This is a genomic window from Neisseria sp. P0008.S002, from assembly GCF_051962805.1.
Taxonomy (GTDB): domain Bacteria; phylum Pseudomonadota; class Gammaproteobacteria; order Burkholderiales; family Neisseriaceae; genus Neisseria; species Neisseria perflava.
In genome coordinates this window covers 55,602-107,664 of the sequence record NZ_JBQCUY010000003.1, presented here as the reverse complement: position 1 = coordinate 107,664, position 52,063 = coordinate 55,602, and the positions used below count along the sequence as shown (strand labels likewise).

The window sequence follows — 52,063 nt, the reverse complement described above, 5'->3', positions numbered from 1 at the left end:
CGGGTACAGATAGTCCAACAATTCGGACGGGGCGGTTTTCCCGCCTAAAAATACTTTTACTTCGCGGCTGACATACAGTTCAGACGGCATGACTTACTCCGATATTTTTACCAATAAGCGGACTTTATCCCGCTGTTCTTTCGGCAATGATAACACATACTGCAACAATTTATGCCGGTTTGCCGCATTCAGATGGCGTAAATCAAGCGGGACAATATCGGCTTTGTTGAAATGCTCTTGAATATTGTCAACCTTCCCTTTCCATGCGTCGGCGGTGTGCGCAAAATAACGGTTCATCAATTCCGCACGTTCGGGATTTTCGGTAAACATAAAATCCAGTTTTACCCATTTCTCACGGGGCAGGTCGTCTGAAACAATCAGATAATCGGCTTGTCCTTTGCCTTTTTCTACCGCCAAATCGAACACTTCCAGCCTGTCGCCCGTTTCAGCCTGCCACGCTGCCGCAGCTCTCGCTTCGTGGTCTTTGGTATTGTTGGCAGACTGCTCTTTTGTCAGCCTACGCACTTCTTTTTCCGACACCTTGTCTGACAAAGCCAACACCGCCACTTTATCAGACGGCACGCTATACCGCTTGTCCAGCCACGCCTCACGCTCGGCAATCATGGCGGCCAGAGCCTCTTCGCCGTTTTTCTCGCCAAACAGCGCGTCCATCGCGCCCAATCGGTCGCCGTGGTTGTGCGCGAAGCTCGGCGTGATGTCGTCGGGTATCAATACCGTTTTGCCTGTGCGCGGATTGGTAAACTCAACCATATCCACATCAGGCTCGCCGCTGATACCCTCGCGCTCCGCCTGCCGACGGGTCAGTGAGGACACCGAACATTTACAACCGTAGCCGTTGGGTGGGAAGATAACCTTCCAAATATCGTGGTCAACCGGCAGGACTAAGCCGTAGTAGCGTTTATGGCTGTCGCGCGGATGCCCGGCGGCGGAATGGTTGTAGCGCAAATACGGCAGGGCTTTTTTATTTGCCTGAATCCGCTGCCACTGCCCCGCTGCAAAGGCGGTTTGCATATTGGTATTAAAGATGGTTTTCAGACGACGTGTGCTGCCGAGCTGTACCAATTTCGGCTCGCCGTCCAGCGGGTCGGTCATCACTTGCTCGCCCCACCAGCCTTTCTCCATCAAATACGGTTTTAAACGCTTTTTAAAATCGGCGAATGACGTACCGTTTTTCTGCGCGGATTCGACGGCGTCTTTGACCTCCGCAAGCATATCCGCGTCCATCATCTTGGCGACGGTAAAGGCAAGGCTGTGCTGATACAGCCAAACGTCGTAATGCGAAAACCCGGGCAGGATTTTCTTAGCCTTGAAATGCTCGAAAGCGGCTTTATCGACCAGCCCCGTGAAGTTGTATTCAATCCCGTCCATCGCCCGCTCCGTCAGCCCAAGCCGAAAGGCCGTCTGAAACCAAACGCTGGATCAAGAGATTGTCGCCCTTGCTCAAATCAAGTTCGGACAGCTTTGCCTCAAATTCCGCGTAGTCTTTGCAGCTTTCCAATAAACCCAACACTGCTTCCATTTTCGGGCGGGTGATTGCCTGCTCCGCCGTATCGGGCGCATTATGGGCAAGAGCGTCAGACAAGCGCAGGCTGAATTTGGCGGGCGCAGGGTTTTCAGACGACGCTTTCGGGTCGCGCAGCTCGAAATGTTCCGGCTCAAAGCCCAAGATGTCGCGGTAGTAGGTTTCGGTCAACACGAGCTGCCCCGTATCCATATACATCTTGTCGCGTTCGGCGCGGGTTTTATCGACCTTGATTTCGTCTTCAAACTCAAACCATACGCCTTTGGGCGCATTAATCGGCTTGCCGTAGGCATTGTTAACCATCACGAGCGCGTCGATAAAGTGCTGTGCAGCGCGGGAGAACAGAGCGAGATACGCGCCGATACGCTCGTCGCGATTGTTTTCTTCGGTCTCTTGGCTCGCGCGGCTGGCGGTCTCAAGGTCGCTGGTTTTAACTTTGCCTAACAGCGTTTTTTGGATACGCGCATTGGCAAGGTTTTCCAGTCGGCGGAATGCCTGACCGTCCGCGCTGTTTTGCAGCATCATCACATCGTCTTCGCGTTCGATACTCAATGCGCCGCCGCTCACAAAACGGTAAAAACGGCTCATGAAACTGTCGTGGTCGTCGTTGCTGTTGGCTTGGATTTTGGCAATCAGATAAGGCTGGGCGTAGCGCGTGATGAATTGTGCCGCATAAATAAAGCCTTTTTTACGCAACGCAACCGGCGCATAAAGCCGCGCCGCCGCCATTTCGCCCGCAGGATTGGTTGAAGTGGCGCGGTGGGTAATAAAGAGATACAGCACGTCCGTATTGCAGGCTTCCTCGCCGCCGGTGCCGCGATACACCAGCGAGCCGTCGCGGTAGGGAACGTATTTCGCCAATTCGCCGCTTTTGTTGCTGATATGCTTAATCGTCAAAAAGCCGTCGGGTTCGGGCTGATAAACGTACCGACCGACACCATAGCCGCCCAAACGCGCCGTCAACACGATTTCGGCAAGTGCGGGCAGATGGCGTTTCAGCGTTTTCCACAAGCGGTCTTTGTCATCGTCATTCAAGTCCTCGCCATAAATGCGCCACGCCTTGTTCTGCATGGCGGAATGCAAATCCTCCAAACAGGCAGCCACCTCGTCATCGCTTACCACCGCGTCCAATGCCTGCTGTCTGTCCACGCCGAGACGCGAAAGCAGCGCGTCCGTGCCCTCCATATTGGAAAACAGGCTTTCCAGCGCATCTTCGGTCGCGCTCGTCAATGTCTTGATGGCGGTTTTTCGCGTTGCGCTTTTAATCAATCCGAACATATTTTCTTACTCCAAAGGTCGTCTGAAACCGTTTTCAGACGACCTTAAAATCAATACTCTTCGCCACGGGCCGCCAAAAAACCTTCAATTCCAGCGACAATAAAATGTAGATTTAATAGCCGCCCAGCCTTATAGCAGGAGACAACCTCTTGCAGATGTGCAATCGCTTTATCCAAACCACGCTCGAGGTACTCAACATCCTCTGTCAGCTCTTTTTCACGAGCGGTTATACGTTTTCCATCACACATTGTTAAATCTCCAACATCGGCACAGGCAAATCAATCGCCCGCGCTCTGTTTGATACATTGCCCGTCGTTGCCGCCATCCACAGCATATGCAACGCATCGGGGCCATCGTCGTGGTCGGCTTTCGGGAAGTGACGCAACTGGCTAATCAGCGTCTTTTGGTCGGGGTTGAGCAAAATCAGCCCGTTTGCCATATGTGGCTGTAAGGTCTCAATCCGCAACATCTTGTCCGATGACGGCTTGATACCGCGCACCGGAATATGCACACCCAAACGCGCCCCGCGCTTAATCAACTCGTCCTTGAGAAACTCTTGGAATTGCACCGTCTCCACCACCCACAATACCGGCTTGACCCGCGCCTCTTTTTGGATGCGGATCACGTCCTCGATAATCAAATCGGGCAGGCGTTTTTTGACTTGGGCAACGGTTACAAACAGACGGCCTGTTGATTTCTGATAACCGCCGACCAAAATCGCCGACGGGTCACGCCCCGCGCCCGCTTTACCCAATGACGGGTCGAGCGCGCCGTAGTACACCAAATCGTCCGGCAATTCCGACCAGTATTTGATGTTTTCGGCAAACGGCGCATCTTCGCCGCTGACCGGGTCGTTTTGGTACTCACTGTCAAATGTCGCATGGCCGTCGCGGGCGCGGATTTTCATCAGCGCGAGTACGCCGCGAGCCGCCCAGCTTGTTTGTGCGCCGCGCTCCATCTCGTCTTTGTTGGCGAGATAAAACGCCTCGGCCACCGTCTCGCCGTCGTTGCGGAAAAGTTCCTCCCAGCGGTCCCACAAATCCATGCGGTCGGGCCAGCGTTTCATCGCCTTAAACTTAATACCGTGCCAAAACGGGTTATTTAAAGTGCGATTCAGTACGCTGTCGTAATGCAAAATCGTGCCGATATAGATCACATCGTATTTCTGGCCGACCCCGCCCAGAGGCAATACCGTTTTAGTCAGCCACGCATTGAGCTTGTCGCGCTGTTCGGGATTGCGGACTTGCTCGTCATTCTCAATATCGTCCAAAACAGTTAAGTCAGGACGGTAAGGGCCGTGACGCAAACCGCGCAGCTTTTTACCGCTACCGGCCACTTGCACCTTAACGTCATTGGCCGTAACAATCGTACCGGCCTGCCATACACGGCCTTGTCCGCACACTTCTGGGAAGTCGGTTTTCAGGCGCGGATTAAATTCCAATTCCGCCTTGATGGCTTCGAGCATCGGGTATGCCTGGTCTATGCTGTCCATCACAATAACGGCATAATGTTTTTGGCCGGTCACAATACACCACAGCGTAAACAGCTGGGTAACCTGCGTCGATTTACCCTCGCCGCGCGGCGCACCCACCGCCTCATTTTCCCCTTTGGGGGAGCGGATAATCTCCGGCAGACGGCTGAATAAAAACGCATGCAGTTCGGATTTCTCAGGCGAGCGGATATAATGGGGGAAGTAGGTATTTACGAAATATTCGTAACCGCCTACCGGGTCAAATACCTTGGTACGGCGTGCAGCAATAGCCTTGGGCGACGCATCAAAGCCGTCCACTTCCGCTTCGATGACTTGGCGCAGACTGGCAGCAAGGACGGACAGGGATTTGAGGAAATCTTTGTTCTTCATTCAGACAGCCTGTAAAAATTCGCACGATTCAGAACATCCACCTTGATGGGTATAACTTACTGTTGGTTCAACAATTTCTTTTAATTTTTCAAGGTCGGAAACGGTACGATGCCGACGAAAGAAAAAAACGGGCGAGCCATCTCTACCGTTCGGATATAGCCGCTCCATCATTTTTGGAAATTCAAAGTATTCGGAGGCATCATTTAACGCATTAAGTAACTTGGCATCCGACTTTTTAAAACACCAGACACAGTTGCCTAAATATTCGGGGATGTTTAAATCAAAAGGCTGTTTTTTCCAGAAATCTAAAACATCTTGCTTTTCAGACGGCCATATATCTACCAATGGATAAATAATTTTTCTTTGGACAGCATCTGCCTTAATGCGTCTCGATTCGTCAACTCTGATACCAATAGCTGTATCAACGGCTGCCGTACCGAATTTCTCACGCGCCCACGAATTTATAACTGCCAGTTTTAGTTCTCTTGTGCAATGCGGGTTGGATACGTTAGGTATCGTATATTTTGCAATCATCGCCTGATAAGGCTCGCCATTTCTTGATGCTATTTCAAAATTGACCACCTTATGCCGAGTACCCTTGCCATGTTCAGAATTAATCACCGCTTCCAACCATACTACCGGCCAGCCAAACACTGTCTCACATTGATGTATAAACTCAAGCGTTTGTTCGTGTTCGCAGCCCGTATTGGCAAAGACAATAAATGGGGTGTAATTAGTAAACAACCCAAGATTATTCATAATCAGATGTGTCATGTACGCGCTGGTGCGACCACCGGAAAAACTAATCAACAAAGGTTCTTTATCCAAACTTCTTCTCCACTTCCGCCCCAAACGGCTCCAATACCTCCACAAAGGCAGGCAAATGTTTGGGGTGTTTTTCTTGCACAAACGCCATCAAGAACTCAATCAATTCCAAAGCCGTCGCCAGTTTTGACGTTTCCGGCATCACACGGGCATTGGCTGATACGGTTTTGGTAAACGCATCGGCCAGGCTGGCCAACAGCTTCGCACGGTCCGATGGCGGCAAATCTTCGGTACTCGAATCCTGCAGCATCGTCATCGTGCTGTTGTACTGCACCATAAAACCGGCCAACATCGCACGGCTCAAGTCCTCAATACCGCCGCCGGCCAAAGTGTAGGCGGCGCGCATCTTATCCCAGTCGTCGCCTTTTTCCTTATCCGCACGTTTCCACGCACGCGCAGTGGCCTGCGGGATTTCGCACATCAAGGCCGCCGTTTCCAAAGTTTGCTCGCCGCTCACATAGAGCCGGCGTAACTTTTCACGGATTTCTTGCGGGTGAGCCATAATTACAGTCCCATTTTCGCTTTAAGCAATTCCCAGCCGACCGTAATCACGCCGCCGCCGATCGCGCCGAATGTAATGGCCGTGCGTTTCGTGTCTTGGCGGATTTGTGCAATTTCCGCCTGCATTTCCTTCTGATTTTTCAGAGTTTGATCAGTCTTGTTTTCAATACGCGCCAAGGCTTCCAAAATCGGGTCGCTCATGATTTGTCCGCTTTCCTGTCCAGTTTTTCGTTTACTTTTTCCAACTTGTTTTCAATTCGTTCCAAGGCCGCCGCAATATTAGTGCTGTCTGCCTTGGCGTCCTGCTTGGTGTGATAGGAGAGCTTGACATTGTGTAGCTCCTCTTTAAGGTCGTCGATGCGCTTGTCCGCCTCTTTCAGGCGACCCGAAATGCCGTTGACCCAAAACCAAAACGCCGCCGTTGCAATCGGCCACAAGGTTTTAAAACCAAATTCAAAGTCCATTTAAAACCCCTTTAAACCGGCACATCGCCGAATACGATACGCACCGCATAGCCTTCGGGATTTCGGCTCGCCGCCTCGACCTTTTGGCCGTCAAAAAAGACTGAGTAATATTTACGCAAAATACCAATCACATCAGCAGGGGCGGTCGCCGAAAACTCCACACAAAAGGTCGTCTGAAAATCCTTATCCATACGCACTGCGTACTCAATGCCTGCCTTATCCAACAGGTCGGAAACATGAATGACAAACGGCTCTTGCTCGCGTGCGCGGCTTAAGCCCAATTCCAAGTCCGCATGGCGGCAGGCGACCGTGCGTTGTACCAAATCACGATAAGTCGTCATCGCGCGCCCTCCGAACCGTCAACTGCCGCTTGACTGTTGACCCAATCGCGCCAAGCCTGATTTTGGTTTTCCAACTCTGCCACATAGCCGCCAAACTCGGCGGCGTGTTCCAACAGCGTGGCCGTCTTGCCGTCTTTCGGCGGATTCGGGCGCACCGGCGCGACCATCAACGCGGCAGGCGGTGTCGGCATGACCGCCTTTTCGACAACTTTAATTTCCGTAGCCGAGGGCGCGGTTGTAGAGCTGCAGGCCGTGAGAGCCAAAGCCGTCAATACAATTACCGCTTGCATTTTTACGGTCTTGAGTAAGGACATTTTCGATTTCCTTTTTATTTTCCGTTTTCAGACGGCTGACTTCCGCCTGTTTTTTCGCCAAAGCCATGCCGACGGCGTGTGCCTTGACTTCATATTTTTTAGCTTCCGCGCGTGCCTGTTCCAGCTCGCGGGCGTAGTTTTGAGCCGACAACAGCAGGGCTTGCGCCTTGTCTTTTTCCATCTTGTCGATGACCGCCTGCTGCTTCGTAAAAGCCGACTTGTAGCCTTGATGGTGCGACACAGCCAAGCCCGTGCCGATAAGTGCGATGATGGCAATCGGTTGCCAGTTATTCGCCAGCAGTTTCACGAGATTCATTCTCGACCTCCTGACGTTTCACGCTGACAAACGAGCGTGCCACCGCATATCCGCCGACAATGCCCAAATACACCGCCCAAATTTCCGCCGACGGGTCGGGCAACATCACAAACTTAAACGTCCCCGCCGCGCAGGCAACGTTTGCCCACAGTTTCGAGTGCGACACATTGCCTGTCGCCGGGTTTTTAAAAATATCCAAAATACGCATTGCTATTCCACACTTTTGGTTTGCAGGTGCCGTTTCAGCATTTCCTGATAATTGGCCAGTTCGCCCTCCGCAAATTCGAACGCAGCCAAGTCTGCCTGTTCGCTTGCCTCGCGGCTTTTGGCCGACCATAGCTCAATCATCTTTTCGTAAAACTCAACCTGTCCCATGATTAACGACGATTCTTGCGTTTACGCGCTGCGCGTTTGGCTGCCGCCACGCCTGATTTACCCAAGCGCAGGCTCGGATGTTGTTTCAAAGAGCCTACCCGAACAGGGCTTGGCGTGATTTGGATTTCAGGTAACAGCGGTACGCCAAAACCGTTTTTCAACTTTGCCCAATAGGCAATAGATAAAGCAATCAAAGACTTTTTCATACCTTCGCCGCTCCCAATTCCATCGCAATCGCGTCCGCAATCGCGCGGCAGATGCCCCATTTAGTAGCCTTAAACAAGGCCAAATCAGTGTCGTTGGTTATGAAAAAAGGTTCAAACACAATGCCGCCTGCCTGCGCATACGCCAGACGCGTATGCTGGCCGGCATTGTCGGGCTTAAAGCCGTCTTCGCCGCGCAGTTTCCAGCCGGTTGCCTTCGCAACAGCCTTGCTCAACACCTGACACCAGCGTTTGTTTTTTGGCGTGGACAGGGCTTCGATGCCTGTCGCCGCCTTACTGACGGCTGCGTTGGTGTGAAACTCAATCGCCACTGCCGAGCCGCGAATCAGCTTTACAGCTTCGCGCAGCGGCATATTGCCTTTGCCCGTGCCGTCGGTTTTAACGGTCAAGCCGTAGTCATCGCGCAAGATAGATGCCACGATGTTGCGCATATCCTGCGCCAAGTCCGCCTCACGGTCGGAGCCGTTGCACGCGCCCGGGTCGGTGTTGCTGTGGCCGGCGGTTAAAGTTACAGTTTTGCCCATAAACATCTCCGAAAATCAAATCACAATTTATTTTTAAAACCTTATTTAACCTTTTCAGATGGCATAAGACGGTCGGCACAAATGCACTTACTGTTCCGCAGACAAAAAAAAGCCCTGCAAAAAGCAGGGCAAAGGTCCACTCACAAGAAACACACAACACAATCAAGCTACAAATAAATCCGTCTGCGCTCTTGCCGCCGCCTCGCGGTCGGCCTCTTTCAAAATGTATCGTATATTGCGCGTAGACAGCCGATGAGCCAGCACCAGCTCGCGCACAATAAACAAATCGCTCAAACCTTCCGCGCTCATCGCATCATACTGGCGGCGGATGAACCGGTTGCGCAGTTCGCGCATCGCGTCCCAGCAGCGCGGAATGGCCAAGAAAGGCTGACCGGCATAAGCTCGCTCCAATCGTCCCGCAGCCTCCTCACCAATGTCCTCGACCAGTTGTGCGTGTAAGATACGGCTCTGGCGCGTATTGCGGCGGCGATTGGAAATCGGGTAATTCGTCCCGCCCCAAACCTTGACCATGTGAAACGCCGCTTCAAGCCCGATGACCGTAATCATCGCTACCACGCTCTGCGGCAGAAGATGTTTCACATCCTCAAAGTCCTGCTCTGTCATTTCCCAACTTACACTCATTCCTATTCCTCCTTCTTCCTTCGGTTCGCCGCAATCTGCAACGCCGCCACCAGCTTGTGCATATTGCCGTCGGACAACCATTCCACGCGGTCAACCTTAAACATTTTTTTCGCCGTACCGTGCGCATAATTCCAAGTCCAGCCGTTATCCAGCAGCAGGGCTTCGATTTTGCGCATCATCGGGTCGGCGGAAGAGCGGCGGTTCGGCCGTCGGCCTGCTGTCTTTTTCGGCTGAAACCCATGCTGGCGCAAATCCTCGACCACGCGCTCCAGCTCAGGGATACTGCACTCAGTACACGACCGCTTGCCCGTCACGCGCTCCAACACCGCGCGATAGGTACCGTCATCCAAGCCCAGCTCCTTTTGAGCAATCTTAATTTTCGCAATCAACGCCCGGCGCATTATTTCTCCAATACAACATATAGTATAAATTAGCGAATATTATACCAATAAAATACAATATATAGTATTAAGTCGATGTTTTTTTTTGCGAAACTGATAGGCACAAAAAAGGCCGTCTGAATAATTCAGACAGCCAAAATTTCAAAACCTTAATTAACGGCCACAAATACGTTTTGATTTACTAATACTGCCGTCTTGGCATACAAACTTATCCCCCGCACAATGCGACACACCGCCTTTTTTACCCGAACAAGGCTGACGGCCCTTAGCTTGTACAGTTAAAGGCATCGACACCAAAGCCAAAGTTACGCAGGCAATTAATAGTTTCTTCATGATTTATCCTCATATGATATAGTCAAAATGTTGTTTGATTATACGCAATATGACTACAAACAAAAAGGCTGCCTGAAACAGGTTTTAAACCCCATTTCAGACGGCCTTTAATCATTCCCTATTTTATTCTTTCGTCTGACCACGTCCGGCAATAAAAGCCAAAACTACAGTAGCAAGAGAAGCTCCCATCAACAACGCGCCTGCTGTAGGCGAACCGCTGTAAATCAAATAAACGGAAATAGAGGCAAAAACAATAATTGACCAACAGGCAAACCATTGCCCACGTTTTTTAATATTTTGCTCTTGTTTTAGATACTCAAACCGTTCTTCCTGATCCTTTGTCTCAAATTGTAAGCGTGCAGACTGCTCTTTTTCCGCCATTTGCATAATCCGCTCTGCACCATTCGGAATAATGTTATTGTAACTTACCATGTCTTCAGGGGTAGGCAAAGGCCCCTGATGATGACGGGCAATAATCTGTTGAATTAAGCGTGGACGGTCTTCTATTTTTTCTAAGAGCTCTTGCTCTTCTTGTGCTGGAAAAACCAAACCGCCCGTATCTGTCGAGCGGTTTTTTAATTCATCTTCATTGTTCATCGTGTCGCACTTACCTTTTTGACTGCTTTTCTAAAATCGCTGCCTATACTCAACCAATCGTTTGTTAATGCTTGACGGTCATTCTTTTGTTTGTTTTTGACTGGAGCATCAGTAGATGCTGCAATCAGGCCGAAAGACGAAATGAATCCGGCCAGCAGTGCTTTTCCTGGTCTAGTAATTTTCATCATCTTTCCTTCTATCACTTGTTAATAACGAAGTTAATCTTCTTATAATTCTAATACATTCATTCAAATAAAGCGAACCCTAGTGAACGCCAGCGAACTCTAACGGACGGGATTTACTTACCACCTTACATCATGAAAAAACAACATATTGTGTTTTATATTAAAAATATTTGGAAATATTGGAATATATGGTTTATTGTAAAAATTTAACAGAAGATTTAAACAGCTTGTTAAAACTGTTGTTAAATCCCCTGTTAAAGACTTTAAAACACTTCTACGCCAACTCCTGCTCAGTAGGCTCAATCACAAAATCCTCAAGCCCCGACACAATCTTAATCCCCGGCACTTGGCCGTCTGAAAAACGCTCTTTTTGATTCAGGATGGCATCTTTGTCGATTTCCTTTTTTGTGCGGACAAACTCGGCAAAGGCGGATTTCTCCGAGAGCCACGCCAAGACGGCAGCCACGCCCGTTACCTTGACGGATGGCGGACGGATGCGCCATTTAATCAGGCCGGTGGTAAAGTCCACAGTTTTGGTTTTACCGTTTTCCGTCAGCTCGTCCTTATGTGCCTCGCAGTATGCGGCCACACGTTCGGTCAGGCTCATGATTTCGGCACACATCGGCGCAGCTTTGGCGGCATATTCTTCTTCGATGACCGCTTTTTTGTCTCCGGCTTCGGTTTCCAGGCGTTTGACTTCGCGCTGCAAATCGCCGATTTTACGGATAAACGCAGTAACTTCCGCTTTGTCTTGTGCCGCTTCGATAGCGGGTTGTTTGATTCGGGTTTTAGCCATTTGCTTTTTCCTCCAGTTTGTTGAGTAGTTGATATACTTCGCTTGCTTCAAATCCTTTAGTCTCAGCAAAACTGATAAAGGCATCCCAGTCTTGCTCTAAATATTCGTCCAATAGACGGTACTCATGCGGTTCAATCATGATGTTTTCCTTTAATCTTGATCTGATAAGTCTCGTAAAATTTGACTTAAAAAATTCTCGTGGAGTGCTGTTTGCCTTTTTCTCAGATAGCCTGCTGCAGCATGTCCGGCAAAGATTGCAGGAGTTTTTTCACTATCATCTCCCAATCCTTTGATTTCAAAATCAAATAAGCTTTTGGTACTATCTTTAATGGTAATAATGACTTTAGCCATTTTCTTTTTCCTTTCTTAGTTTACTTTTCGGTCTGCATCTCTCAACTGTCTTGCCAGTTGCAATGCTTTTAAATTAGTGACAGCAGCCTTGATAAATCCTTCCGTATCTCGGGCGGCATCACTGCATACGCTGTCTAAAAATTCCGTTGTCAACGCAGCCATCAGGTCGGGAGCTTGATACTCACCGTTTATCTTGATTTCGGGCAACTCGACGCGACACTTCCCATTTTCCGCAATGATTTTAAAAACATACTCTTTCATTTCACTTACCTTTCTTGTTTAAAACATCTTTCACTTCCGCCATTTTCTGACGGCCTTTTTCCTTATCCGGCGCGGGCTTTGCCAGCATCGCCCTTGGTATCAACCGTGGCGGCAGGTTGCGGAGCAGTTCGGCGGGGTGCGGCCATGTTTCCGCCGCCTGCAATACCTTAAACCCCGTCTGAATCCGTATCGGGTCATACTCCGGCGAGACGATTTCTTTTTTCTCCATCAGTTTCCGATACCAAATTTCCGCAACTACCGGCATATCCTGCGCTGCCGGTCGGTTGGGTAGATTGAGCGCGGCAAGCAATGTAAAACCTGAAGCGATTTCTCGTTTCGCCCAATCTTCTCCTGCCCATTCGCCCAAGGCTGCCACACCCTGCCGCAGCTTGGACGGTGCGCCGCCTTCGCCCCCTCTCCCCGTGGGAGAGGGCTGGGGAGAGGGCACCCCCGAACCCTGCCACTGGCTGATAATCTCCAGCAAATAACCATGCGACTTTAAGGGCAGTTTCAGACGGCCTTGGTCGCGGGCATTAACGGTTTCATTAAAACCGTGAATCCAAGCCTCGGTAGGAGCGGGGAAACAAACCCCGTCGCGTGCCGCCTCCTGTGCCTTAATCATCGGCAGCAACTCATTCAGCAGTTTCGCGGTACGCGCCCAAGAGAGCTGGGACTTGGCGGGGCGGAACAAACCGATATACCGTATCGCCGCCTTGCCCATTTCAGCATCCATCTCCAACACAGCCCGCAATACAGACGATGCGTCGGCATCGTTGATTAAGCTGTCCAGACTATGCACCGCCCCGCAGTTCGGGCATTTGATGTTCATTGTTTATCCTTCCAAACATCGCCACCAGCCTGTACATTTCCATTGCCTTTTACGATTTGAACATTACCTGCCAAGTGATTTTCAAGTTCAGCTTGTTTATCGATCCATGTCTTAAACTCTGACCAAGTTTCAAACTTAGTTTGCTTGTCACGCATCAACCTGCCCAACTTAATGCCCAGATAAGACAAAAACATCAAACCGCTGATAAATGTCCAAAACACTGAGGCTGACCAATGGCTGATATACACACAAAACCCTAACATCGCCCCCGTGAAAACATCCTTGATGATGCTTTCCAAAACACTTTCACTCGCGTTGTACGCAACAAAGTTTTTACTTCTGATTTCAATCATTTAACCACCCCAAGAATCGCCAAAAACGCCACAAGGACAACAATCAACCCAAAAAACATACCGCAGGCATCCAAAACAACAGCTTTAGTCCGCTGCTTAAACCAGTTTTCAATCAGGCTCATCAGTGCCAAAACCACCAGTGCCAAACCAATCAGCCCGCAGATCAAGAGATAAATCATCATTCCAATGCTCATGACGCTTCTTCCTTCAAAAACGTTATCCAATGTGTCTGTGTTTGGTTTTGCTTATGCTTCATGCTAACGTGCCCAATAAGTGGTTCTACGTTAGTCAGAGCAAGAATCTCTTTCACAGGGATTTGATTTTCACTCCACTTAAAAATCAATATGCCGTCAGGACGCAATACCCGGAAACACTCAGCAAACCCTTTACGAAAATCTTCTCTCCACTCATTGCCCAACACCCCGTATTTTTTTGCAAGCCAAGATTTTTCTCCCGCTCTTTGTAAATGAGGCGGATCGAAAACCACTACTGCGAACGTGTTGTCAGGAAAAGGGATATTTGTAAAATCCATAACCACATCGGGATTAATTTCCAGTTTGCGCAGATATTTCCGGTCTTTCAGTAGATGGATTTCTTTGCGTTTATCGCCGAAAACAGCTTCAGGGTTATTTTTATCGAACCACATCATCCGGCTGCCGCAACACGGGTCTAATACCTTCATCACGCTTCCTCCCATAAAGTTATCGCCCGAGCCAAAGTTTCCGCCTCCGCCGTTTTCCACATCCCGTCCGGCGCACGCGCGGCAATCACAAATCCCTCGCCGTCCTTCTTCATGAGCATCAGCTCGCCACGGTCTTCGATCCATTCGGTAATTTCTTTTTGATTCATTTCTTAAATCCTTTTAAATCAACATCTTATATTTTCAATAAGGCAAAAAAATATAGAGCAACATCAACGACTTACCGTTTTAATTGTCGTCATGCCATTTACCTGTCATGTGCAACACGACGATTCGGGCCAGCATTTCAAGCCAAATCCCCAGCAGCACCAACACCGCCAATCCGACAACAAACCAAATCATTTTTTCTCCTCCTTCTTGTCAACAGGCCGTCTGAAACGCGCCTGATATTCTTCGATTTCACGCTCCCGGCTTTTTTGCGCCATTCGCGCCGTCGTACGCCTGCGGTGTTGTCCCCAAGCCTGCCAATCCGTATTACGTCGTCCGAAACTCATTTCACACATCCTTTCAAAATCGCCTTATCACCATATTTCGCGCGGATTTCCTTTACCGCCCGATCCAAAGCCTCTTGTTTCGCCGTAGGGCTCAATGGCTTATCGCTCATAAACAATCCCCTTCATTTTTTCCTCCGTACTCATCGACTCGTATTGCTCGCCCAAGGCTTGAGCCTCCAAGTCCGCCATCCGCTCGCGGCGTGACATTTCCAACTTCGCCGCCGACACCACCGGCTTAGAGCAGCTGTGAAGCATCGTTCCCACCAAAACCGCCCAAAACAACAACCAAAAAGCCAAACCGATCCACTTGGTTTTCCGTTCGCAAAACAAATTAGACATTTTCCTATTTCCTTATAAATCAATTACTTAATATTTTCTTAAGGCAAAAAAATTATTGCGCACCCAATCCGCCTTAACCTGCGCCGCCCATTCCTTGGCTTCCTCTTTGCTCTCGAAGCGTTTCCGCAGTCGGCGGATTTGCAACCATGCGAAGCCTTCTTTCCGCTTGCCGCGTATATCCGCACGCCAAATCTTCCGCCGTTTATGGGTTTCATAATCGTGCCAAGTGTCCTCATAGACTCCGGCGTGTACCGCATATTCGTGTCTCATTTCAGCCAACCTTTTTACGCTTTTCGCATGGTTTAATTTCACACTTTTGACATGCCCGCCAGTGCTGCATTTTGATAGGGTTATGCGTCGGAGCGGGGGAGAGAGAGATTTCAATACATTCGGCTCGTTCCATCCGTCGACCTTCAAACGGACACATCACCTTGCGAAATACATCCGCCACTTTCGCAGCAACTTTGTCAGGCTTGCCGTTGTATTTGCCGTTCAAAATCAGACTGATGCTTGTCGCGCTGTATCGGAGTTTTGCCGCAGTCTTCATCAGTCCGTCTTTCTCGACCTCTTCCTTCAAAACCGCGTACCAATCTTCTTTCATATAATCTTTTTTATTCATAATCAGGAACCTCCCTTAATACAATTTCGTTTATATTTGGGTCGTACACCTCTCTGACAGCCAGCAGCTGCGGTGCTTTCGACCCTGTATTCTTCAAAAGGACAAACGATTTTTTCCGAGCGTTGCCCGTATTTTTCAGATAACCCGCTGCTTCAAGGTGTTGAGCATAAACCTTGGCCATACTGCGGCTGACAGGGTGTGTCATATTGACGTGGGCCGTCAGGCTGTCCAAGTCAAAGGTTTTCAAAATCCGCATCGTTCGCCACAAGGCTTCCGTTACCGGACATTTCACCGGCTGACCGTCATCAGACAAGCGGGGCGCATCCACACCCGCATCCCGCTCCAGTCGGTATCCGTACGGGCTGCAAAAGTCCGAACCCTTCTGTATCGACACAAACCCGCCTTTATTAAGAGCTTTCAGATACGTGTACACCGTATTCCCGCTCAGTTGGCAGGCTTTGGCGATTTCAGAGACCGTCTGAAGCCTGTCCTTATTGCCCCGCAGACAGTTCCAAATCTCTTGTCGGCGGTTGCGGGGCTTCGTCAATGTCGTCACGCTCATAATTTGACCCCGCGTTTAGGTGCTTCGCCCTTGTACAGATCGGCTTTCGCACAAACCTCGCGCGTTACCGTATCCAAGCCTTGCTGGTTGGCAAGCTCCAACAGATTGACCAAATTGACCGTTACGCGGCGTACCGAGCCGTGCGCCAAATCCACCAAATAAGACAGCGCATCTTTTTCAAACGTCAAATCAGGTGCGTAAACCTTCGCCAACTCTTCCGCGTCTGCCAAATCGACAGGCTGCGCAGGTACCCAAGCCAACACGCGACCGTGGAAACGCTCGAATTTCTTCAGCTTGGTCGGCAACATCTCCTCGCCCACCAACATCAGCGGGGCTTGGCTGCCCTCGTAGATGTCGCGCACCAGCTCGACCAATCCCTTATGCGTAACCAAATAGTCCGCCTCATCCAAAATCAACGGACGTTGGCTGGCGGCCAACTGTTCGCAGATCACATCCAAACAACCCGCCGCCGTCCGGGCAGGCGGCAAGCCCATCTCGAAGCAGATTTTTTCCAACAGCGTCTTTTTGCTCCATGCGCTGCGCAGCTGGACATAGTAAGCTCGTGTCTCATTCGCCACCGCCACCGTCGCCGTCGTCTTACCGAAACCCGAAGGGCCGTACAACACACCCAAACCCGGCAAACCGTCCTGACGGTTAACCAAACGCTCCATCGCAACGGAGACCAAAGACAGATTGTTGATATTTGCAATTTTCATTTTTAAAATCCTTTTAAATTAGTGAATAAACCTTGTTTAAAACCCCGAAAGGTCGTCTGAAATCAAGCCAGCATCGCCCGTTTGGACAACGCCTTATACTCATTGCTTTGCGGATACCGCTCCAGCCATCTTTGCGCCTGCGGCGGCAAATCCGTCTGACCGCAAAGACGCTGATACAGCGCAAACCGCTCCGATGCTTCGGACGGTACCGACCATCCCGCAGCAGCTTCCGTTTCAGACGGCATTTCCACCGTCTTCACTGCCACAGCCTCGACCGTTAAATCGTCCTCACGGTTTCGGCGTGCTGCCAATGCGGCAGCCTTAGCCTTGATTTGACCCATATCCAGCACCATCCCCCCGATATTGACCGAGTCCTGATGTTCGATGGTCGGTACGCGGCGTTCTTTCAGGATGTTTTGTTGTTGAAGCTCGTTGCGTTTCAGACGCTCGTCGTTGCGTTTGTCTTCCGCGCGCTCCAAGACGCTGACAGGCATATAATCCGTCGAATTTCCATGCCATTCCGCTTTGCAGATAAGGCGGCCGACATCGTCGTAAATCCAAACCCAAAGCGCGTCCTGCACGTCGTAGCCGACCCTGACCGTTTCGCCGTTGAACTCCATCAGTTCGGCGGAATAATAAGTATTGCTGAACAGCGATACCTCTCCGCGCCGTACCGTGCGCATCACCTGCGGTCGGAACAAATACCCTTCCTCCTCCGGCGACACTCTCGGCGGCTCGCCAAACTCCGCCACCTTCAAAGCCCAAAACTCATTAGGCGACATATGCCGGCGTTTGCCATCGCGGTCGGTAAACTTAGGCAGCGAACGGTGCGGTCGGTCGTTATATTCGTCCACCACCCGTTCGATATAGCCCTTAAACTCATCCCAAGTAGGAATCGGCGAATTCAAAATCTTCCCGTGCAGGCGGACTTCCTTACGCGACAACTTAAACAGCTTCTGCCGCGCCTCGTCGTCCATATTTTTTCCCACAAAAGACGGCAGGTTCGCCGCCGCCCGTGTGAAAATATTATGGCTGCGTTCCGACGCGCCCTTCGCTTGCGAGTTATAAGCCCGCGAATGCGTCATCGTCATACCCAGCCTGCCCATCAGACCCGTTGCCTCATCCGTCATCATCAAGTTTTCAAAGCCACGACCCCAGTCCACATACCAAAGCGCACCGATGGCCGCGCGGCTCGCGTGGCTTAAAGCCTCAAGCACGGTAAACCGGCTTTCCGCCAGCCCCACGCTCCAGCCCATACACCGTCTTGTGCCAACGTCCAAAACCGTCGTAATTTCAGGTCTGAACGGCAGCCCCGATAACGGATTCAACACCTCCGCATCAAACGTATGACCGTCGGCGGTGTAGATGGCGGCAGGTTTCAAGTGCAGGAAATCGCGCCGTTTGTGCGGCAGGATATTTTTCAAATCCCGCGCGCCGCGTCGTCCGCGTTCACGCTCCACATTGCCAAGCTTGCCCAACCACCGGCGCACCTGATGGATACTCGGCACATCGCCCCCTCTCCCCGTGGGAGAGGGTTGGGGAGAGGGCAAAGCCTCCAGCCTGTTCACAAACAAGCGGTAAGCTTCAGAAACAGAAGGCTTCATCGGCAGCCGGTAGCATTCCAAAAACACCGGCAGCCAAGACGGGACGTTCATATCCTCGGTTCTAGATTTCGGCGCGAGGCTGTTAGATTCCCGCGCCGCAAACCACCTCTTGATGGTCCGTACGCTCGGCAGCTTCCCACCGCCGCCGCGCCCGTCGGCAGCCAAAGAAAACAGCTTCGCAATATGCTCGAAGCCAGGCATCTTCGCCTGCGTCAAAACAGTCGTCATCGCCGCCTCCTTCGACACACCCGATTCCGCCATTACCAGCTCGACCGCAGACAAAACCCCGCGTCGTGCCGATTCGCACAGCCGTTGTTGCTCCGTCGAGCCGTCCGCAACGCCGATGGTAAGCTGTCCCCCTCGCACATCGGGAGAGGGCAGCCCCGCCTCCTCGCCGCCTTTTTCTTCATAAGAAGACAGGGGGGCGGGCAAATCTGACAAACCGCCCAAAACCTCGTTCAGCTTCTTCGCCTGAATCAGTTTCAACACCTCTGGGGGCGGTGCATATTCGCGGCGTTTGCCGTTTTTCCCACCCTGACAAGAGGCTTCAATAAAAGACCACTTCTCTCGTTCAACCTTATATAAGATTGCTCTGTTCGTCTTAGGAAATTTTTCCAAGTTCATTTCCAATAACTCGGAAATCGAATAATGCGTTTTCATGCTGCCGCCTCTTTATATAAATAAGCATAGCGGGGGCGGATGCGCCGCCCGTCTTTCGTCCACCGTTCAGGCCACAGCTCATACAAGGGCTTGCCCAACACTTTCGCAATCGCCATCTCGCCGGCAGTCGACGGCTTTCTCAAAGCCTGACGCACTGTGCTTTCGCCTATACCTGCCATCGCAGCCACATCGGCAAGCGACAGTCCCTTCATTTTGATTTCCGCCCGTATCATTTCAGGATGCATACCACTCATCGTTTTCCTTTCTTTATTATCTAGACAGGTCGTCCGCCGTTTCAGACGACCTGTTTAACCTTATTAAATTCGACGAATAAAGTTCCAAGTATCAGCATTCAAACCTATAGCACAGGCATCGTAATAACCGCCTTTCACTTCGGTTTTCTCTCCACCCAACCATTCGATGACGAATTTTTTAGTCTTCCCGCGACCATATTCCAATATCCGCCCCACTGTACTTTCTTGATTCATATCCCAATCGTTCATCTGCATAATATTTGCAATGTGCTTCATTTTGATTCCTTTCTGTATAAAGTATCTAAGCAAAACCGCTTAATCGGTCGTCCGAACCGTTTCAGACGACCTGTTAAACAGTCTCCTTCCTGACGGGCCGAATACCCGTCATTTTTTTGGCTATTTCCAAATTGTTAAAGAACACTGCAAAATCGGTTATACTGTTTTAAAGTTGCCGTTTCGCTGTTTTTAAAATTATATAACTTGGAAATTATTTCGCAACTAAAATTTCCATGCTTTTCTATGTTGTTTTGACAAGTGATTGTTTTAAATATGAAAATAATTTCTAAGATTTTTTCCATGTTTTTAATTGGAGCATGGAAATGAAAGAGCCAAAATTCAGCATCTCTGAAATTCAGAATTTGATTACCCAGTTGAATCTGATAAGCCTGCCGAATACAACACGCGCCATTCAATACAGGGCAGAAAGAGAACATTGGGAATATGAAGAAGCACCTTCACAAGGTGGGAAGAAAGGTGTTAAAAGAATCTACCCTCTTCCTCCTTATGTTATTGATGAATTGGAACAAAAAGGCTTGCTCCATTTGATAGATGGCGCGGAAACAGACACACCGCTTGAAGTCCGCAACACTCAACCCGATGTAGCGCATATCGAAAATATGGATTACGCAGACTGGGCGGCACGTCAGGATACGCGCGACATCGTACCCGTCCGCTATTACAAAGAAGTCTTCGCCAGCGCAGGCAGCGGCGCAATACCGTGGGATACCAACCCCGAAGCCATGTGGTTCCGAACCGCCTTCTTCAAACACCTGCAGCTCTCCCCCGCAGACTGCTTCTGTACCCGTATCGACGGGGACAGCATGTTTCCAACCCTAATCGACCAAGGCACCGTCCTATGGCAAACCGCCACGCGCTACACCCGGGAAGGAATCTACCTCTTCCGGCAACAAGACGAACTCCGAGTCAAACGCCTGCAACGCCTGACCGCCGATACACTCAACATCATCAGCGACAACCCAAATAAATCCATCTACCCGACAACCCAACTGACCCTGTCCGCCTCCACCCCCGCCGACTTCCAAATCCTCGGCAAATACCTCTGGAGCTGCGGCATATCAAAATAAACAACTTCCCGATAATTCCCATGACAAAAAAAGCGCGAAACCGACAAAAAACTGTCAGATTTCGCGCTTTTTTCGCAATTCTAAAATTTCCCCCACTTTTTTAAATTTCCTTAGTCTTTCAATAATTTCCGCCTTTTTTTCTCGTTATATATCTATGACAAAACTAACACCACCCCACATTAGGCAGTGGCTTAGCTTTCTTATGACGTATCTCCATCAATAAACTTTGGGGTGAAAGCGATCGGATAAGAGTATTACCGTAGATCGATTTACTTTTATCGGGATAAGAATGGATTAATTGCCAATATTCAGGTTTGTCATATCTTATTTTTTCTGCATAAACAGGTTGTATCAATAAGGTGATCAGTATGAAAAATAGGGTTTTATTCATAGACGAGATTTTGCAAATAAGCTATCTAAAAACACATATTGATGTTTTCAGGGAGCTTTAAAGCTTTTGACTGCTCTTTATTACTGTATTACTGTCCGCGTAAAAACAACGCATCCAATTCTTTTAAAGTCAGTTTGACCCATGTCGGACGGCCGTGATTGCACTGGTTGCTACGCGGTGTGTTTTCCATATCGCGCAGGAGTGCGTTCATTTCGGGCAAAGTCAGTTGGCGGCCGGCGCGGACTGAGCCGTGGCAGGACATGGTGGCGAGGATGTGGTTTTCGTGTTCCTCGATGGTTTGGCTGCTGCCGACTTGGGCGAGTTCGCCCAATACATCTTTGGCCAGTGAAACGACGTCGGCTTTGCCGAGCATGGCGGGAACTGCGCGGACGGCAAGGGTATTGCCGCCCATGTCGGACAATTCCAGGCCAAAGCCTGCCAGCGTTTCGGCGTGATCGGCAAGGGAGGCGCATTCTTCGTGGGACGCGGCGAAGGTAACGGGGATGAGCAAGCGTTGGCTTTGCAGGTTGCCGTTTTCCTGACGTTGGAGTTTCATTTTCTCGTAGTTGACGCGTTCGGCGGCAGCGTGCATATCGATGAGCAACAGGCTGTCTTCGGCTTGGGCAAGGATGTAGATGCCTAAGAGTTGGGCGATGGCGAAGCCTAGTGGCGGCAGTTCGGATTGGGAGGGAAGGCCGTCTGAAAGCGGCGTATCTGTTTGGGGAGTAGGCGTTTCAGACGGCATATTACCGAAACATGCCTGCTCGAATTGGCTCAACTCAAGGTCGATGTCGTCGGTTTTTTTGTAGAGCTCGGCGTAAGTATTCATGGCCGCGCGGCTTTCGCGCAGAGACAGGCTGCGTTGTTGCGGCGCACGCGAGGCTTGGTAGGGCATGGGCGCGGTTTTGCCTGATGGACCAAAGGCATTGCGTGTATCGGGTTTGTTGCCTGTTGGGTAGTTGGATGCGCTATCAAACAGATTTTCGCTGTTGTTTTCAGACGGCATTGGTGCAGGAGTAACGCCGGTAATGTCATGCAACACTTCGCCTGCATTGCTGACGCTTTCGGTCAGGTCGGCGCGTGTATCGGCAAGGGCTTTGTTGAGCGTGTGGAACACGAGTTGGTGCACCTGCTGGCTGTCGTGGAAGCGGATCTCTGTTTTGGTCGGGTGGACGTTGACATCCACGGCTTCGGGCGGCAGGTCGAGGAAGAGGACGAAAGCAGGCGTCAGCGCGTTGTGCAATACGTCGCGGTATGCCTGCTTGACGGCATGGAGCATGACTTTGTCGCGGACAAAACGATGGTTGACGAAGCAGTATTGTTTGTCGGTTTTGCCTTTGGCAAAGGTCGGCTTGGCAATCGCGCCATAAAGCCGCAGCGCGCCATTGCCGCTGTCAATTTCCAATGAGGCCGTCTGAAAATCATCGCCGACAATGGCGGCAATCCGTTCATGCAGGCTTTGTGCAGGAAGTTTGAATACTTGTTTGCTGTCGCGTTTGAGTGAGAAGGCAATGTGCGGATGCGCCAGAGCGAGGCGTTCGAGCATGGTGGCGCAGTGGGCGTATTCGGTGTTTTCAGATTTGAGGAACTTGCGCCGCGCGGGGGTATTGAAGAAGAGTTCGGCAGCTTCGATGGTGGTGCCGACGGGGTGGGCGGCTGCCGTAGGACTGCTGAGTTTGCCGTCTTCGGCTTTGACTTGGGTCGCGTGCGAACTGTCTTCTTGACGGCTGGTCAGGGTCAGGCGGCTGACGGAGGCGATACTGGCCAAGCCTTCGCCGCGAAAGCCCATGCTGGCAACGTGTTCCAAATCGTTTAAGGTTTTGATTTTGCTGGTGGCGTGGCGGTGGAGCGCAAGCTCGATGTCGTCCGGATGGATACCGCTGCCGTTGTCGCTGACGCGAATTAGGCGGATACCGCCGCCGGCCAGCTCGACATCAATCGTTGTCGCTCCTGCATCGATGCTGTTTTCAACGATTTCTTTCAAGGCGTTGGCAGGACGTTCGACCACTTCGCCGGCGGCGATTTGGTTGACAAGATGGTCGGGCAGGGCGGCAATTCGGGACATCGGTTTCTTTCAAAAAGCAACGGCGGAAGGGGAATTTACAGGTATTTGCGCATCAATTCGCATTCGACGCGGACGGTTTTGTTCAGTTGCAACACGGCAGTGCCGAGCGATTCATAACGGTTGAGGCGATAGAAAGGCACGGAATTGAGCGAGGCATACAGTTTGAGAAAGCTGAGACCTGCATTTCGTGCCATTTCTTCGGAGCGGCTGAGCAGGGCCGTGCCCAAGCCGAGATTGTGGAAGAGCGGATGGACGTATAAGGCGTCCAGTTGCGCTTCTTTGAAATCGACTTGGAAGAAGCCTTGAATCAGCCCTTTGTATTCGACCACCCACAAGGCTTTGTTTTTATCGGAGATGGTTTCCAAATAGCTGTTGATGTCGAGCAGACTTTCCCATGCGTGCATAATGGTTTCATCGTAACTGCGGATGCAGGCGTATTGAACGGCATGCAGATGGGCGTTGTGTATGGCTTGGCAGTCTTTTTCGGTTGCCGGACGGAGGATGGTCAGAAGGCTCATGGCGGATGGTCGGAAAAATTGATTTCAGACGGCCTTTGGCAACCAAAGGCCGTCTGAAAAAGTGGGTAAGGTTACAGGCTTTGATGTAAGGTTTGTGCAGTTTGGAACGCGTTGTCCGCATCATTGGCCAAGACGGTAAAGTGGCCCATTTTTCGGCCTTTGCGCGCGGCTTTTTTACCGTAAAGATGCAGATGTGCATTCGGGTTGCTTTGCAGCGGCAGCCATTCGGGTTCGTCGCCGTCTTTCTTCCAAACGTCACCCAAAATATTCGCCATACAGCAAGAGCTCAGCAATTTGGTGTCAGCCGGAGGCAGGTTGCACATCAGGCGAACCTGTTGCTGGAATTGGTCTGTCGCGCAGGCGTCGATGGTATGGTGGCCGGAATTGTGCGGACGCGGGGCGATTTCGTTGACGACCAATTCATGTGTGTCGCCGACAACAAACATTTCTACTGCCAATACGCCGACGTAGTTCAACCCATCGGCCAAACGCTGCGCCATTTGTCGCGCTTGTAGCTGAATGTCGGCACTCAGTCGTGCAGGGACGATGGAGTAGGCGAGGATACCGTTTTCGTGAATGTTTTCGGCAGGGTCGAAAGTTTGCACGTTGTCATTGTTCAGACGGCATACGATAACGGAAATCTCGCCGCGCAAGTCCACCATTTTTTCCAAAACGCAATCCACGCCGCCGTGTTCGGCAAACGCGGCTTTGAGTTCATCCAATGTTTTTACGCGGATTTGGCCTTTGCCGTCGTAGCCCAAAGTGGCGGTTTTCAGGATACCGGGCAGAAATTGTATGCTTTCTTCAGTGATGTCTTCGGTCTTGCAAACTGCTTGATACGGCGCGGTTTGCAGGCCTGCTTTGCGTATCCATGCCTTTTCCTGAATGCGGTTTTGCGCGATGGCAACACAGTCGCCGCTGGGGGAAACATTGGTGTGTTTGGCGAGAAAACGCATCGCGTCGGCATTGACGTTTTCAAACTCAGTCGTAACTGCCGCGCATTTTGCCAATTCTTCCAAAGCAGTTTGGTCGTCAAACGGCACGCATAAATGACGGTCGGCAAATTCTGCTGCCGGCGCATTCGGGTCGGGATCGAGTACGGTTACTTTGTAGCCCATGGTTTTGGCAGCAACAGTAAACATTCTGCCTAATTGTCCGCCGCCAAGAATGCCGAGCATAGCAGGAGGGAGGATGGGGGATGTGTTCATGGATAATCGCTTTATGAAGAAATTGGGTAGGGTGTTTGCAGGCCGTCTGAAAATGGTTTTACGGCTTCAGACGGCCTGATGTTTTAAAGTTTGCCGATAAATTGCGGCGGAACGTTTTCAGTTAACCATACGCCGTTGTCCGCCAAATAAAATTGATGTCCTGCTGCAAGCATGGCGACAGTGTCGATGGTCAATACAACCGGTTTGCCGTGGCGAGAGCCGACGTTGACGGCTGTTTCGGCATCGGCAGACAGATGGACAAAATGACGGGAGGCAGAATGCAGACCTTGTTCCAATATAGACGGAACAGAGCGCTCAGCCGTACCGTGATACAAAATCTGAGGAGGCGTTGCCACTTTGTGTTCAACCTGAACTTGTGCCGTCGAATGACCTTGTGCAGCGCGGATGCGTTTGCCGTCTTCAGAAAGGGTAAACCGTTTTTTATCATTGTTTTCGACCACTTCCAGCAATACTTCGTAGGTCAGCGGATTACCTGTAAAGCCACGCTCGGGATGATTTACCTGCGTCAGTAGGGTATCAATATCCACCCAGCCGTCTTTATCCAAAGTAATGCCGATTTGCTCGGGATGGTGGCGCAAGATAAAGCTGAGGAATTTGCTGACGGATTTTAATTGTTTTTCGTTGAGTATCATAATCTTGTTGTTTATTTATTTCAGAGTGCAGGCCGTCTGAAAATTATTTATCCAATCCTTCTTGCACCATTTGCGCTGCGCGGATTACTGCGCGGGCTTTGTTTTGGGTTTCCTGCCATTCGGAGGTTGGGTCAGAGTCGGCAACTACGCCTGCGCCGCTTTGGACGAAGAGGGTATTGTTTTTAATCACGGCGGTGCGGATGGCAATGGCCAAATCCATGTCGTTGTTGAAACTCCATACGCCGACTGCGCCGCCGTAGATGCCGCGTTTGCTCGGTTCGACTTCTTCGATGATTTCCATGGCGCGGACTTTGGGGGCACCGGAAAGTGTGCCTGCCGGGAAGGTGGCGGCGAGGATGTCCATGTTGGTCATGCCGTCTTTCAGACGGCCTTCGACATTGGAGACGATGTGCATCACATGGGAGTATTTTTCAATCACCATTTTGTCGGTGACTTTGACTTCGCCGGTTTTACTGATACGGCCGACGTCGTTGCGTCCTAAGTCAATCAACATGACGTGTTCGGCAATCTCTTTGGCATCGCTCAGCAGGTCTTGTTCGTTGGCAAGGTCTTCGGCTAGTGTTTTGCCGCGCAGGCGTGTACCGGCGATAGGACGGACGATAACATCGTCGCATTCGCGGCGGACGAGGATTTCGGGCGAAGAGCCGACAATATGGAAATCGCCGAAATCGTAGTAGAACATATACGGCGATGGGTTCAGCGTACGCAGGGCGCGGTAGAGGGCAAGCGGATTGTCGGTAAATTCCATGCTCATGCGTTGGCTGGGGACAACCTGCATGCAGTCGCCTGCAAAGATGTAGTCTTTGATTTTGTTGACGCAGGCTTTGAAAGGTTCTTCTCCAAATTCGCTGACTGCTTGCGTCTGCTTGCTGCCGAGGGAAAGCGGGATGGCGCAACTTTGGCGTAACTGGGTACGGATGTCTTCAAGACGTTCGCGCGCGTGTTCGTAGCTATTGGCTTGAGAGGGATCGGCATAAACAATCAGGTAGATTTTGCCGCTTAGATTATCCACTACGGCAAGCTCTTGCGAGAGCATCAGGAGGATGTCGGGCGTACCGAGCGGATCGGCTTTGGCTGTATGTTTCAGGCGGTGGGCAAAATGTTCGAAATTGTAGATGGTTTCATAACCGAAATAGCCGACCAGGCCGCCGGTAAAGCGCGGCAGGCTTGGGATTTCGGGCGTTTTGAAGCGGTTGTGGAAGGCTTCGATAAAGGGCAGGGGATTGCCGTCGTGTTGTTCGACGATTTCGCCGTTTTGATACACATCGACATGTTTGCCGCTGGTTTTGAGATAGTGGCTGCAAGGCAGGCCGATAAAGGAATAGCGGCCGAAGCGTTCGCCACCGACAACGGATTCGAGCAGGTAGGTGAAAGGCTTGTTGGCAAGTTTGAGGTAGATTGAGAGCGGTGTGTCCAAGTCGGCAAGCAGCTCTTGAACGAGTGGAATGCGGTTGTAACCTTGTGTGGCTTGGGCTTGGTATTCTTGTTTGCTGATCATCTTGATAAGTCTTTCAGACGGCCTGTTTTAGGGTGTTAAATCGTGTGAAGAGTATAGCATTTTATTGGGATTGTTGACAGTCTGAGCGTTATGTCAGATATAGAAAACGCCGTCTGAAAAAGACGGCGCGAGGTATCAGGCAAGGGTATTGCCGATTTTGTTTTTTCGGCTCCGTTTCCACTTGAAAACATAAGCGGCAACAACGGGAATCAGAGCAATAATGGATTTGAATGTCCAGCCTGAATACCATGTGCCTTCGGGAACATCGCTTGCAAGCCAAGTGAAGTATGGCCACCAGCAGGCAACCAGGCTGCCGAGGAACAGCGGCCAAATATGACGGCTTAAGTTGCGTTGCCATAAAAGGAAACAGATGGCCACCCAAACAAAAGTCAGTACGGTAATCAGGAGAATGGTGTAGGCATCTGAAATCAGGATGGCGGCAAAGTAGTAGCTGAGTCCGACCCATAATAGGGCAAGGATCAAGACGATGATTTCTTCCGGGCGTTTAAACATATTTTCTCTCTTTTATAAGACTGGCAATGCGTTAATACTATACCCTAAACAAGAAGCGATGATAAGAGTCTTTCAGACGGCCTTGTAGCCGGGTTTGCTATAATGTGCGCAATCAATTTTTTGGAAAGGACAAACCATGACGGCAAACTTTCAAGAAACGCTGAAGGCTTTGGGCAAACAGGCGAAAAAGGAAGCCGCGGAGCGGGAAGCCGAAGCGAAGGCTAAAAAGCTGGTAGAGGATGTAGATTTCAGCAAGGCGGTTGGCAAGGTTACGCCGTTGAAAAATGCCGGCAACTATTATGAACAGCCTCGTGATAAATCACCTATCAAGCCGCGACCTAAAGAAATGGCGACTTTGGAGCAGGAAGATTATTTTTATGTGGGCAACGGCGGCTGGGAAGAGCCGCCGGCTTCGTTCAGTAAAAACGGGCAGGGTAAAAATGATTTGATGCGTTTGCGAAACGGCCATTATCCCGTGGTGGCGGATGTAGATTTGCACGGCTATACGCAGGAGGAAGCGCAGCAGGTATTGAACGAATTTATTGAGTTTACGAAAAAACGCGGCGTTTGCGGAGAGATTGTCCACGGTAGTGGCTTGGGTTCTGCAGGCTATAAACCGGTTTTGAAAAATATGACGCGTCGCTGGTTGATGCAGCATCCTGATGTGTTGGCTTATGTCGAGCCTCGACAAGGCAATGATGGCGCAGTCAGGATCTTGTTGAAGCGTCAACGTCGGGACGATGATTGGAAGCAGTAAAATAAAAAAGCAGTGTCGATAAAATGACACTGCTTTTTTATGGTTGTCAGACTAAGAAGATTTCTTTTTGGAAATTGATTCGCAACCTTTTCCATTGGTCATTGCGGTTTTGAAATTATTGGCTGAATCAATATCAGTGCATTTGTAAGCATTGCCCAAACTATCCATCCAAACGGAAAGGGTATAGCCTGTTTTGGTGGGTATGGCTTTCAAACGATAGGCTCGGCTTGTACTAGCATCAATCATTTCGGCGGAGTATTTGTATTTGTCTGCCAAATCTTTATGGCCTTTATATGAGGAAATAAAGTCATCCAACTGAGTTTTAACCTCATCAGTTTTCCACTTTGGATTTTTAACCATCTGGTTTTTAAAAGCGGAATTGATGGCGACTAACTCGGCATGCGCTTGTGATTGGTAGCCGCGTTCAATGTAGCGGTTGTAAGAGGGAATGGCAATGATGCTTAGAATGGCTAAGATGGCGACGGCAATCATCATCTCAACCAGCGTAAAGCCTAGTTGTTGGGTAGAGGTGGTATTCATTTTATTATTCGCTGGCAACGTAAGACTGAAGAATGACTTGGGTATTGGCATTCTTACCCCATGCCTTGGCTGTAACACGGTAGGTAATTCGACCCTCAGTAGTTTTGCCTAAATATTCGATAATGTAGCGTGGATTGTTTGCGATGCCGCTTTTTTTATCTAAAGGATATTCCGTACCATTGGCGTCAATACACAGGTTTTTGTCGCATTTGCGCTTCCAAGCATCTACGGTTGGGCTACCCTCTTCAGTAAAATCGCCATTGGATTTTACGTTTGGTGTGGAACATAAACCTTTTTCACATTTTGCGGTAAAAGTAGTCTTTTTACCTTCAATATCAAAAATTTGATTTTCACCTTCACGCAGTGCCGCTTCTGCTAGGGTGGTTGCCAGTTTGCGGTCGGCATCATTGGTGCTGATACGCTGTTCAGTATTGTAGGACTGGGTGGCTGTGACCACGAGCAGGGCGATGACGACCATCATCATTAAGACGATAAACAAAGCATAGCCCTGCTGCCGGTCAGGTTTGATTAGAGTGATCGGTCGGCGCATACGTTTCCTCCGCGGATAGTGGCATTAATATTATAGATATCGACTTTATTGTCTTTTTCTGTTGAGGAATCAATGCTGCCGCCATTCAGTACGATTTGGATAGAAGCCGGAGATTTAGCCTCAGGTGAGATATCCAATTTATCTGCACGCACAAAGTTTTCTTCACTTGTGGCACTGGTAGATGCATTGGGCGCATCGGAACAGTTGGCATAAAAATAATGGATTTTCATAGACTCGATATCTTTAATCAGTAGCTGTGGGTTGTTCCATGAGCCATCATCAGATAATTGGAAACGGAATAAGCCGATCTCTTTGCCAAGTTTACCGACAGCGTAGGCAATTATTTCATGTTTCATGATGGCGATACTGCCGTCTTGATCAGAGTTGGTAATTTTTAAAGCCGATTTTGCCGCAGCCAAATCTTTAATTTCTGTGTGAGGTTTGGCAATACCGTAGCAGCTGCTGGCAATGGCAGTTTTTTCAGTTGAGTCTGCTTTGTCGATACCGTATTGGAACAGCAGGGCTTTGCCGGTTTGAGCAAAGCCGGTATAGCTTAATTTATTGATTTCTTTAACAGGTAACAGCTTATTAACACCGGCTGTTTTCAAGGCATATTCATCTGAGCTTTTGTCTTCTATCACTGCAGAGGCAGGAAAATTCGCCATATTGAAGCAGCCGAAATTACCTGCCATACGCGCATCGCGGACGATCATATTGGCGGCGTTGCGCAAATCTTGTTGGATACCGATACGGGCGTTAGCAGATTTGTTCAATCCGCGTGCAGTAAAGTAGGTGGAGCTGACAGCCATTAGGACGATCATGCTGAGCAGGCTGGCAACCAGAAATTCAAGGATGCTAAAACCGCGCATCGCGGTTTTATTGGGAATATGGTTGAGTAAGCGTTTATTGTTCATTGTTAGTCTCTTACGCGTGATTGGTAGGTATAGACAACGTGATGCCCCGATGTGTTGAGATTTTTTGCGCTATTTTCTTCTTCGACATCTTGCAACCATAAAACTTTCACGATGGTCGTGTCGCCTTTGCCATCGCATTTTGCGTTAAACCCATTTTCGTAAGTCGGCTCTGCACCGGAAGAATCTTTACAGATGGTCGAGAAGACTTGGGCTTCGGGAAGGGCTTTGGCTAAGTCGGCCTTAAACTGGGCAATTTGCGCCTGCGCAAGTTGCGCTTTGGTCATTTTGGCTTCAAATTTTGCAGTTTGTTTAGAGTCTGATTTGAGGTAGGCATCGTAGGATTTTTTATAACGGGTAGTTTTTTCGCCTGCAGTATCGGTTTCTTCAAAGAGCGTCGGATTAATGAGCATGCCTTCAATCAAATTTTGCGTAATTTGGGCGACTGTGGTTTGATTTTCAGACTCACGCACGTTGGATACGGTACGTAATTGAACAGCCAGAAGGGCCAGTACGCCGATAGCAAGGACAAACATGGCAATCAAAACTTCAATCAGGGTCATGCCTGATTGAAGTTTTGGAGTAAAGCTTGTTGAGCTCGTTTTCAGACGGCCTTTAAATAATCTGAGATGAGTAGGATTAGTAATGTTCATAAGATACCGTTGTTATTATTTGGAAGAGTATTCGCACATTTTGCGCTCATCGTTTTTAGCACAGATTTCGACATGCCCATTGCCATTGATTAAAAGTACGGTAGCACGGGCTTTCTTGGTTTCAGCATCGGTGGCGGATTTATCCGTCAGGCTGATTTTGATGTGGCCGTCTGAAAATTGATAATTCTTTCCATCGATTGAATGGCCAAATGTACCATTGGGAAGAAATCTCCACCAGACTTCTTTTGGAGCTGAAGCAGAGAGGGCAGAACGGTCATTGCCGATAGGGATATAGTTAAAGCTGTATTCCACTTTGTCAGTATCTCCATTAAGGATAATGGAGCGGATGGATAAATCGACAGTATCGTTTTGATAGCGTAAGTCTTCGTTTTTATCGGCGTAGGCCAACATACCATTACCGGCATATTTGGAATCGCAACCATTATTGGGCGAGCCATCGGATTTGATTTTGACCGGGCAGATGTAAACGGGAAGATTGAGACGGACGGCCTCATTTCGCGCGAAGCGCAGCAGATTGGCAATTTGCTCTGCTTGCGATGCTGCACGTCTGGAGGCAATCCATTGATTCATATTGGGAAGTGCGATGACGGCCATTACTGCTGCAATAGTAATGACGATCAGCAACTCAATTAGGGTGAAGCCTTTTTGTGTCTGATACATGAGTGATTTTTGGTAGTAATGTGTTGGGTAACTGACGTTTTCTCTTTTGCATTTGCCTGTGGCAATGCTTTTGCTTTTATTAGATTTATTTTAAACGATTTTGTAATGCGTGACTAATGAAATATGAAATTCGGTTAGTTTTTCAGACAATCTGTCTCAATCTTCCATCAACATGGATTCTGGAACATAGGCGGCATTATCAAATTTGGTAAATTGACCCATCCAAGTGAGGAATACTTTCCCGACGGGACCGTTACGGTGTTTACCGATAATACATTCCGCCAAGCCTTTTGCGGGTGATTCTGAGTTGTAGTATTCATCACGATACATAAACATAATCAAGTCGGCATCTTGTTCGATTGCGCCGGATTCACGCAAGTCGGACATCATCGGGCGTTTGTCGGTACGCTGCTCAACGGTACGGCTTAACTGCGACAGTGCAATGACGGGAACTTGCAATTCTTTGGCTAATGCTTTGAGTGAGCGGGAAATTTCGCCAAGCTCGGAAGCGCGGTTGTCAGAACGGCCGGAGCCTGACATTAATTGCAGGTAGTCGATGACGATCAAGCCCAATTTACCGTTGAACTGGCGGGCAAGACGACGGGCGCGGGCGCGCAGTTCGAGTGCAGTCAAACCCGGCGTTTCATCGATATACATGGGTGCATCGGAGAGTTTAACGACCGCCTCGTTCAGACGGCCCCAGTGTTCGTCTTGTAATCTGCCGGTTTTTAAAACGCTTTGATCCAAACGTCCGACAGAACCCAGCATACGCATAACCAGCTGCGCACCGCCCATTTCCATCGAGAATACGGCAACAGGCAGCTTGCCCTCTACGGCAACGTGTTCTGCGATGTTGATCGAAAAGGCGGTTTTACCCATGGAAGGACGGCCTGCGACGATGATCAAATCGCCCGGTTGGAGGCCTGATGTTTTTTTATCGAGGTCGATAAAGCCTGTCGATATACCGGTTACTTCATCAGGATTGTCGCGCGAATAAAGCATATCGATGCGCTCGACCACTTCTTTCAAAAGGTCGGGCATCTCAAGGAAGCCTTGTTTGGATTTGGCGGTACTTTCGGCAATTTGGAATACTTTGTTTTCCGCCTCGTCCAAAAGCTGACCTGCATCGCGCCCTTGTGGATTGTATGCGCTACGCGCAATTTCCGTGCCGACTTCGGCAAGCTGGCGCATGATGGAACGTTCTCGCACGATTTCGGCGTAGCGGCGGATATTGGCAGCGGATGGCGTGTTTTGCGCCAGTGTAATCAGATAGTTGAATCCGCCTGCTGCTTCCAATTCTTCATTGCGTTCCAAACTTTCTTGAACGGTAATGACGTCGGCAGGGCGGCTTTCGTTAATCAGGTTGGCAATGGCACGAAAAATCAGGCGGTGTTCGTGGCGGTAGAAATCCTCGCCGGAAACGACATCGGCAATACGGTCCCAAGCAGAATTTTCCAGCATCAGGCCGCCCAATACGGATTGCTCCGCTTCTGTGGAATGTGGCGGCAGTGATAATGCGCTGATTTCACGGTCTTCAGACGGCATATCGGAATAATTGCTCATGACGGGCATCTCTGGCTGGAAAATTGTAATCCGCTATTATAACGCAGTGTAAGTTCAATTGGTTTGTTTAGGCTAAAGCAGGTAAAATAGCTATGTTGTCAATATGACGACGTACACTACCAAAATATAAATATCAATAATTAGGAGCATAAAAATGGAACACAAGCTGCCACAATTGCCTTATGAACTGGATGCGTTATCTCCCCATCTGACCAAAGAAACTTTGGAGTTTCACTACGGCAAACACCATCAAACTTACATCACCAATTTGAACAATCAAATCAAAGGCACTGAGTTTGAAGAAATGCCTTTGGAAGAAATCGTGAAAAAATCTTCCGGCGGTATGTTCAACAACGCTGCCCAAACTTGGAACCACACTTTCTACTGGCTGGGCTTTACCCCTAAAGGCCAAGGCAAACCTGCCGGCGAATTGGCTGCAGCCATCGACGCCAAATGGGGCAGCTTCGAGAAATTTCAAGAAGCGTTCAATGCTTGCGCGGCCGGTACTTTCGGCTCCGGTTGGGCATGGTTGGTGAAAACACCTGCCGGTGAATTGGATCTGGTTTCTACTTCCAATGCAGGTACTCCGCTGACTACTGAAAACACTCCGCTGTTGACTTGCGACGTATGGGAACACGCCTACTACATCGACTACCGCAACAGCCGTCCTAACTACCTGAAAGGTTTCTGGGAAATTGTTAACTGGGATGAAGTTGCCAAACGCTTCGCCGCATAAAACGATATGAGTGAAAAGGCCGTCTGAAAATTTTTCAGACGGCCTGAAACCTTTGAACAATTAGCAGTACGTGCAATGGCCGCCCTTTACGATACATCAATCGGGCGCTAATATTTTAGTGGTATCGCATGGTCATACCCTGCGGCTTTTATTGTCCTTACTAGGCGGAGCGACTTGGGAAAACCATCGTGATGAGGGTAAATCCGTGTCATTGTTGCATACTTCAATCAGTATTGTGAAATATGATAGTGAAAGCGGTTTTCATATTGAGCAGCTTAACGATGTGGCTCATTTACAATGATCACACCCATTCATCAATAATAAAAAAGTGGGCATTTTACCCACCTTTTTTGCCATTAGCCGAATACTTTTTCTAAGTGTGCTTGGTAGTCTGCTAAGTATTGTTCCACTTGTGGATTTTTAATCACATCGTTACATAAGAATGTCGGCAGACGGGTCAAACCGATGAACTCATTGAGTTTGTGGAAGTGCATATACAACGCATCCACGCCTTTGCCTTCGAAAAAATCGCCTTCTCGGGTGAAGGCCTCAATCGGCGCATTCCAAGTAAGCGAGAGCATGTTTTTTTGCCTTGCAACAAACCACCTGTGCCGTAGCCTTCTATCGGATTGACACGATGGCGGCCATCACTGTGGTAAAGCTTGCCGTGTCCGGCAGTTAATACTTCGTCTATGTATTTTTTCACTGTCCAAGGTTCGTGCATCCACCAGCCTGGCATTTGCCAAATCACGGCATCCATCCACAAGAATTTTTCGATTTCTGCTTCAACATCATAGCCCGCATTAATCACGGTTTCTTGTACATTGTGTCCAAGTGCGGTCAAAACTTCTTTCGCTTTTTTGTGAAGCGTATGGTTCAACTCACCATGCGAATGACCAAACTCTTTTCTACCGTCTAGTAATAAAATATTCATCTTTTTGCCCCTAAAATAAATAATTATAAAAATGGGGCTATCATTATGCCTTTTTACTGCATCTTTATCACTGTAAGTTTAGATTCTTTAAAAGGTTATGTAGGAACTGGACAGCAGGTGGGAAAAACTGAAATTGGGCTTCCTGGTTCTAAAGAAAGGGTGAACTTCAATAAAAATATCGGTATTTATATCGATCCTGTTACAGGAAATCAAACCCCAACAACTATGGGGATTATTCATTATAGTAAAAATGGATATCATGTAGTTCCGGCTAAACCAAAGGAATAATAGTCTATGAATAATGACATTATAAGATTAAGAATTGTTACCCAAAATGCCTTGATAGGTAAAATTACCAAAGAGGTTAGAGGTGTTTATGTAAGAATCAATGAAAATTGTATAAGTATTTATATCGTTATTGATGGAGATATCTCTACCTATTGGAATGAAGAGATTTATAAAATTGGTACAGATATTATTTCTAATTTTGGTGAGGATTATACTATTGATGAGAATTTAGTTAGGATTGATTACCCTAAATATTTATCTTTTGATAATTATATATGTGTATATAAGCGCCATGAAAAATATGAATAAGATTGGAACTATTTATTTATGACAAGGATTTAAAAAGAATTAAGGATTAATAATGTTTGGTATTTTCTTTAAAGATAAAGGTACATCTTTTGATAATGGATATGGGATGCATATTTTGGCTTCAATCTCTTTAGGTGAATATGTAGAAGAATTACATATTCCAATAGACTATTGGGGTATTGAAGAATATAAAAATAGCTGGGCTACATCTATAGCTGATGGGATAGAAAAAAAGCAACATTCAGTACTTATTACATCTATGCATGAGCCAGAATCTTTAAATTTTATTTCTACATGGATTATTTATTATGATGGGGAAATTTCTTATAAAAGTGCATTCACCTACCAATAGACGCAAGTCATTTTGTAGTAATTTTGGTGCGCCACCCAAATATCCTTTCCCCGAACTGCGATTATTTGCCGAATTTTATGCATACTGTTCAACAACTCCCTGAAAATGCCCTTACTACGCGTTTGAATTTTTTCCGCCAATACGGTCAACTTGAGACTTTTGCAAAGGTCTCGGCCTTTTTGTCGATATTGGCGTGAAGAAATGGTTTAGATGAATGTTTTTTCTGTCTGATGCGCAAAATTATCATGGAGCAGAAAAAAGGATAAACGGGAGATTATGCTAAAATATTGTCAACAATTTTCTGATTCCGCATGATATGGAATCAGCGTTTGACACACATAGACAAGAGGATTTTATGAAATTTCTAGACCGTGAGGCGACCATTGCCAAACCCGGCTTTAATCGTTGGCTGGTACCGCCTGCCGCTTTGGCCGTGCATCTTGCCATCGGGCAGATATACGCTTATTCCGTGTTTAATGCGCCGCTGACCAAGCTTATCGGTATTACTGAGTCGGCTGCAGGAGATTGGAAGCTGACCACGGTCGGTTGGATTTTCAGTATTGCCTTGGCGATGTTGGGCGCGTCTGCGGCCATGTTCGGTACATGGATGGAGCGCGTTGGGCCGCGTAAGGCGATGTTTGTTGCCGCCTGCTGTTTTAGTTTGGGCTTTTTTGTGTCGGCTATTGGCGTTCATACGCACAATCTGTTTTTGCTTTATTTGGGTAACGGTGTGATTGGTGGGGTTGGTTTGGGCTTGGGCTATATCGGGCCTGTATCGACTTTGATGAAATGGTTTCCCGATAAACCGGGTATGGCGACAGGCTTGGCGATTATGGGTTTTGGTGGTGGCGCGATGCTGGCCTCGCCTTTATCCGTGTCGCTGATGAATTTTTTCTCCAGTGAAACTTCAGTTGGCGTAGCGCAGGCTTTTGTCGTTTTAGGATTGTTTTATTTGGTGTTGATGATGTTCGGCGCGTTTACGATCCGTGTACCTGCCGATGGCTGGAAACCTAAAGGTTATGTTGCGCCGAAAAACAAAAGCAAATTGGTCAGCAGTAATCATGTCAATGTCTCACAAGCCATGAAAACGCCGCAATTCTGGCTCTTGTTTTGGGTGTTGTGCTTGAACGTGACAGCGGGTATCGGCGTTCTAGGTCAGGCTTCCGTCATGATTCAGGAGCTTTTTTCCGAGGCATCTGTAGGAAAACAAGCGGCAATTGGTGCGGGTGCGGCGGCAGGTTTTGTGAGTCTGTTGAGTCTGTTTAATATGGGCGGCCGCTTTTTGTGGTCCAGCGTGTCCGACAAAATTGGCCGTAAAAATACTTATACTATTTTCTTTGTGCTCGGCTCGCTGTTGTATTTTGCCATTCCGTCGATTGGCGAGAGCGGTAACAAGGCTTTGTTTGTCATTGGTTTCTGCGTCATCATTTCCATGTATGGCGGCGGTTTTGCAGCCATTCCGGCGTATTTGAAGGATTTGTTCGGCACTTATCAAGTCGGGGCAATACACGGCAGGATTTTGCTGGCATGGTCAACTGCGGCTGTTATTGGCCCGGTGTTGGTCAACTATATCCGCCAAAGCCAAATTGAAAGTGGCGTTCCGGCTGCTGAAGCTTATAGCATTACCATGTACATCATGGCAGGTTTGTTGATTGTTGGTTTGTTGTGTAATTTGAGTGTCCGTTCTGTTCATGAAAAGCATCACGAGAAAGACATTAAGGTCGCGGCACATAGTGGCAATCCCGATGATGAAACCGCTGTATCCGATGCTTATCTGATCAGCAAGAAAGTATCAGCGGGCGGTATCGGCGTATGGTGGCGTTGGGCTTTGGTCTGCATTCCTTTGGGCTATGGCGTCATTATGGTGTTTGTTAAAGCCTTAAGTTTGTTTAATTGATTGTTGAAAATTAGAGGCCGTCTGAAAGTTTCAGACGGCCTTTTAAAATATTAAGCAACTAATCTTTTGATACGCTGATGGTATGTTTGATGTGTTTTAAATTCGCAACGATGGTAAAAGTCATCATCACCAGTAAAGCCCATGAACTCCATTTGCTGATGTGTACCGATGCCCACGCGCCGATTTGGTTGGGATAGCGCCAAACGCCGAATAGGGTTCCCAAATTTTCCGCCAGCCAAATAAAAAATCCGATCAGGACGAAAGCGAGCAGGAGCGGCATTTTGCGAGTGGTGTCATAGGGCGTGTATAAGACCGTTGTCCGGGCATATAGGCCGAGAGCGAAAGCAGCAAGATACCAGCGATAGTCGCCGATATAGTGATGGGTGAAGAAATTGATATAAATCGCCAGTGCGCACAAAGTACCCAACCAATACGGCGGATGGCTTTTGATTTTTAAGTCAAACAGCCGCCATGCTTGAATGATATAGCTGCCGACTGCGGCATACATAAAGCCTGCAAACAGCGGTACGCCGCCGATTTTGGTATAAGCCTCATCCGGATAGCTCCATGATTGGATATCGCCTGATGTCTTGAACCACTCTAAAGCAAAGCCCACCAAGTGAAACAGCGTAATCGATTTCACTTCATCCCAAGTTTCTAGCTTGAAATACAGCATGGCTGCTTGTATGGAGATGGCAAAAATCAGCAGCAGGTCGTAGCGCGAAATTCCCAACAAGCCTGTTTTCGGAACGAGGAACATGGCAATGAAAAACAAGCCTGCAAATAAGCAGGCTCGTGCTTCTTTCAAACCGAAAAACCAAAATTCAACGATAAAGCGTCGCCAACCATGCAAATCCTTGCGTTTGGGATGTTCAGTCAGCCAAGTATCCAGTTTGCCCAACATATTTTCAGACGGCCTCTTTATCTTGAAAATGTTTTAGGCAGATTGAATCGGAATAACGCGGTTTTGCTTACGTTTTGCGCCACCTTCGCAATAGTTGGTTTTGACATAATCTTCAACGATTTGTAAAAACTCGGCAGCGATATTGTCGCCTTTGAGGGTAACTTTCCGTTCGCCGTCTACATAAACCGGCGCAACCGGTGTTTCGCCTGTACCTGGCAGGCTGATACCGATATCGGCAAGTTTGCTTTCGCCCGGGCCATTGACTACGCAACCCATTACGGCAACGTTCAATGATTCAACGCCTGGATACTCAGTGCGCCAAATAGTCATTTTTTGACGTAAATAGTTTTGTACGTCTTGCGCCAATTCTTGGAATACGGTACTGGTGGTACGGCCGCAACCCGGGCAGGCTGTAACCATTGGCGTAAAGGAGCGTAAGCCCATGGTTTGCAGGATTTCCTGACCGACAATGACTTCTTGTGTACGTGGGGAGCCAGGTTCGGGCGTAAGGGAAATTCGAATGGTGTCGCCGATACCTTCTTGCAACAATACGGACAAAGCTGCGGTGGAAGCCACAATGCCTTTGCTACCCATGCCCGCCTCGGTCAGGCCGAGATGGAGCGGGTAACGGCAACGGCTGCCTAATTCGTGGTAAACCTGAATCAAGTCTTGTACGGCGCTGACCTTGCACGACAAAATGATTTTGTCTTCAGGCAAGCCCAAAGCCACGGCTTTTTCTGCCGATTCCAGCGCCGAAACAATCAAAGCCTCTTTCATGATTTCTTCAGGCGGCTTCGGTGTGGCAGAAGCTAGGTTGGCATCCATCATACGTTTGGCAAGGCTTTGATCAAGCGAACCCCAGTTCACACCGATGCGTACGGCTTTATTGTTTTCTGCCGCTGTACGAATCATAAAGGCAAATTTCTCATCGCCTTTTGCGCCTTTACCGACATTGCCTGGGTTGATGCGGTATTTAGACAGGGCCTTGCCGCACTCAGGAAATTCGGCCAATAAGCGTTCGCCATTGAAATGGAAGTCGCCGATCAGGGGCGTGGTGTAGCCCATATCGTCTAAGCGGCTGCGGATTTCGGCTACTTTGGAAGCCGCTTCAGGAGTATTAACCGTGATACGGACCATTTCTGAGCCGGCATCGCTCAACTCTTTGACCTGTCGGGCTGTTGCTTCTGCATCTGCGGTGTCGGTATTGGTCATAGATTGCACAACAACGGGCGCATCGGAGCCGATGATGAGATGGTCAATTTTGACTTGATGTGTCTGACGGCGTTTAGGTGTGGTCATTTTAGTTTTTTCCTGCAACAAAAGAGGCGGATTTTTCACCGGCAACACGGTATTTCAAAGGTTCGATAGGTGTGCCGCCGTAATTGGCTTCCGAGCCGGCTGCAATACCGATCCAAACATTGTAAGGTGCGCCGCCTCTCAGACGTTGTTCGCTTCCGGCTGGAACGATACGGCTGAATACAACTTTTCCATCTTTGTCTGCAATAATCAGATTGCTTCGGTATTGGACTTTAATCCAAAGTTCGTCTTTCTCAACTTTGACAGCAGGTTTCTCTTCTTGTACGGCGGCGGAAGCTGCTGAGGCTGCTTGATCATTGGCCACTTCAGGCTTATTGGTGATTTCTTTTTTGCCGTCTTCCGTCATTTCGCTAACGGCAACATTATCCGTTTTTAAGGCAGGCGTTTTCATCGTATCAGCAACATCTTTGCTGTTTTGAATATTTGCCTGTTCGTTTTCAAAACTGGATTTGCTTTGCCAAAAGTAAACGCCGCCTACAGCCAAAGCCAATGCGGCTATCCCCAATATCCATTTTGGGAAGCCCTGCTTTTCAGTATCTGTGAAGCTTAAGCCGGAGTTGGTGCTGCGTGTTACCGCGTATACATGGTCTTCAAGTTGCGGAGTAATGGAGCGCAAATGTTTGGCGATGATTTGTTCGTCGATTTTCAGAAATCGTGCATATGAACGCAGATAACCTGAAACAAAGACTAAACCGGGAAAGCCGGAATATTCCCCTTTTTCCAAAGCATCAATTTGTTCGGTAGACAGTTTCAAACGTGAAGCAACATCTTGAATATCGATTTTGGCATCAGTTCTGTGTTTGCGTAATTCATCCCCCAATGTTTTGGCGGCTTGTGTGTCGTAGTTGATTTTATCGTTATTTTCCATTTATTGGCCTGTTGTGACGGTTTGTAGTTCGTCTGAATAAGGGAAGTTTGCCCTAAGTTGGGCTTCGTATTCGTATGCGGCGTGTTTATTACCCAAGGCGGTAGCCAAACGCCAGCCTAAAAGCAAATCGTCAGCCTGCAGGACATCAACTTTGCTTTGGTATTGGCGGAAATAATAGTCGGCATCGTTCAGATTGCCTGCCATCATTTTGGTTCGGGCAAGTTCTTTGAAAGCAGGGAAGAATTGCGGATTTGCTGCTAAAGACCTTTCCAAATAGGCTTGGGCTAAAGAGTATTGACCTAACCTTGCGCTGCAAATGCCTTTATTCATATTGGCAATAAAGGGGCTTGGGTAGGTTGGGTCGGCCAGTGCTTTGTCAAAATAAGCCAAAGATTCGGCCGGTGCATTCATTTGATTGCACAAGAACCAACCGTAGTTGTTGTTGACTTCCGCACTATCAGGTTTTAAAGACAATGCTTTAAGAAAGCTTTCTTGAGCTTTGTCTTTGACTTTCAAATACTGATAAATCTCGGCGCGTACCAACCAAGCAAGGTCATTTTTGGAATTGGACTTAAGCGCCTCTTCGATACTTTCAGTAGCTTGGCGGTAGTTTTGGCCGCGCATATATTCCACAGCCAGTTGGGTTTTGATATTAGAAACTTGAATGGCACGTTCTTTAGGGCTTGGGCCGGAAGAGGAAGCGCAGGCAGAAAGAGTCAGTGCGGTAAGTAAAGCGAATCCGAACTTGATTTTCATAATTAACCTTATTGTTCGACCAAAATCTGTTGCCATTTTTGTTGGCGGCGTGTTTTATCTTGTACTTGTCCGGCCAATTGTCCGCAAGCGGCATCGATATCGTCGCCGCGGGTTTTGCGGACAGTAACGACAAAGCCGGCTTGTTGCAGAATATCGCGGAAGACACGGATATTTTCATTGGTAGAACGTTCGTAGCCGGAATTTGGGAAAGGATTGAACGGAATCAGATTGAATTTGCATGGTACGTCTTTAACCAATTCAATCAATTCGCGTGCATGTTGTGCTTTATCATTGATACCGTCGAGCATAACGTATTCAAAGGTAATAAAGTCACGGGGGGCTTTGACCAGATAACGTTGACAGGCCGCCATCAATTCTTTGAGCGGGTATTTTTTGTTGAGAGGAACAATCTGATCGCGCACTTCATCGTTGGATGCGTGTAAAGATACAGCCAAAGCAACAGGCATTGCATCACGCAGTCTGTCCATTTGTGGAACCATGCCCGAAGTGGAAACGGTCACGCGACGGCGGCTCAAGCCGTAGCCATGATCATCCAACATAATACTCAAGGCAGTAACAACATTGTCAAAGTTTGCCATAGGCTCGCCCATACCCATCATCACCACGTTGGAGATAACGCGTTCGTTTTTAGGGGTAACACCCATGGCTTTATTGGCCCACCAAAGCTGACCGATAATTTCAGCGGCAGTCAGGTTGCGGTTGAAACCCTGTCGTCCGGTAGAGCAGAAAGTGCATTCCAATGCGCAACCTACTTGGGAAGAGATGCACAAAGTACCGCGTTCGGCTTCGGGAATAAAGACGGTTTCTACACCGTTGCCCGTGCCGACATCCAGCAACCATTTGCGTGTGCCATCAGTAGATTCTTGTGCCATCATTAATTTAGGCACTTCGATTGTGGCTTGTTCATTCAACTTGGCACGCAATGATTTGGCCAAGTCAGTCATTTCTTCAAAGTTTTGTGCACCGGCTTGATGCATCCAACGCATGACTTGTTTGGCGCGGAAAGGTTTCTCACCCATTTCGGCAAAGTGTTGCGTCAGTCCATTTAAATCGTAATTCAGTAGATTGGTTTTCATGTATTTTTATGTTTCTCAATAAAGCTTTTAAAGTAAAGAGGCTTATCGGTCAGCTTTGCTTTAAAAGCCTTTAGGGTTTCAGACGGCCTGTCATTTGCAGGGCATACAAAGCACTTTTGCCGTCCGATATGGAATCGGACGGCCGTAAAGCGGCTACAGGCTTTTTGCTTTTATCGTGGGCAGATTTCGCTTTGGCTGAAAAAGTAGGCGATTTCAATCGCAGCATTTTCCACGCTGTCAGAACCGTGTACAGCATTAACACTGACAGATTCTGCAAAGTCGGCACGGATTGTGCCCGGAGCTGCATCGGCTGGATTGGTTGCGCCCATCAATTCGCGATTTTTGGCAACGGCGTTTTCACCTTCCAATACTTGAATCATAACAGGATTGCGAGTCATGAATTTAACCAAGTCTTCATAAAAAGGGCGGTCTTTGTGTACAGCATAAAACTCTTTTGCTTCGCGCTCAGACAGATGTTTCATTTTCGCCGCAATAATGCGCAAGCCGTTTTCTTCAAAGCGGCTGTAAATCTTGCCGATGACGTTTTTTTCTACTGCATCGGGTTTGATGATGGAAATCGTACGTTCGATGGCCATGTTATGTCCTTGTTTTTATTAATAGGTGAGTTGCCGTAGCCAAGAGGCGAGGGAAGTGTATTCTACCAAATTTCGCCCCTTTTTGGGAAAGGCATTATTTGCTTAAAGTCAGGTGTGGTTGTTCCAAATAGACTTCGGATTGCATTTCGATCATACGGCTGGCTGTACGGGTAAATTCCTCGGCGAAATCGCCTTCGACATAAATATCGTTTACGCCAACTGCACTGGTGGCGCACAATTTCACACGGAAATCATATAAAACGTCAATTAACCATGTCAGACGGCGTGCTTCTGCTTTTTCTTGCGGGGTTAGACGTTCTAATCCTGAAAGGAAAACCATCTCATAATGTTCGGCTAAATACAGATAGTCAGCTTGTGAACGCGGGCCAAAACATAATGCGCGGAAATCAAACCAGATGGCGCGTTCTGACTGGGCTTTGTGAGGAATTTCTCGTCCATGAATAATGCTGATGCCTGGGTTTAATTCAGAGATTCCGCTCATTTCCTTAAATAAAGCAGCCAGTTTTTGCTCGTTCTCTTCATTATTGGGGACAAAGAAAATTTCGGCAGGACGCAAGGTACGCAATCGGTAATCTTCGCCGCCATCCACATTTAAAACGGTCAGGTTGGACTCGATAAGGGCGATGGTTGGGAGAAAGCTGCTGCGGTTTTGACCTTGAGGATAGAGTTCGGATGGGGCGTAGTTGGAAGTGGCTACCAAGACTACACCTTCACTCAACAGGTTTTCCAGTAAACGGCCCAAAATCATGGCATCGGCAATATCACTAACGTGAAACTCGTCAAAGCATAATACACGTGTTTCTTTGGCAATTTCTGTTGCAACGGCTTTTAAAGGGTTAGCTTCGCTTTTCAAGACTTTAAGGCGTTGATGGATTTCGGCCATGAAGGCATGGAAATGCACGCGACGCTTACGACGATAGGGAAGACAGCCGAAAAAAGCATCCATCAAAAAGCTTTTACCGCGTCCTACGCCGCCATAAAAATAGAGTCCTTTAGGTACTTGAGGGGAACGCAAGCTACGGCCGAGAAAACGGTTGCGTTTGCGTTTGAACATCATCAGCTCGGTCCACAAACGATCCAAATATTCAATGGCTCGCGCTTGGGCTTCGTCGCGGATGAAGTTGGGCTGTTCGGCTGCAGCCTGATACCAAGTCAATGGGCTGTGGTTTTCAAATGGAGGTGGTGTGAATAGTTGGTCTCTATTGCTCATGTGTAACCTTTATTATGCTTTACTGGCGATAGTTGAAACATCATCCACAATAGTTTGGACAGTAGTTGGAATGATGTTTTCATTACAGAATAGTCGGTCTATTATAAATGATTTCAGACGGCCTGCGTTTTTTGCAAAAGCATTGTAGTAAATATAGTTGAAATAGTGTGTGATTGAGGTATACGTGAAAAGAGTCGGCTTTGGTATTTCTTGAGAAAACAAAAAAACGCCGCATTTCTGCGGCGTTTTGCTACTAAGTATTAATGAGCACTTTCTTGCAATGCCAAGTCTACACGCTCACGCAACTCTTTACCCGGTTTGAAGTGAGGAACATGCTTTTCAGGCACTTCCACGCGTTCGCCGGTTTTCGGGTTGCGCCCGATACGGGCAGGGCGGTGGTTCAAGTCGAAGCTGCCGAAACCGCGGATTTCGATACGTTGTCCACGAGCCAGTGAACGGGTCATGGTATCAACCAAGACTTTTACACTGTATTCGACATCTTTAGCCAGCAGTTGGTTGCCATTTTTTTCGGCAAACACTTCTGCAAGGCGAACCATCAATTCAGACTTCGTCATGTCTGCAACCTTATTCTTGGTCGCCGGACAGTTTGGCTTTCAGCAAGTCGCCCAGGCTGGTAGTACCGGCATTGGCAGTTGCAGCGGCGTTAACTGAATTCAGCGCTTCGCGGTTTTCTTTAGCGTCTTTCGCTTTAACAGACAGACGGATGCTGCGGTTTTTGCGGTCAACGGTAACGATAACGGCTTCAACTTCGTCGCCTTCTTTCAGTTTGGTAGTCAGGTCTTCAACGCGGTCAGCAGCGAATTCAGAAGCAGGCAGGTAGCCTTCAACTTCTTCAGACAGAGCGACTACGGCACCTTTGGCGTCAACAGATTTCACAGAACCTTTAACCAAAGAACCTTTGTCGTTTACGCTGATGAAGTTGCCGAACGGATCACCTTCCAGTTGTTTGATACCCAAAGAGATACGTTCTTTTTCAACGTCGATGGCCAATACAACGGCTTCAACTTCTTCGCCTTTTTTGTATTTGCGTACAGCTTCTTCGCCGGCTTCAGTCCAAGACAGGTCGGACAAGTGAACCAGGCCGTCGATGCCGCCAGGCAGACCTACGAATACGCCGAAGTCAGTGATAGATTTAACTGCGCCGGAGATTTTGTCGCCTTTGTTGTGGTTGGCGGCAAATTCTTCCCAAGGGTTAGCTTGGCATTGTTTCATACCCAAAGAGATACGGCGGCGGTCTTCGTCGATTTCCAGGATCATTACTTCAACTTCGTCACCCAATTGAACAACTTTGCTTGGGTGTACGTTTTTGTTGGTCCAATCCATTTCGGAAACGTGTACCAAACCTTCGATGCCTTGTTCGATCTCAACGAATGCACCGTAGTCAGTCAGGTTGGATACTTTACCGAACAGGCGGGTACCTTGTGGGTAACGACGGGTCAGGCCGCTCCAAGGATCTTCGCCCAGTTGTTTCATACCCAAGGAAACACGTTGTTTGTCTTGGTCGAATTTCAGGACTTTAGCTTCTACTTCTTGACCAACTTCCAAAACTTCGCTTGGGTGTTTTACACGGCGCCATGCCAAGTCGGTAATGTGCAACAGACCGTCGATGCCGCCCAAGTCAACGAATGCACCGTAATCGGTGATGTTTTTAACGATACCTTTGATAACTGAACCTTCTTGCAGGTTTTCCAGCAAGGCTTTGCGTTCTTCGCCCAAAGTAGCTTCCAGAACAGCGCGGCGGGACACAACAACGTTGTTGCGTTTTTTGTCCAGTTTGATCACTTTGAATTCAATTTCTTTGCCTTCGAAGTGAGAAGTGTCTTTTACAGGACGTACATCAACCAAAGAACCCGGCAGGAATGCGCGGATGCTGTTGATCATAACAGTCAGACCACCTTTGACTTTGCCATTGATAACGCCAGACAGGATGTCGCCGTTTTCCATAGCTTCTTCCAAAGCGATCCAGTCGGCAGCACGTTTGGCTTTTTCGCGGGACAGTTTGGTTTCGCCGAAGCCGTTTTCAACAGATTCGATGGTAACGGTAACGAAATCGCCAACTTTAACTTCAATCTCGCCCTGAGCGTTTTTGAATTCAGCAACATCAATCAGAGATTCTGATTTCAGACCTGCGTTAACGGTAACGAAGTTTTGATCGATGCCGACTACTTCGGCAGTAATCACTTCACCTGGGTTCATCTCTTGCAGGGTAAAGCTTTCTTCCAGCAGCTGGGCAAAATTTTCCATAGTCATATATACTCTTTTCGGTACACCGCCAAGGGGTGCGGGTTAGGTTTGAAATGACCTGCCGTCCTTGGCGCGGCAGGTTGGGAAATGTTTTCAGACGGCCTTGTTATAGGGTTAACAGGCCGTCTGAAATGAAAACTTCGCGATTATACTCCAAATTTTAAACTTTATGATACCAATCAAGCACTTTTTTTACAGCTTCTTCGATAGAAAGGTTATCAGTATCTAAAAGCAGGGCATCGGGCAGCTGTTTCAACGGAGCAACAGGGCGGCGGCGGTCTGCTTCGTCGCGCGCTTCAATGTCCGACAAAATACGCTCGAATGCAACGCCTTCGCATGGGATACCGAGTTGTTTGGCACGACGTTGGGCGCGGACATTGGCACTTGCGGTCAGGAAAATTTTTAATGCGGCATCAGGGAAAATAACCGAGCCGATATCGCGGCCGTCGGCGACCAAGCCTTTTTCGGTTAGGAAGTCGCGTTGGCGTTGCAAAAGGGCAGTACGCACTTTAGGCAACTGCGCGACGGCAGATGCGCCCATGCCAATCGCTTCGGTACGGATTTGCTCGGATACATCATCGCCGTTTAATAATACAACGCTGCCTTCAAATTGTGCGGGCAAGGTTTCTGCCAGTGTGCTGACGGCATCTTCATCTGTCCAAGCGACATTTTGTTTTTGTGCATAAAGCGCAGTCAGGCGGTAAAGCGCACCGGAGTCGAGGTAAAGAAAACCCAAGGCTTCGGCTACGCGTGAGGCAACCGTCCCTTTACCGGATGCGCTGGGACCGTCGATGGCGATGACTTTTTGCTTGAGGCTCATGTGTTCTCCTGAATGCGATAGGTATTTGAATTAACCGTTTATTATACGTTGCTTTGGCCGTCTGAAAACGAAAATTTTTGTGTGATTTAGATTTGAGGGGAAAGTGGCTCGGCCTTATCGGGTATAATGGCCAAAATCATAATTTAACCGCTTTATCTGATTGTTCGGGCCATCTGAAATAACGGGTCGGGAATGGTCTTAGAATTTAGAAACATTATGTTACAAACCGATAATCTTACTTCTGCACAACCTCAGCGCATTATCACTGCTCAAAATATTTCCGCTCAGGAAGAATTGCTTGAACGCGCTTTACGTCCGAAAACTTTAGACGACTATATCGGACAGGATAAAGCAAAAGAGCAGTTGGCTATTTTTATTCAGGCAGCGAAAAAACGTGGCGAAGCGCTTGACCACACTTTGCTGTTTGGTCCTCCGGGTTTGGGCAAAACTACTTTGGCACACATTATCGCCAAAGAGTTAGGCGTTAATTTGCGCCAAACCAGCGGCCCGGTTTTGGAACGTGCCGGCGACCTTGCAGCCTTGTTGACCAACCTCGAGCCGCATGATGTGCTGTTTATTGATGAAATCCACCGCTTAAGCCCTGTGGTTGAAGAAATCCTTTATCCTGCGCTTGAAGATTATCAGTTGGACATCATGATAGGCGAGGGGCCGGCCGCGCGTTCGGTCAAAATCGATTTGCCGCCGTTTACATTGGTAGGCGCGACGACCCGTGCCGGTATGCTGACCAATCCTTTGCGCGACCGTTTCGGTATCGTGTCCCGATTAGAGTTTTATCAGAATAAAGATTTGGCGACTATTGTTGCTCGTTCTGCCCAGTTGTTGCAGTTGGATATGGGCGACGAGGGTGCGATGGAAGTGGCCAAGCGCAGCCGCGGTACGCCGCGTATTGCCAACCGCCTTTTGCGACGTGTACGCGATTATGCCGATGTGAAAAACAACGGCGTCATTGATGCGGAAATTGCCGATGCTGCCTTGAGTATGCTGGATGTGGACGGTCAGGGTTTGGATGTGATGGACAGGAAATTCCTTGAGGCGATTCTGCACAAGTTCAGCGGCGGTCCTGTCGGTTTGGAAAACGTGGCTGCTGCGATTGGCGAATCAACCGATACCATCGAAGATGTGATTGAACCATATCTGATTCAGCAGGGCTTTTTGCAGCGTACACCGCGCGGACGCGTAGCAACCGAACGAGCCTATCTGCATTTCGGTTTGAAGGTTCAAGAATAATAATGAAGGCCGTCTGAAAACTGCTTTCAGACGGCCTGATACTTTCAATTTCATATGATTGTCGGCAAATATCTGCCGATAATCGGTTAAAATGTCCCTCTTTTCTTTTTTGAAGTTTCCCCATGAATATCTTATCCGTAGAAAATGCTTCTTTTGCCGTCGGCCATGTCGCCTTGCTCGACAAAACTTCTTTTCAACTCGACAGCGGCGAGAAAATCGGTTTAATCGGCCGCAACGGTGCGGGTAAGTCTTCGTTTTTAAAAATTCTCGCCGGTGTGCAAAAGCTCGACGATGGGCAGATTATTGTTCAAAACAACCTCAAAATCGTTTATGTACCGCAGGAATCCTTTTTTGATAAGGACGCAACCGTATTTGATACCGTTGCCGAAGGATTGGGAGAAATTCGCAATTTATTGCGCCGTTATCATCATGTCAGCCATGAGTTGGAAAATGGTTCGAGTGAGGCTTTATTGAAAGAACTCAACGAATTACAACTCGAAATTGAAGCGAAGGACGGCTGGAAGCTGAATGCGGCAGTCAAGCAGACTTTGGGGGAACTCGGTTTGCCGGAAAACGAAAAAATCGGCAACCTATCCGGCGGTCAGAAAAAGCGTGTCGCTTTGGCGCAGGCTTGGGTGCAAAAGCCCGACGTATTGCTGCTGGACGAGCCGACCAACCATTTGGATATTGACGCAATTATTTGGCTGGAAAATCTGCTTAAAGCGTTTGAAGGCAGCTTGGTCGTGATTACCCACGACCGCCGTTTTCTGGACAACATCGCCACGCGCATCGTCGAACTAGACCGCGGCATTCTGCGCTCCTATCCTGGCTCGTTCTCCAAATACAGCGAGAAAAAAGCGCAAGAGTTGGCGGTTGAAGCAGAACACAACCGCCTCTTCGACAAATTTCATGCTCAGGAAGAAGCGTGGATACGTAAAGGCATCGAAGCGCGCCGTACCCGTAATGAAGGCCGCGTGCGCCGTTTGGAAGAACTGCGCCGCCAGCGCGCCGAACGCCGCAACGTACAAGGGCAGGTTAACTTTAAGCTCGACAGCGGCGAAAAAAGCGGCAAAATCATCGCCGAGCTGGAACACGCTTCGTTTGCCTATGGTGACAAAGTCATCATGGACAAATTCTCCGCCATCTTGCAGCGCGGCGACAAAATCGGCTTAATCGGTCCAAACGGCATCGGCAAAACCACCTTCCTCAAGCTGATTTTGGGCGAATTGCAGCCGACCTACGGCAGAATCCGTATCGGCAGTAAACAGGAAGTTGCTTATTTCGACCAGTTCCGCAGCGCGTTGAATGAAAACGACACTGTGTTTTACACGCTCGGACAGGGCAACGATTACGTTGAAGTCGGTGGTAAGAAAAAGCATGTGATGAGCTATTTGGAAGATTTCCTGTTCCATCCAGCTCGCGCACAAAGTCCCGTCTCATCGCTTTCCGGCGGTGAACGCAACCGCCTCCTGCTGGCAAAACTCTTCACCCGCCCCGCCAATATCCTGGTCTTGGACGAACCGACCAACGACTTGGACATTGATACCCAAGAGCTGCTTGAAGACCTACTGCGCGATTATCAAGGCACGGTATTCCTTGTCTCGCATGACCGTATGTTCTTGGATAATGTGATTACCCAAAGCATTGTTTTCGAAGGACAAGGCCGTCTGAAAGAATACATCGGCGGCTATCAGGACTATATCGACGCAAAATCGCGGGAAGAGAAAATTCAGACGGCCTCTGCGCCTAAAGCGGCTGCCGAGCCTGAAAAAATCAAACCTAAAGCCAACCGCACGGTCAAACTTTCCTACAAAGAACAGCGTGAACTCGATGCCCTGCCTGATGAAATCGCCGCTTTGGAAACCGAGCAGGCTGAAATCAATACCCAGCTTTCCGATCCTGAAATTTTCAAAGATTACGAAAAAGCAGGTGCATTGCAAAGCAGGGCTGAAGAAATCGAGATGTCGCTTTTGGAAAAGCTGGAACGCTGGGAATGGCTGGAAGCGAAACAAAATGGAGAAGCGGTTTAAATTGGGAGTTTTGTCCCAAAGTAGGGCAGATATTTTTCTAAATCATGCCGTCTGAACCCCGAATATTCAAAAACAAGGTCTACAACCAACATGAAAAAAGTCGAGAAAAACGTATTGGTGCTGCATAGCGCTAAGGAAATGTTTGAGCTGGTGGACAAAGTTGAGGACTATCCAAAATTTTTGCCGTGGTACAGCAAGACCGAAGTCATCGAACGTAAAGGCAATGAGCTAAAAGCGCGCCTGTTTATGGACTATATGCGCGTCAAGCAGTCATTTGCGACGCACAACCACAATATCCCGGGGCAGGAAATCCGCATGGATTTGCTCGAAGGGCCGTTTAAAACCCTGCGCGGCACTTGGAAATTTATCGACTTGGGCGATGATATGTGCAAAGTCGAATTCAGATTAGAATACGATTTCTCCAATGCCGTACTCTCTGCCATGATTTCCCCGGTATTCGGCCATCTCGCCGGCACGCTGGTGGATGCTTTTATTAAAGAGGCCGACCGCCGCTATGCTTGAGATTGAAATTGTTTACGGACTGGCCGATAGGCAAGTGTTGAAGGGTATGACCGTTGCCGAAGGAACAACCGTACGCGAAGCTGCCCGACAAAGCGGTTTGGAGATAGAGTTTCCGGAATTGGATTTACAGCAAGCGCCTTTGGGTATTTTCGGCAAGGCTGTGAAAGACGAAACAGCGTTGCGCGATGGCGATCGGATTGAGGTTTATCGCCCATTGTTGATTGATCCGAAAGAAGCGCGACGTAAACGCGCTGGGCAAGAATAAATCAAAGGCCGTCTGAAACTTTTTCAGACGGCCTGTCAAACTGAAAGAACAGTAATGAGCTTGAAAATTAAATTAATTGTCGGTTTGGGCAATCCAGGCCAAGAATACGAACAAACGCGCCACAATGTCGGCTTTTGGCTGTTGGACGAACTGGCATGGAAATGGAAAGTCAATTTTAAAGACGAAAAGAAATTTTACGGCGAAGTAGCGCGCGCCACTACGCCTGATGGTGATGTTTGGCTGCTCAAACCCATGACCTTTATGAACCGCTCCGGTCAGGCAGTAGCCGCTTTGGCTCAGTTTTACAAAATCAAGCCGGAGGAAATCTTGGTGGTTCATGACGAGCTGGATATTCCATGCGGCCGTATCAAATTCAAACTTGGCGGCGGCAACGGCGGACACAACGGCCTCAAAGACATTCAGGCTCGCTTGGGTACGCCTAATTTCTACCGCCTGCGCTTGGGTATTGATCATCCGGGC

Annotated in this window: 75 protein-coding genes and 1 pseudogene (2 of these 76 only partly in view); 14 read left to right on the top strand and 62 right to left on the bottom strand. The window is 48.6% G+C overall.

All coding sequences use genetic code 11. The annotated features are described in order from the left end of the window. From ACTHSA_RS04190 to ACTHSA_RS04010, 37 genes are all read right to left on the bottom strand, one after another. On the bottom strand, window positions 1–90 hold the 5' end (the start) of the coding sequence (locus tag ACTHSA_RS04190; protein ID WP_070646302.1) for a glycine cleavage system H protein. The gene continues 210 nt to the left of window position 1, outside the view; only the first 90 of its 300 coding nucleotides appear in the window; it begins with the start codon at window positions 88–90; its stop codon lies beyond the left edge, outside the window. A gap of 3 nt (window positions 91–93) precedes the next feature. Then, window positions 94–1,389 (bottom strand): phage minor head protein, encoded by a 1,296-nt coding sequence (locus tag ACTHSA_RS04185; RefSeq protein WP_440378812.1) that lies wholly within the window; start codon window positions 1,387–1,389, stop codon window positions 94–96. After that, complete coding sequence (locus tag ACTHSA_RS04180) at window positions 1,376–2,821, bottom strand: phage portal protein family protein (protein ID WP_070646296.1); 1,446 nt, start codon at window positions 2,819–2,821, stop codon at window positions 1,376–1,378. The genes ACTHSA_RS04185 and ACTHSA_RS04180 overlap by 14 nt, the downstream gene beginning before the upstream one ends. Window positions 2,822–2,871: 50 nt before the next feature. After that, window positions 2,872–3,069, bottom strand: a complete 198-nt coding sequence (locus tag ACTHSA_RS04175) for a hypothetical protein (protein ID WP_063076052.1) — start codon at window positions 3,067–3,069, stop codon at window positions 2,872–2,874. A gap of 2 nt (window positions 3,070–3,071) precedes the next feature. Next, on the bottom strand, window positions 3,072–4,682 hold the full coding sequence (gene terL, locus ACTHSA_RS04170; protein ID WP_070695165.1) for a phage terminase large subunit: 1,611 nt from the start codon (window positions 4,680–4,682) through the stop codon (window positions 3,072–3,074). Then, window positions 4,683–5,510 carry a phosphoadenosine phosphosulfate reductase domain-containing protein gene (locus ACTHSA_RS04165; RefSeq protein WP_141750523.1) on the bottom strand — a complete coding sequence of 276 codons (828 nt, stop codon included), beginning with the start codon at window positions 5,508–5,510 and terminating at the stop codon, window positions 4,683–4,685. It abuts the gene before it with no gap. Continuing rightward, window positions 5,503–6,009, bottom strand: a complete 507-nt coding sequence (locus tag ACTHSA_RS04160; RefSeq protein WP_004520456.1) for a DUF1804 family protein — start codon at window positions 6,007–6,009, stop codon at window positions 5,503–5,505. Before ACTHSA_RS04160 ends, ACTHSA_RS04165 begins: the two co-directional genes overlap by 8 nt. 2 nt (window positions 6,010–6,011) lie before the next feature. Further along, on the bottom strand, window positions 6,012–6,209 hold the full coding sequence (locus ACTHSA_RS04155; protein WP_049343850.1) for a hypothetical protein: 198 nt from the start codon (window positions 6,207–6,209) through the stop codon (window positions 6,012–6,014). After that, window positions 6,206–6,472 carry a hypothetical protein gene (locus ACTHSA_RS04150; RefSeq protein WP_440366827.1) on the bottom strand — a complete coding sequence of 89 codons (267 nt, stop codon included), beginning with the start codon at window positions 6,470–6,472 and terminating at the stop codon, window positions 6,206–6,208. Before ACTHSA_RS04150 ends, ACTHSA_RS04155 begins: the two co-directional genes overlap by 4 nt. Before the next feature lie 11 nt (window positions 6,473–6,483). Then, complete coding sequence (locus tag ACTHSA_RS04145) at window positions 6,484–6,813, bottom strand: hypothetical protein (RefSeq protein ID WP_063076057.1); 330 nt, start codon at window positions 6,811–6,813, stop codon at window positions 6,484–6,486. Next, a complete protein-coding gene (locus ACTHSA_RS04140) occupies window positions 6,810–7,127 on the bottom strand; it encodes a hypothetical protein (RefSeq protein WP_210398386.1) in 318 nt (105 codons plus the stop codon). The genes ACTHSA_RS04145 and ACTHSA_RS04140 overlap by 4 nt, the downstream gene beginning before the upstream one ends. Further along, window positions 7,024–7,443, bottom strand: a complete 420-nt coding sequence (locus ACTHSA_RS04135) for a hypothetical protein (RefSeq protein WP_070695164.1) — start codon at window positions 7,441–7,443, stop codon at window positions 7,024–7,026. The genes ACTHSA_RS04140 and ACTHSA_RS04135 overlap by 104 nt, the downstream gene beginning before the upstream one ends. After that, the gene (locus ACTHSA_RS04130; RefSeq protein WP_002219316.1) at window positions 7,415–7,651 is read right to left on the bottom strand and encodes a hypothetical protein; all 237 of its coding nucleotides are present in this window, start codon (window positions 7,649–7,651) and stop codon (window positions 7,415–7,417) included. Before ACTHSA_RS04130 ends, ACTHSA_RS04135 begins: the two co-directional genes overlap by 29 nt. Window positions 7,652–7,653: 2 nt before the next feature. Beyond that, complete coding sequence (locus ACTHSA_RS04125) at window positions 7,654–7,818, bottom strand: hypothetical protein (RefSeq protein ID WP_021439337.1); 165 nt, start codon at window positions 7,816–7,818, stop codon at window positions 7,654–7,656. A 2-nt stretch (window positions 7,819–7,820) separates the two neighbouring features. Next, window positions 7,821–8,024 carry a hypothetical protein gene (locus ACTHSA_RS04120; RefSeq protein WP_070646193.1) on the bottom strand — a complete coding sequence of 68 codons (204 nt, stop codon included), beginning with the start codon at window positions 8,022–8,024 and terminating at the stop codon, window positions 7,821–7,823. After that, a complete protein-coding gene (locus tag ACTHSA_RS04115) occupies window positions 8,021–8,566 on the bottom strand; it encodes an N-acetylmuramoyl-L-alanine amidase (RefSeq protein ID WP_070646196.1) in 546 nt (181 codons plus the stop codon). The genes ACTHSA_RS04120 and ACTHSA_RS04115 overlap by 4 nt, the downstream gene beginning before the upstream one ends. A 162-nt stretch (window positions 8,567–8,728) precedes the next feature. Then, window positions 8,729–9,208 carry a Mor transcription activator family protein gene (locus ACTHSA_RS04110; RefSeq protein WP_070646199.1) on the bottom strand — a complete coding sequence of 160 codons (480 nt, stop codon included), beginning with the start codon at window positions 9,206–9,208 and terminating at the stop codon, window positions 8,729–8,731. Between the two features lie 2 nt (window positions 9,209–9,210). After that, complete coding sequence (locus tag ACTHSA_RS04105) at window positions 9,211–9,609, bottom strand: gp16 family protein (protein ID WP_070646201.1); 399 nt, start codon at window positions 9,607–9,609, stop codon at window positions 9,211–9,213. Window positions 9,610–9,762: 153 nt separating this feature from the next. Next, complete coding sequence (locus ACTHSA_RS04100; protein ID WP_082815512.1) at window positions 9,763–9,942, bottom strand: hypothetical protein; 180 nt, start codon at window positions 9,940–9,942, stop codon at window positions 9,763–9,765. 123 nt (window positions 9,943–10,065) lie between these two features. Beyond that, window positions 10,066–10,539: a DUF2335 domain-containing protein gene (locus ACTHSA_RS04095; RefSeq protein ID WP_070646204.1), complete on the bottom strand. Its 474-nt coding sequence runs from the start codon at window positions 10,537–10,539 to the stop codon at window positions 10,066–10,068. Beyond that, entirely contained in the window at window positions 10,536–10,727 is a 192-nt protein-coding gene (locus ACTHSA_RS04090) for a hypothetical protein (RefSeq protein ID WP_141751115.1), read from the bottom strand. Before ACTHSA_RS04090 ends, ACTHSA_RS04095 begins: the two co-directional genes overlap by 4 nt. A gap of 271 nt (window positions 10,728–10,998) precedes the next feature. Further along, window positions 10,999–11,520, bottom strand: coding sequence for a host-nuclease inhibitor Gam family protein (locus ACTHSA_RS04085; protein ID WP_049343832.1), 522 nt, complete (start codon window positions 11,518–11,520; stop codon window positions 10,999–11,001). Further along, complete coding sequence (locus tag ACTHSA_RS04080) at window positions 11,513–11,659, bottom strand: hypothetical protein (protein WP_168162674.1); 147 nt, start codon at window positions 11,657–11,659, stop codon at window positions 11,513–11,515. The genes ACTHSA_RS04085 and ACTHSA_RS04080 overlap by 8 nt, the downstream gene beginning before the upstream one ends. An 11-nt stretch (window positions 11,660–11,670) precedes the next feature. Next, window positions 11,671–11,871 (bottom strand): hypothetical protein, encoded by a 201-nt coding sequence (locus ACTHSA_RS04075; RefSeq protein WP_049230751.1) that lies wholly within the window; start codon window positions 11,869–11,871, stop codon window positions 11,671–11,673. Between the two features lie 15 nt (window positions 11,872–11,886). Then, window positions 11,887–12,132, bottom strand: coding sequence for a hypothetical protein (locus ACTHSA_RS04070; RefSeq protein WP_049343831.1), 246 nt, complete (start codon window positions 12,130–12,132; stop codon window positions 11,887–11,889). A gap of 1 nt (window position 12,133) precedes the next feature. Beyond that, on the bottom strand, window positions 12,134–12,961 hold the full coding sequence (locus tag ACTHSA_RS04065) for a hypothetical protein (RefSeq protein WP_070646210.1): 828 nt from the start codon (window positions 12,959–12,961) through the stop codon (window positions 12,134–12,136). Further along, on the bottom strand, window positions 12,958–13,314 hold the full coding sequence (locus ACTHSA_RS04060) for a hypothetical protein (RefSeq protein ID WP_070646213.1): 357 nt from the start codon (window positions 13,312–13,314) through the stop codon (window positions 12,958–12,960). Before ACTHSA_RS04060 ends, ACTHSA_RS04065 begins: the two co-directional genes overlap by 4 nt. Beyond that, window positions 13,311–13,508 (bottom strand): hypothetical protein, encoded by a 198-nt coding sequence (locus tag ACTHSA_RS04055; RefSeq protein WP_049343825.1) that lies wholly within the window; start codon window positions 13,506–13,508, stop codon window positions 13,311–13,313. The genes ACTHSA_RS04060 and ACTHSA_RS04055 overlap by 4 nt, the downstream gene beginning before the upstream one ends. After that, the gene (locus ACTHSA_RS04050; RefSeq protein WP_070646216.1) at window positions 13,505–13,996 is read right to left on the bottom strand and encodes a methyltransferase domain-containing protein; all 492 of its coding nucleotides are present in this window, start codon (window positions 13,994–13,996) and stop codon (window positions 13,505–13,507) included. Before ACTHSA_RS04050 ends, ACTHSA_RS04055 begins: the two co-directional genes overlap by 4 nt. Continuing rightward, entirely contained in the window at window positions 13,996–14,163 is a 168-nt protein-coding gene (locus ACTHSA_RS04045) for a hypothetical protein (RefSeq protein ID WP_168162972.1), read from the bottom strand. The genes ACTHSA_RS04050 and ACTHSA_RS04045 overlap by 1 nt, the downstream gene beginning before the upstream one ends. 189 nt (window positions 14,164–14,352) lie before the next feature. Continuing rightward, the gene (locus tag ACTHSA_RS04040) at window positions 14,353–14,508 is read right to left on the bottom strand and encodes a hypothetical protein (RefSeq protein ID WP_168162973.1); all 156 of its coding nucleotides are present in this window, start codon (window positions 14,506–14,508) and stop codon (window positions 14,353–14,355) included. A gap of 99 nt (window positions 14,509–14,607) precedes the next feature. Beyond that, complete coding sequence (locus ACTHSA_RS04035; RefSeq protein ID WP_063076373.1) at window positions 14,608–14,847, bottom strand: hypothetical protein; 240 nt, start codon at window positions 14,845–14,847, stop codon at window positions 14,608–14,610. A gap of 27 nt (window positions 14,848–14,874) precedes the next feature. Further along, window positions 14,875–15,117 (bottom strand): toxin PIN, encoded by a 243-nt coding sequence (locus ACTHSA_RS04030; RefSeq protein WP_025457345.1) that lies wholly within the window; start codon window positions 15,115–15,117, stop codon window positions 14,875–14,877. 1 nt (window position 15,118) lies between these two features. Next, window positions 15,119–15,466 (bottom strand): hypothetical protein, encoded by a 348-nt coding sequence (locus ACTHSA_RS04025; RefSeq protein WP_083314034.1) that lies wholly within the window; start codon window positions 15,464–15,466, stop codon window positions 15,119–15,121. After that, window positions 15,459–16,028, bottom strand: a complete 570-nt coding sequence (locus ACTHSA_RS04020) for a hypothetical protein (protein ID WP_440378811.1) — start codon at window positions 16,026–16,028, stop codon at window positions 15,459–15,461. Before ACTHSA_RS04020 ends, ACTHSA_RS04025 begins: the two co-directional genes overlap by 8 nt. Then, on the bottom strand, window positions 16,025–16,744 hold the full coding sequence (locus tag ACTHSA_RS04015) for an AAA family ATPase (RefSeq protein ID WP_049358176.1): 720 nt from the start codon (window positions 16,742–16,744) through the stop codon (window positions 16,025–16,027). The genes ACTHSA_RS04020 and ACTHSA_RS04015 overlap by 4 nt, the downstream gene beginning before the upstream one ends. A gap of 62 nt (window positions 16,745–16,806) precedes the next feature. Beyond that, window positions 16,807–18,399 (bottom strand): Mu transposase C-terminal domain-containing protein, encoded by a 1,593-nt coding sequence (locus ACTHSA_RS04010; protein ID WP_440378810.1) that lies wholly within the window; start codon window positions 18,397–18,399, stop codon window positions 16,807–16,809. A gap of 61 nt (window positions 18,400–18,460) precedes the next feature. On the opposite strand from ACTHSA_RS04010, the gene ACTHSA_RS04005 reads away from it, so the two are divergent. Continuing rightward, the gene (locus ACTHSA_RS04005; RefSeq protein ID WP_440378809.1) at window positions 18,461–18,760 is read left to right on the top strand and encodes a hypothetical protein; all 300 of its coding nucleotides are present in this window, start codon (window positions 18,461–18,463) and stop codon (window positions 18,758–18,760) included. A gap of 244 nt (window positions 18,761–19,004) precedes the next feature. Here the strand turns inward: ACTHSA_RS04005 and ACTHSA_RS04000 are convergent, their stop codons facing one another. Both ACTHSA_RS04000 and ACTHSA_RS03995 read right to left on the bottom strand, forming a co-directional pair. Further along, window positions 19,005–19,262 carry a helix-turn-helix domain-containing protein gene (locus tag ACTHSA_RS04000; RefSeq protein ID WP_049352586.1) on the bottom strand — a complete coding sequence of 86 codons (258 nt, stop codon included), beginning with the start codon at window positions 19,260–19,262 and terminating at the stop codon, window positions 19,005–19,007. 63 nt (window positions 19,263–19,325) lie between these two features. Further along, a complete protein-coding gene (locus tag ACTHSA_RS03995; protein ID WP_049352588.1) occupies window positions 19,326–19,538 on the bottom strand; it encodes a hypothetical protein in 213 nt (70 codons plus the stop codon). Between the two features lie 323 nt (window positions 19,539–19,861). Here ACTHSA_RS03995 and ACTHSA_RS03990 point away from each other — a divergent pair, with 323 nt between their 5' ends. Beyond that, complete coding sequence (locus ACTHSA_RS03990; RefSeq protein WP_063076376.1) at window positions 19,862–20,626, top strand: S24 family peptidase; 765 nt, start codon at window positions 19,862–19,864, stop codon at window positions 20,624–20,626. Between the two features lie 479 nt (window positions 20,627–21,105). On the opposite strand, the gene mutL is transcribed toward ACTHSA_RS03990, so the two are convergent. The 6 genes from mutL to ACTHSA_RS03960 form a co-directional block, all read right to left on the bottom strand. Continuing rightward, window positions 21,106–23,082, bottom strand: a complete 1,977-nt coding sequence (gene mutL / locus ACTHSA_RS03985) for a DNA mismatch repair endonuclease MutL (RefSeq protein WP_070587751.1) — start codon at window positions 23,080–23,082, stop codon at window positions 21,106–21,108. Between the two features lie 35 nt (window positions 23,083–23,117). After that, on the bottom strand, window positions 23,118–23,600 hold the full coding sequence (locus ACTHSA_RS03980) for a GNAT family N-acetyltransferase (RefSeq protein ID WP_004519810.1): 483 nt from the start codon (window positions 23,598–23,600) through the stop codon (window positions 23,118–23,120). A gap of 71 nt (window positions 23,601–23,671) precedes the next feature. Then, the gene (locus ACTHSA_RS03975; RefSeq protein WP_070625381.1) at window positions 23,672–24,808 is read right to left on the bottom strand and encodes a 5-(carboxyamino)imidazole ribonucleotide synthase; all 1,137 of its coding nucleotides are present in this window, start codon (window positions 24,806–24,808) and stop codon (window positions 23,672–23,674) included. Between the two features lie 83 nt (window positions 24,809–24,891). After that, window positions 24,892–25,461, bottom strand: coding sequence for an RNA 2'-phosphotransferase (locus tag ACTHSA_RS03970; RefSeq protein ID WP_004519807.1), 570 nt, complete (start codon window positions 25,459–25,461; stop codon window positions 24,892–24,894). A gap of 43 nt (window positions 25,462–25,504) precedes the next feature. Further along, the gene (gene trpE / locus ACTHSA_RS03965) at window positions 25,505–26,980 is read right to left on the bottom strand and encodes an anthranilate synthase component I (RefSeq protein ID WP_039862151.1); all 1,476 of its coding nucleotides are present in this window, start codon (window positions 26,978–26,980) and stop codon (window positions 25,505–25,507) included. A gap of 135 nt (window positions 26,981–27,115) precedes the next feature. Next, window positions 27,116–27,493, bottom strand: a complete 378-nt coding sequence (locus tag ACTHSA_RS03960; protein ID WP_004519804.1) for a hypothetical protein — start codon at window positions 27,491–27,493, stop codon at window positions 27,116–27,118. Window positions 27,494–27,629: 136 nt separating this feature from the next. Between ACTHSA_RS03960 and ACTHSA_RS03955 the strand changes: the two genes are divergently transcribed. Beyond that, on the top strand, window positions 27,630–28,250 hold the full coding sequence (locus tag ACTHSA_RS03955) for a Smr/MutS family protein (RefSeq protein ID WP_004519803.1): 621 nt from the start codon (window positions 27,630–27,632) through the stop codon (window positions 28,248–28,250). Between the two features lie 51 nt (window positions 28,251–28,301). Here ACTHSA_RS03955 and ACTHSA_RS03950 read toward each other — a convergent pair whose 3' ends face one another. From ACTHSA_RS03950 to dnaB, 6 genes are all read right to left on the bottom strand, one after another. Continuing rightward, complete coding sequence (locus ACTHSA_RS03950) at window positions 28,302–28,790, bottom strand: PilX family type IV pilin (protein WP_004519802.1); 489 nt, start codon at window positions 28,788–28,790, stop codon at window positions 28,302–28,304. Window positions 28,791–28,794: 4 nt separating this feature from the next. Further along, the gene (locus ACTHSA_RS03945; protein WP_004519801.1) at window positions 28,795–29,340 is read right to left on the bottom strand and encodes a pilus assembly PilX family protein; all 546 of its coding nucleotides are present in this window, start codon (window positions 29,338–29,340) and stop codon (window positions 28,795–28,797) included. Then, window positions 29,319–30,254 carry a PilW family protein gene (locus ACTHSA_RS03940; RefSeq protein WP_004519800.1) on the bottom strand — a complete coding sequence of 312 codons (936 nt, stop codon included), beginning with the start codon at window positions 30,252–30,254 and terminating at the stop codon, window positions 29,319–29,321. Before ACTHSA_RS03940 ends, ACTHSA_RS03945 begins: the two co-directional genes overlap by 22 nt. 2 nt (window positions 30,255–30,256) lie before the next feature. Further along, the gene (gene pilV, locus ACTHSA_RS03935) at window positions 30,257–30,904 is read right to left on the bottom strand and encodes a type IV pilus modification protein PilV (protein ID WP_198400584.1); all 648 of its coding nucleotides are present in this window, start codon (window positions 30,902–30,904) and stop codon (window positions 30,257–30,259) included. A 15-nt stretch (window positions 30,905–30,919) separates the two neighbouring features. Continuing rightward, window positions 30,920–31,585 carry a pilus assembly FimT family protein gene (locus ACTHSA_RS03930; RefSeq protein WP_004519798.1) on the bottom strand — a complete coding sequence of 222 codons (666 nt, stop codon included), beginning with the start codon at window positions 31,583–31,585 and terminating at the stop codon, window positions 30,920–30,922. A 156-nt stretch (window positions 31,586–31,741) separates the two neighbouring features. Then, window positions 31,742–33,148, bottom strand: a complete 1,407-nt coding sequence (gene dnaB / locus ACTHSA_RS03925) for a replicative DNA helicase (protein WP_036490624.1) — start codon at window positions 33,146–33,148, stop codon at window positions 31,742–31,744. A gap of 154 nt (window positions 33,149–33,302) precedes the next feature. Here dnaB and ACTHSA_RS03920 point away from each other — a divergent pair, with 154 nt between their 5' ends. Together ACTHSA_RS03920 and ACTHSA_RS03915 are read left to right on the top strand one after the other, a co-directional pair. Next, window positions 33,303–33,884 carry a superoxide dismutase gene (locus ACTHSA_RS03920; protein WP_003683473.1) on the top strand — a complete coding sequence of 194 codons (582 nt, stop codon included), beginning with the start codon at window positions 33,303–33,305 and terminating at the stop codon, window positions 33,882–33,884. A 70-nt stretch (window positions 33,885–33,954) separates the two neighbouring features. Further along, entirely contained in the window at window positions 33,955–34,185 is a 231-nt protein-coding gene (locus ACTHSA_RS03915; protein WP_198400583.1) for a histidine phosphatase family protein, read from the top strand. A gap of 55 nt (window positions 34,186–34,240) precedes the next feature. On the opposite strand, the pseudogene ACTHSA_RS03910 reads toward ACTHSA_RS03915, so the two are convergent. Beyond that, window positions 34,241–34,818, bottom strand: a pseudogene (locus ACTHSA_RS03910) (NAD(P)H-dependent oxidoreductase). Window positions 34,819–34,863: 45 nt separating this feature from the next. Between ACTHSA_RS03910 and ACTHSA_RS03905 the strand changes: the two are divergent. The 4 genes from ACTHSA_RS03905 (at window position 34,864) to ACTHSA_RS03890 (ending at window position 37,664) form a co-directional block, all read left to right on the top strand. Beyond that, complete coding sequence (locus tag ACTHSA_RS03905) at window positions 34,864–35,106, top strand: polymorphic toxin type 50 domain-containing protein (protein ID WP_004519793.1); 243 nt, start codon at window positions 34,864–34,866, stop codon at window positions 35,104–35,106. Between the two features lie 6 nt (window positions 35,107–35,112). Then, complete coding sequence (locus ACTHSA_RS03900) at window positions 35,113–35,415, top strand: hypothetical protein (protein ID WP_004519792.1); 303 nt, start codon at window positions 35,113–35,115, stop codon at window positions 35,413–35,415. A gap of 52 nt (window positions 35,416–35,467) precedes the next feature. Then, window positions 35,468–35,767, top strand: coding sequence for a hypothetical protein (locus tag ACTHSA_RS03895; RefSeq protein ID WP_004519791.1), 300 nt, complete (start codon window positions 35,468–35,470; stop codon window positions 35,765–35,767). 355 nt (window positions 35,768–36,122) lie between these two features. After that, window positions 36,123–37,664 (top strand): L-lactate MFS transporter, encoded by a 1,542-nt coding sequence (locus tag ACTHSA_RS03890; RefSeq protein WP_039862148.1) that lies wholly within the window; start codon window positions 36,123–36,125, stop codon window positions 37,662–37,664. A gap of 58 nt (window positions 37,665–37,722) precedes the next feature. On the opposite strand, the gene ACTHSA_RS03885 is transcribed toward ACTHSA_RS03890, so the two are convergent. The 10 genes from ACTHSA_RS03885 to cmk all read right to left on the bottom strand — a co-directional run bounded on the left by ACTHSA_RS03885 (window position 37,723) and on the right by cmk (window position 47,518). Then, entirely contained in the window at window positions 37,723–38,568 is an 846-nt protein-coding gene (locus tag ACTHSA_RS03885; protein WP_004519788.1) for a DUF817 domain-containing protein, read from the bottom strand. Window positions 38,569–38,601: 33 nt separating this feature from the next. Then, on the bottom strand, window positions 38,602–39,867 hold the full coding sequence (gene ispG / locus ACTHSA_RS03880; protein ID WP_070625379.1) for a flavodoxin-dependent (E)-4-hydroxy-3-methylbut-2-enyl-diphosphate synthase: 1,266 nt from the start codon (window positions 39,865–39,867) through the stop codon (window positions 38,602–38,604). 1 nt (window position 39,868) lies between these two features. Then, complete coding sequence (locus ACTHSA_RS03875; RefSeq protein WP_049336589.1) at window positions 39,869–40,753, bottom strand: helix-turn-helix domain-containing protein; 885 nt, start codon at window positions 40,751–40,753, stop codon at window positions 39,869–39,871. Further along, on the bottom strand, window positions 40,754–41,509 hold the full coding sequence (pilW, locus tag ACTHSA_RS03870; RefSeq protein ID WP_004519786.1) for a type IV pilus biogenesis/stability protein PilW: 756 nt from the start codon (window positions 41,507–41,509) through the stop codon (window positions 40,754–40,756). Window positions 41,510–41,517: 8 nt separating this feature from the next. Further along, on the bottom strand, window positions 41,518–42,606 hold the full coding sequence (gene rlmN / locus ACTHSA_RS03865) for a 23S rRNA (adenine(2503)-C(2))-methyltransferase RlmN (protein ID WP_003683577.1): 1,089 nt from the start codon (window positions 42,604–42,606) through the stop codon (window positions 41,518–41,520). Between the two features lie 170 nt (window positions 42,607–42,776). Further along, a complete protein-coding gene (gene ndk / locus ACTHSA_RS03860) occupies window positions 42,777–43,202 on the bottom strand; it encodes a nucleoside-diphosphate kinase (protein WP_004519785.1) in 426 nt (141 codons plus the stop codon). 94 nt (window positions 43,203–43,296) lie between these two features. After that, the gene (gene zapE, locus ACTHSA_RS03855; protein WP_049333700.1) at window positions 43,297–44,433 is read right to left on the bottom strand and encodes a cell division protein ZapE; all 1,137 of its coding nucleotides are present in this window, start codon (window positions 44,431–44,433) and stop codon (window positions 43,297–43,299) included. 260 nt (window positions 44,434–44,693) lie between these two features. Beyond that, complete coding sequence (locus ACTHSA_RS03850) at window positions 44,694–45,008, bottom strand: integration host factor subunit beta (RefSeq protein ID WP_003678992.1); 315 nt, start codon at window positions 45,006–45,008, stop codon at window positions 44,694–44,696. Between the two features lie 10 nt (window positions 45,009–45,018). Next, window positions 45,019–46,704, bottom strand: a complete 1,686-nt coding sequence (gene rpsA, locus ACTHSA_RS03845) for a 30S ribosomal protein S1 (protein ID WP_003678994.1) — start codon at window positions 46,702–46,704, stop codon at window positions 45,019–45,021. A 154-nt stretch (window positions 46,705–46,858) separates the two neighbouring features. Further along, window positions 46,859–47,518 (bottom strand): (d)CMP kinase, encoded by a 660-nt coding sequence (gene cmk / locus ACTHSA_RS03840; protein WP_004519781.1) that lies wholly within the window; start codon window positions 47,516–47,518, stop codon window positions 46,859–46,861. Window positions 47,519–47,734: 216 nt separating this feature from the next. On the opposite strand from cmk, the gene ruvB reads away from it, so the two are divergent. From ruvB to pth, 5 genes are all read left to right on the top strand, one after another. Beyond that, on the top strand, window positions 47,735–48,766 hold the full coding sequence (gene ruvB, locus ACTHSA_RS03835) for a Holliday junction branch migration DNA helicase RuvB (RefSeq protein WP_039862144.1): 1,032 nt from the start codon (window positions 47,735–47,737) through the stop codon (window positions 48,764–48,766). Window positions 48,767–48,888: 122 nt separating this feature from the next. Then, window positions 48,889–50,796 (top strand): ATP-binding cassette domain-containing protein, encoded by a 1,908-nt coding sequence (locus ACTHSA_RS03830; protein WP_440378808.1) that lies wholly within the window; start codon window positions 48,889–48,891, stop codon window positions 50,794–50,796. A 90-nt stretch (window positions 50,797–50,886) separates the two neighbouring features. Further along, entirely contained in the window at window positions 50,887–51,318 is a 432-nt protein-coding gene (locus ACTHSA_RS03825) for a type II toxin-antitoxin system RatA family toxin (RefSeq protein ID WP_003683270.1), read from the top strand. Then, window positions 51,311–51,583, top strand: coding sequence for an RnfH family protein (locus tag ACTHSA_RS03820; RefSeq protein ID WP_004519778.1), 273 nt, complete (start codon window positions 51,311–51,313; stop codon window positions 51,581–51,583). Before ACTHSA_RS03825 ends, ACTHSA_RS03820 begins: the two co-directional genes overlap by 8 nt. Window positions 51,584–51,637: 54 nt before the next feature. Further along, on the top strand, window positions 51,638–52,063 hold the 5' portion of the coding sequence (gene pth / locus ACTHSA_RS03815) for an aminoacyl-tRNA hydrolase (RefSeq protein ID WP_003683307.1). 153 nt of this gene lie beyond the right edge of the window; the window shows 426 of its 579 coding nt (coding positions 1–426); the start codon lies at window positions 51,638–51,640; its stop codon lies off the right edge, out of view.

Coding starts and splice junctions, on each gene's coding strand:
- ACTHSA_RS04185 (WP_440378812.1), bottom strand. CDS start 1,389: ATGGACGGGATTGAATACAACTTCACGGGGCTGGTCGATAAAGCCGCT.
- ACTHSA_RS04180 (WP_070646296.1), bottom strand. CDS start 2,821: ATGTTCGGATTGATTAAAAGCGCAACGCGAAAAACCGCCATCAAGACA.
- ACTHSA_RS04175 (WP_063076052.1), bottom strand. CDS start 3,069: ATGTGTGATGGAAAACGTATAACCGCTCGTGAAAAAGAGCTGACAGAG.
- terL (WP_070695165.1), bottom strand. CDS start 4,682: ATGAAGAACAAAGATTTCCTCAAATCCCTGTCCGTCCTTGCTGCCAGT.
- ACTHSA_RS04160 (WP_004520456.1), bottom strand. CDS start 6,009: ATGGCTCACCCGCAAGAAATCCGTGAAAAGTTACGCCGGCTCTATGTG.
- ACTHSA_RS04155 (WP_049343850.1), bottom strand. CDS start 6,209: ATGAGCGACCCGATTTTGGAAGCCTTGGCGCGTATTGAAAACAAGACT.
- ACTHSA_RS04150 (WP_440366827.1), bottom strand. CDS start 6,472: ATGGACTTTGAATTTGGTTTTAAAACCTTGTGGCCGATTGCAACGGCG.
- ACTHSA_RS04145 (WP_063076057.1), bottom strand. CDS start 6,813: ATGACGACTTATCGTGATTTGGTACAACGCACGGTCGCCTGCCGCCAT.
- ACTHSA_RS04140 (WP_210398386.1), bottom strand. CDS start 7,127: ATGTCCTTACTCAAGACCGTAAAAATGCAAGCGGTAATTGTATTGACG.
- ACTHSA_RS04135 (WP_070695164.1), bottom strand. CDS start 7,443: ATGAATCTCGTGAAACTGCTGGCGAATAACTGGCAACCGATTGCCATC.
- ACTHSA_RS04130 (WP_002219316.1), bottom strand. CDS start 7,651: ATGCGTATTTTGGATATTTTTAAAAACCCGGCGACAGGCAATGTGTCG.
- ACTHSA_RS04125 (WP_021439337.1), bottom strand. CDS start 7,818: ATGGGACAGGTTGAGTTTTACGAAAAGATGATTGAGCTATGGTCGGCC.
- ACTHSA_RS04120 (WP_070646193.1), bottom strand. CDS start 8,024: ATGAAAAAGTCTTTGATTGCTTTATCTATTGCCTATTGGGCAAAGTTG.
- ACTHSA_RS04115 (WP_070646196.1), bottom strand. CDS start 8,566: ATGGGCAAAACTGTAACTTTAACCGCCGGCCACAGCAACACCGACCCG.
- ACTHSA_RS04110 (WP_070646199.1), bottom strand. CDS start 9,208: ATGAGTGTAAGTTGGGAAATGACAGAGCAGGACTTTGAGGATGTGAAA.
- ACTHSA_RS04105 (WP_070646201.1), bottom strand. CDS start 9,609: ATGCGCCGGGCGTTGATTGCGAAAATTAAGATTGCTCAAAAGGAGCTG.
- ACTHSA_RS04100 (WP_082815512.1), bottom strand. CDS start 9,942: ATGAAGAAACTATTAATTGCCTGCGTAACTTTGGCTTTGGTGTCGATG.
- ACTHSA_RS04095 (WP_070646204.1), bottom strand. CDS start 10,539: ATGAACAATGAAGATGAATTAAAAAACCGCTCGACAGATACGGGCGGT.
- ACTHSA_RS04090 (WP_141751115.1), bottom strand. CDS start 10,727: ATGATGAAAATTACTAGACCAGGAAAAGCACTGCTGGCCGGATTCATT.
- ACTHSA_RS04085 (WP_049343832.1), bottom strand. CDS start 11,520: ATGGCTAAAACCCGAATCAAACAACCCGCTATCGAAGCGGCACAAGAC.
- ACTHSA_RS04080 (WP_168162674.1), bottom strand. CDS start 11,659: ATGATTGAACCGCATGAGTACCGTCTATTGGACGAATATTTAGAGCAA.
- ACTHSA_RS04075 (WP_049230751.1), bottom strand. CDS start 11,871: ATGGCTAAAGTCATTATTACCATTAAAGATAGTACCAAAAGCTTATTT.
- ACTHSA_RS04070 (WP_049343831.1), bottom strand. CDS start 12,132: ATGAAAGAGTATGTTTTTAAAATCATTGCGGAAAATGGGAAGTGTCGC.
- ACTHSA_RS04065 (WP_070646210.1), bottom strand. CDS start 12,961: ATGAACATCAAATGCCCGAACTGCGGGGCGGTGCATAGTCTGGACAGC.
- ACTHSA_RS04060 (WP_070646213.1), bottom strand. CDS start 13,314: ATGATTGAAATCAGAAGTAAAAACTTTGTTGCGTACAACGCGAGTGAA.
- ACTHSA_RS04055 (WP_049343825.1), bottom strand. CDS start 13,508: ATGAGCATTGGAATGATGATTTATCTCTTGATCTGCGGGCTGATTGGT.
- ACTHSA_RS04050 (WP_070646216.1), bottom strand. CDS start 13,996: ATGAAGGTATTAGACCCGTGTTGCGGCAGCCGGATGATGTGGTTCGAT.
- ACTHSA_RS04045 (WP_168162972.1), bottom strand. CDS start 14,163: ATGAATCAAAAAGAAATTACCGAATGGATCGAAGACCGTGGCGAGCTG.
- ACTHSA_RS04040 (WP_168162973.1), bottom strand. CDS start 14,508: ATGAGTTTCGGACGACGTAATACGGATTGGCAGGCTTGGGGACAACAC.
- ACTHSA_RS04035 (WP_063076373.1), bottom strand. CDS start 14,847: ATGTCTAATTTGTTTTGCGAACGGAAAACCAAGTGGATCGGTTTGGCT.
- ACTHSA_RS04030 (WP_025457345.1), bottom strand. CDS start 15,117: ATGAGACACGAATATGCGGTACACGCCGGAGTCTATGAGGACACTTGG.
- ACTHSA_RS04025 (WP_083314034.1), bottom strand. CDS start 15,466: ATGAATAAAAAAGATTATATGAAAGAAGATTGGTACGCGGTTTTGAAG.
- ACTHSA_RS04020 (WP_440378811.1), bottom strand. CDS start 16,028: ATGAGCGTGACGACATTGACGAAGCCCCGCAACCGCCGACAAGAGATT.
- ACTHSA_RS04015 (WP_049358176.1), bottom strand. CDS start 16,744: ATGAAAATTGCAAATATCAACAATCTGTCTTTGGTCTCCGTTGCGATG.
- ACTHSA_RS04010 (WP_440378810.1), bottom strand. CDS start 18,399: ATGAACGTCCCGTCTTGGCTGCCGGTGTTTTTGGAATGCTACCGGCTG.
- ACTHSA_RS04005 (WP_440378809.1), top strand. CDS start 18,461: ATGGTCCGTACGCTCGGCAGCTTCCCACCGCCGCCGCGCCCGTCGGCA.
- ACTHSA_RS04000 (WP_049352586.1), bottom strand. CDS start 19,262: ATGAGTGGTATGCATCCTGAAATGATACGGGCGGAAATCAAAATGAAG.
- ACTHSA_RS03995 (WP_049352588.1), bottom strand. CDS start 19,538: ATGAAGCACATTGCAAATATTATGCAGATGAACGATTGGGATATGAAT.
- ACTHSA_RS03990 (WP_063076376.1), top strand. CDS start 19,862: ATGAAAGAGCCAAAATTCAGCATCTCTGAAATTCAGAATTTGATTACC.
- mutL (WP_070587751.1), bottom strand. CDS start 23,082: ATGTCCCGAATTGCCGCCCTGCCCGACCATCTTGTCAACCAAATCGCC.
- ACTHSA_RS03980 (WP_004519810.1), bottom strand. CDS start 23,600: ATGAGCCTTCTGACCATCCTCCGTCCGGCAACCGAAAAAGACTGCCAA.
- ACTHSA_RS03975 (WP_070625381.1), bottom strand. CDS start 24,808: ATGAACACATCCCCCATCCTCCCTCCTGCTATGCTCGGCATTCTTGGC.
- ACTHSA_RS03970 (WP_004519807.1), bottom strand. CDS start 25,461: ATGATACTCAACGAAAAACAATTAAAATCCGTCAGCAAATTCCTCAGC.
- trpE (WP_039862151.1), bottom strand. CDS start 26,980: ATGATCAGCAAACAAGAATACCAAGCCCAAGCCACACAAGGTTACAAC.
- ACTHSA_RS03960 (WP_004519804.1), bottom strand. CDS start 27,493: ATGTTTAAACGCCCGGAAGAAATCATCGTCTTGATCCTTGCCCTATTA.
- ACTHSA_RS03955 (WP_004519803.1), top strand. CDS start 27,630: ATGACGGCAAACTTTCAAGAAACGCTGAAGGCTTTGGGCAAACAGGCG.
- ACTHSA_RS03950 (WP_004519802.1), bottom strand. CDS start 28,790: ATGAATACCACCTCTACCCAACAACTAGGCTTTACGCTGGTTGAGATG.
- ACTHSA_RS03945 (WP_004519801.1), bottom strand. CDS start 29,340: ATGCGCCGACCGATCACTCTAATCAAACCTGACCGGCAGCAGGGCTAT.
- ACTHSA_RS03940 (WP_004519800.1), bottom strand. CDS start 30,254: ATGAACAATAAACGCTTACTCAACCATATTCCCAATAAAACCGCGATG.
- pilV (WP_198400584.1), bottom strand. CDS start 30,904: ATGAACATTACTAATCCTACTCATCTCAGATTATTTAAAGGCCGTCTG.
- ACTHSA_RS03930 (WP_004519798.1), bottom strand. CDS start 31,585: ATGTATCAGACACAAAAAGGCTTCACCCTAATTGAGTTGCTGATCGTC.
- dnaB (WP_036490624.1), bottom strand. CDS start 33,148: ATGAGCAATTATTCCGATATGCCGTCTGAAGACCGTGAAATCAGCGCA.
- ACTHSA_RS03920 (WP_003683473.1), top strand. CDS start 33,303: ATGGAACACAAGCTGCCACAATTGCCTTATGAACTGGATGCGTTATCT.
- ACTHSA_RS03905 (WP_004519793.1), top strand. CDS start 34,864: ATGCCTTTTTACTGCATCTTTATCACTGTAAGTTTAGATTCTTTAAAA.
- ACTHSA_RS03900 (WP_004519792.1), top strand. CDS start 35,113: ATGAATAATGACATTATAAGATTAAGAATTGTTACCCAAAATGCCTTG.
- ACTHSA_RS03895 (WP_004519791.1), top strand. CDS start 35,468: ATGTTTGGTATTTTCTTTAAAGATAAAGGTACATCTTTTGATAATGGA.
- ACTHSA_RS03890 (WP_039862148.1), top strand. CDS start 36,123: ATGAAATTTCTAGACCGTGAGGCGACCATTGCCAAACCCGGCTTTAAT.
- ACTHSA_RS03885 (WP_004519788.1), bottom strand. CDS start 38,568: ATGTTGGGCAAACTGGATACTTGGCTGACTGAACATCCCAAACGCAAG.
- ispG (WP_070625379.1), bottom strand. CDS start 39,867: ATGACCACACCTAAACGCCGTCAGACACATCAAGTCAAAATTGACCAT.
- ACTHSA_RS03875 (WP_049336589.1), bottom strand. CDS start 40,753: ATGGAAAATAACGATAAAATCAACTACGACACACAAGCCGCCAAAACA.
- pilW (WP_004519786.1), bottom strand. CDS start 41,509: ATGAAAATCAAGTTCGGATTCGCTTTACTTACCGCACTGACTCTTTCT.
- rlmN (WP_003683577.1), bottom strand. CDS start 42,606: ATGAAAACCAATCTACTGAATTACGATTTAAATGGACTGACGCAACAC.
- ndk (WP_004519785.1), bottom strand. CDS start 43,202: ATGGCCATCGAACGTACGATTTCCATCATCAAACCCGATGCAGTAGAA.
- zapE (WP_049333700.1), bottom strand. CDS start 44,433: ATGAGCAATAGAGACCAACTATTCACACCACCTCCATTTGAAAACCAC.
- ACTHSA_RS03850 (WP_003678992.1), bottom strand. CDS start 45,008: ATGACGAAGTCTGAATTGATGGTTCGCCTTGCAGAAGTGTTTGCCGAA.
- rpsA (WP_003678994.1), bottom strand. CDS start 46,704: ATGACTATGGAAAATTTTGCCCAGCTGCTGGAAGAAAGCTTTACCCTG.
- cmk (WP_004519781.1), bottom strand. CDS start 47,518: ATGAGCCTCAAGCAAAAAGTCATCGCCATCGACGGTCCCAGCGCATCC.
- ruvB (WP_039862144.1), top strand. CDS start 47,735: ATGTTACAAACCGATAATCTTACTTCTGCACAACCTCAGCGCATTATC.
- ACTHSA_RS03830 (WP_440378808.1), top strand. CDS start 48,889: ATGAATATCTTATCCGTAGAAAATGCTTCTTTTGCCGTCGGCCATGTC.
- ACTHSA_RS03825 (WP_003683270.1), top strand. CDS start 50,887: ATGAAAAAAGTCGAGAAAAACGTATTGGTGCTGCATAGCGCTAAGGAA.
- ACTHSA_RS03820 (WP_004519778.1), top strand. CDS start 51,311: ATGCTTGAGATTGAAATTGTTTACGGACTGGCCGATAGGCAAGTGTTG.